This is a genomic window from Faecalibacterium sp. Marseille-Q3530 (assembly GCF_017377625.1).
Taxonomy (GTDB): domain Bacteria; phylum Bacillota; class Clostridia; order Oscillospirales; family Ruminococcaceae; genus Faecalibacterium; species Faecalibacterium prausnitzii_E.
In genome coordinates this window covers 115,344-171,756 of sequence record NZ_JAFREH010000003.1, presented here as the reverse complement: position 1 = coordinate 171,756, position 56,413 = coordinate 115,344, and the positions used below count along the sequence as shown (strand labels likewise).

General features: G+C 61.4%; 54 protein-coding genes and 4 tRNA genes (2 of these 58 only partly in view). 27 read left to right on the top strand and 31 right to left on the bottom strand.

What is annotated here, in order from left to right; translation table 11 throughout:
* The 3 genes from J3350_RS05100 to J3350_RS05090 form a co-directional block, all read left to right on the top strand.
* Positions 1-501: the end of an RNA polymerase sigma factor gene (locus J3350_RS05100; RefSeq protein WP_097792993.1), read on the top strand. 882 nt of this gene lie to the left of the window's left edge; 501 of the gene's 1,383 nt are visible here — the last part of the coding sequence; the start codon falls outside the window, past its left edge; its stop codon occupies positions 499-501.
* Positions 502-581: 80 nt separating this feature from the next.
* Positions 582-749 (top strand): hypothetical protein, encoded by a 168-nt coding sequence (locus J3350_RS05095; RefSeq protein ID WP_179859525.1) that lies wholly within the window; start codon positions 582-584, stop codon positions 747-749.
* Between the two features lie 70 nt (positions 750-819).
* A tRNA-Thr gene (locus J3350_RS05090) sits at positions 820-895 on the top strand.
* A 495-nt stretch (positions 896-1,390) separates the two neighbouring features.
* Here J3350_RS05090 and J3350_RS05085 read toward each other — a convergent pair.
* From J3350_RS05085 to J3350_RS05065, 5 genes are all read right to left on the bottom strand, one after another.
* Entirely contained in the window at positions 1,391-2,608 is a 1,218-nt protein-coding gene (locus J3350_RS05085; RefSeq protein WP_207685920.1) for an iron-containing alcohol dehydrogenase, read from the bottom strand.
* 193 nt (positions 2,609-2,801) lie between these two features.
* Positions 2,802-2,877 (bottom strand) — tRNA-Thr (locus J3350_RS05080).
* A 3-nt stretch (positions 2,878-2,880) separates the two neighbouring features.
* Positions 2,881-2,957, bottom strand: a tRNA-Asp gene (locus J3350_RS05075).
* Positions 2,958-3,139: 182 nt separating this feature from the next.
* Positions 3,140-3,215, bottom strand: a tRNA-Trp gene (locus J3350_RS05070).
* Between the two features lie 71 nt (positions 3,216-3,286).
* The gene (locus tag J3350_RS05065; RefSeq protein ID WP_097792991.1) at positions 3,287-3,736 is read right to left on the bottom strand and encodes an Rrf2 family transcriptional regulator; all 450 of its coding nucleotides are present in this window, start codon (positions 3,734-3,736) and stop codon (positions 3,287-3,289) included.
* Between the two features lie 138 nt (positions 3,737-3,874).
* Here J3350_RS05065 and J3350_RS05060 point away from each other — a divergent pair, with 138 nt between their 5' ends.
* The 4 genes from J3350_RS05060 to nifU all read left to right on the top strand — a co-directional run bounded on the left by J3350_RS05060 (position 3,875) and on the right by nifU (position 6,572).
* Entirely contained in the window at positions 3,875-4,198 is a 324-nt protein-coding gene (locus J3350_RS05060) for a rhodanese-like domain-containing protein (protein WP_207685919.1), read from the top strand.
* Positions 4,199-4,343: 145 nt separating this feature from the next.
* The gene (locus J3350_RS05055; protein ID WP_207685918.1) at positions 4,344-4,778 is read left to right on the top strand and encodes a hypothetical protein; all 435 of its coding nucleotides are present in this window, start codon (positions 4,344-4,346) and stop codon (positions 4,776-4,778) included.
* Positions 4,779-4,908: 130 nt separating this feature from the next.
* Positions 4,909-6,126 (top strand): cysteine desulfurase family protein, encoded by a 1,218-nt coding sequence (locus tag J3350_RS05050; RefSeq protein WP_097792988.1) that lies wholly within the window; start codon positions 4,909-4,911, stop codon positions 6,124-6,126.
* 2 nt (positions 6,127-6,128) lie between these two features.
* A complete protein-coding gene (gene nifU / locus J3350_RS05045) occupies positions 6,129-6,572 on the top strand; it encodes a Fe-S cluster assembly scaffold protein NifU (protein WP_097792987.1) in 444 nt (147 codons plus the stop codon).
* Between the two features lie 94 nt (positions 6,573-6,666).
* On the opposite strand, the gene J3350_RS05040 is transcribed toward nifU, so the two are convergent.
* Genes J3350_RS05040 through J3350_RS05015 form a run of 6 tightly spaced genes read right to left on the bottom strand, consistent with a single transcriptional unit; the run spans position 6,667 to position 11,698 of the window.
* On the bottom strand, positions 6,667-7,539 hold the full coding sequence (locus J3350_RS05040) for an RnfABCDGE type electron transport complex subunit B (RefSeq protein ID WP_207685917.1): 873 nt from the start codon (positions 7,537-7,539) through the stop codon (positions 6,667-6,669).
* Between the two features lie 16 nt (positions 7,540-7,555).
* Positions 7,556-8,188 carry an electron transport complex protein RnfA gene (locus J3350_RS05035; RefSeq protein ID WP_097792985.1) on the bottom strand — a complete coding sequence of 211 codons (633 nt, stop codon included), beginning with the start codon at positions 8,186-8,188 and terminating at the stop codon, positions 7,556-7,558.
* A 1-nt stretch (position 8,189) separates the two neighbouring features.
* Entirely contained in the window at positions 8,190-8,855 is a 666-nt protein-coding gene (gene rsxE / locus J3350_RS05030) for an electron transport complex subunit RsxE (protein WP_118552115.1), read from the bottom strand.
* A 16-nt stretch (positions 8,856-8,871) separates the two neighbouring features.
* Entirely contained in the window at positions 8,872-9,420 is a 549-nt protein-coding gene (locus J3350_RS05025; RefSeq protein ID WP_207685916.1) for an FMN-binding protein, read from the bottom strand.
* Positions 9,417-10,376, bottom strand: a complete 960-nt coding sequence (locus J3350_RS05020; RefSeq protein WP_097792982.1) for an RnfABCDGE type electron transport complex subunit D — start codon at positions 10,374-10,376, stop codon at positions 9,417-9,419. Before J3350_RS05020 ends, J3350_RS05025 begins: the two co-directional genes overlap by 4 nt.
* Positions 10,376-11,698 carry an RnfABCDGE type electron transport complex subunit C gene (locus J3350_RS05015; protein ID WP_207685915.1) on the bottom strand — a complete coding sequence of 441 codons (1,323 nt, stop codon included), beginning with the start codon at positions 11,696-11,698 and terminating at the stop codon, positions 10,376-10,378. Before J3350_RS05015 ends, J3350_RS05020 begins: the two co-directional genes overlap by 1 nt.
* A 327-nt stretch (positions 11,699-12,025) precedes the next feature.
* On the opposite strand from J3350_RS05015, the gene J3350_RS14065 reads away from it, so the two are divergent.
* Positions 12,026-12,154 (top strand): hypothetical protein, encoded by a 129-nt coding sequence (locus J3350_RS14065; protein WP_255535529.1) that lies wholly within the window; start codon positions 12,026-12,028, stop codon positions 12,152-12,154.
* Positions 12,155-12,223: 69 nt separating this feature from the next.
* On the opposite strand, the gene J3350_RS05010 is transcribed toward J3350_RS14065, so the two are convergent.
* The 13 genes from J3350_RS05010 to J3350_RS04950 all read right to left on the bottom strand — a co-directional run bounded on the left by J3350_RS05010 (position 12,224) and on the right by J3350_RS04950 (position 25,843).
* Entirely contained in the window at positions 12,224-14,530 is a 2,307-nt protein-coding gene (locus tag J3350_RS05010) for an ATP-dependent Clp protease ATP-binding subunit (protein WP_207685914.1), read from the bottom strand.
* A gap of 25 nt (positions 14,531-14,555) precedes the next feature.
* Positions 14,556-15,251, bottom strand: coding sequence for a hypothetical protein (locus J3350_RS05005; RefSeq protein WP_118552123.1), 696 nt, complete (start codon positions 15,249-15,251; stop codon positions 14,556-14,558).
* A gap of 71 nt (positions 15,252-15,322) precedes the next feature.
* Positions 15,323-16,528: a DUF5711 family protein gene (locus J3350_RS05000; RefSeq protein WP_207685913.1), complete on the bottom strand. Its 1,206-nt coding sequence runs from the start codon at positions 16,526-16,528 to the stop codon at positions 15,323-15,325.
* On the bottom strand, positions 16,521-17,285 hold the full coding sequence (gene truA / locus J3350_RS04995) for a tRNA pseudouridine(38-40) synthase TruA (protein WP_207685912.1): 765 nt from the start codon (positions 17,283-17,285) through the stop codon (positions 16,521-16,523). Before truA ends, J3350_RS05000 begins: the two co-directional genes overlap by 8 nt.
* Positions 17,286-17,443: 158 nt before the next feature.
* Positions 17,444-18,259 (bottom strand): energy-coupling factor transporter transmembrane protein EcfT, encoded by an 816-nt coding sequence (locus J3350_RS04990; RefSeq protein ID WP_097792976.1) that lies wholly within the window; start codon positions 18,257-18,259, stop codon positions 17,444-17,446.
* Positions 18,253-19,173, bottom strand: a complete 921-nt coding sequence (locus J3350_RS04985) for an energy-coupling factor transporter ATPase (protein ID WP_207685911.1) — start codon at positions 19,171-19,173, stop codon at positions 18,253-18,255. Before J3350_RS04985 ends, J3350_RS04990 begins: the two co-directional genes overlap by 7 nt.
* Before the next feature lie 15 nt (positions 19,174-19,188).
* Positions 19,189-20,028, bottom strand: a complete 840-nt coding sequence (locus J3350_RS04980) for an energy-coupling factor transporter ATPase (RefSeq protein WP_118552131.1) — start codon at positions 20,026-20,028, stop codon at positions 19,189-19,191.
* Between the two features lie 96 nt (positions 20,029-20,124).
* Positions 20,125-21,000, bottom strand: coding sequence for a class I SAM-dependent methyltransferase (locus J3350_RS04975; RefSeq protein ID WP_207685910.1), 876 nt, complete (start codon positions 20,998-21,000; stop codon positions 20,125-20,127).
* 18 nt (positions 21,001-21,018) lie between these two features.
* Positions 21,019-22,074, bottom strand: a complete 1,056-nt coding sequence (gene ruvB, locus J3350_RS04970) for a Holliday junction branch migration DNA helicase RuvB (protein WP_097792972.1) — start codon at positions 22,072-22,074, stop codon at positions 21,019-21,021.
* A 3-nt stretch (positions 22,075-22,077) separates the two neighbouring features.
* Positions 22,078-22,689: a Holliday junction branch migration protein RuvA gene (gene ruvA, locus J3350_RS04965; RefSeq protein WP_207685909.1), complete on the bottom strand. Its 612-nt coding sequence runs from the start codon at positions 22,687-22,689 to the stop codon at positions 22,078-22,080.
* A gap of 114 nt (positions 22,690-22,803) precedes the next feature.
* A complete protein-coding gene (gene ruvC, locus J3350_RS04960) occupies positions 22,804-23,316 on the bottom strand; it encodes a crossover junction endodeoxyribonuclease RuvC (RefSeq protein WP_207685908.1) in 513 nt (170 codons plus the stop codon).
* A gap of 315 nt (positions 23,317-23,631) precedes the next feature.
* The gene (locus J3350_RS04955; RefSeq protein WP_207685907.1) at positions 23,632-24,522 is read right to left on the bottom strand and encodes a DNA-binding protein; all 891 of its coding nucleotides are present in this window, start codon (positions 24,520-24,522) and stop codon (positions 23,632-23,634) included.
* 127 nt (positions 24,523-24,649) lie between these two features.
* Positions 24,650-25,843: a hypothetical protein gene (locus tag J3350_RS04950; RefSeq protein ID WP_207685906.1), complete on the bottom strand. Its 1,194-nt coding sequence runs from the start codon at positions 25,841-25,843 to the stop codon at positions 24,650-24,652.
* 336 nt (positions 25,844-26,179) lie between these two features.
* Here J3350_RS04950 and J3350_RS04945 point away from each other — a divergent pair, with 336 nt between their 5' ends.
* From J3350_RS04945 to J3350_RS04900, 10 genes are all read left to right on the top strand, one after another.
* Entirely contained in the window at positions 26,180-26,878 is a 699-nt protein-coding gene (locus J3350_RS04945) for a response regulator transcription factor (protein ID WP_097792968.1), read from the top strand.
* Positions 26,878-28,392, top strand: a complete 1,515-nt coding sequence (locus J3350_RS04940) for a sensor histidine kinase (RefSeq protein ID WP_207685905.1) — start codon at positions 26,878-26,880, stop codon at positions 28,390-28,392. Before J3350_RS04945 ends, J3350_RS04940 begins: the two co-directional genes overlap by 1 nt.
* Before the next feature lie 242 nt (positions 28,393-28,634).
* Entirely contained in the window at positions 28,635-29,285 is a 651-nt protein-coding gene (gene rpe, locus J3350_RS04935) for a ribulose-phosphate 3-epimerase (protein ID WP_097792966.1), read from the top strand.
* Positions 29,286-29,298: 13 nt separating this feature from the next.
* Positions 29,299-30,303, top strand: a complete 1,005-nt coding sequence (locus J3350_RS04930) for an RnfABCDGE type electron transport complex subunit D (protein WP_207685904.1) — start codon at positions 29,299-29,301, stop codon at positions 30,301-30,303.
* Positions 30,300-31,025, top strand: coding sequence for an Rnf-Nqr domain containing protein (locus J3350_RS04925; RefSeq protein ID WP_207685903.1), 726 nt, complete (start codon positions 30,300-30,302; stop codon positions 31,023-31,025). Before J3350_RS04930 ends, J3350_RS04925 begins: the two co-directional genes overlap by 4 nt.
* Positions 31,022-31,630, top strand: coding sequence for an Rnf-Nqr domain containing protein (locus tag J3350_RS04920; protein ID WP_207685902.1), 609 nt, complete (start codon positions 31,022-31,024; stop codon positions 31,628-31,630). The genes J3350_RS04925 and J3350_RS04920 overlap by 4 nt, the downstream gene beginning before the upstream one ends.
* Before the next feature lie 26 nt (positions 31,631-31,656).
* Positions 31,657-32,778, top strand: coding sequence for a putative glycoside hydrolase (locus J3350_RS04915; protein ID WP_207685901.1), 1,122 nt, complete (start codon positions 31,657-31,659; stop codon positions 32,776-32,778).
* Positions 32,779-32,822: 44 nt separating this feature from the next.
* Entirely contained in the window at positions 32,823-34,115 is a 1,293-nt protein-coding gene (locus J3350_RS04910; protein ID WP_207685900.1) for a DUF1015 domain-containing protein, read from the top strand.
* A 67-nt stretch (positions 34,116-34,182) separates the two neighbouring features.
* Entirely contained in the window at positions 34,183-36,123 is a 1,941-nt protein-coding gene (locus tag J3350_RS04905) for a DEAD/DEAH box helicase (RefSeq protein WP_207685899.1), read from the top strand.
* On the top strand, positions 36,113-36,952 hold the full coding sequence (locus J3350_RS04900) for a putative RNA methyltransferase (RefSeq protein ID WP_097792959.1): 840 nt from the start codon (positions 36,113-36,115) through the stop codon (positions 36,950-36,952). The genes J3350_RS04905 and J3350_RS04900 overlap by 11 nt, the downstream gene beginning before the upstream one ends.
* An 84-nt stretch (positions 36,953-37,036) precedes the next feature.
* Here J3350_RS04900 and J3350_RS04895 read toward each other — a convergent pair whose 3' ends face one another.
* Entirely contained in the window at positions 37,037-37,693 is a 657-nt protein-coding gene (locus J3350_RS04895; RefSeq protein WP_158577506.1) for an ECF transporter S component, read from the bottom strand.
* 194 nt (positions 37,694-37,887) lie between these two features.
* Here J3350_RS04895 and J3350_RS04890 point away from each other — a divergent pair, with 194 nt between their 5' ends.
* Positions 37,888-39,330: a PLP-dependent aminotransferase family protein gene (locus J3350_RS04890; protein WP_207685898.1), complete on the top strand. Its 1,443-nt coding sequence runs from the start codon at positions 37,888-37,890 to the stop codon at positions 39,328-39,330.
* Here the strand turns inward: J3350_RS04890 and J3350_RS04885 are convergent.
* Positions 39,237-40,154: a hypothetical protein gene (locus J3350_RS04885; protein ID WP_207685897.1), complete on the bottom strand. Its 918-nt coding sequence runs from the start codon at positions 40,152-40,154 to the stop codon at positions 39,237-39,239. The genes J3350_RS04890 and J3350_RS04885 overlap by 94 nt on opposite strands.
* A 378-nt stretch (positions 40,155-40,532) precedes the next feature.
* Between J3350_RS04885 and J3350_RS04880 the strand changes: the two genes are divergently transcribed.
* Positions 40,533-42,038 (top strand): sodium:alanine symporter family protein, encoded by a 1,506-nt coding sequence (locus J3350_RS04880; protein ID WP_207685896.1) that lies wholly within the window; start codon positions 40,533-40,535, stop codon positions 42,036-42,038.
* A gap of 59 nt (positions 42,039-42,097) precedes the next feature.
* On the opposite strand, the gene J3350_RS04875 is transcribed toward J3350_RS04880, so the two are convergent.
* Positions 42,098-43,366 (bottom strand): aminoacetone oxidase family FAD-binding enzyme, encoded by a 1,269-nt coding sequence (locus J3350_RS04875; RefSeq protein ID WP_207685895.1) that lies wholly within the window; start codon positions 43,364-43,366, stop codon positions 42,098-42,100.
* A gap of 318 nt (positions 43,367-43,684) precedes the next feature.
* On the opposite strand from J3350_RS04875, the gene J3350_RS04870 reads away from it, so the two are divergent.
* From J3350_RS04870 to dnaJ, 6 genes are all read left to right on the top strand, one after another.
* The gene (locus tag J3350_RS04870) at positions 43,685-45,115 is read left to right on the top strand and encodes a diguanylate cyclase domain-containing protein (protein ID WP_207685894.1); all 1,431 of its coding nucleotides are present in this window, start codon (positions 43,685-43,687) and stop codon (positions 45,113-45,115) included.
* Between the two features lie 85 nt (positions 45,116-45,200).
* Positions 45,201-45,743 (top strand): stage V sporulation T C-terminal domain-containing protein, encoded by a 543-nt coding sequence (locus tag J3350_RS04865; protein WP_207685893.1) that lies wholly within the window; start codon positions 45,201-45,203, stop codon positions 45,741-45,743.
* A gap of 185 nt (positions 45,744-45,928) precedes the next feature.
* The gene (hrcA, locus tag J3350_RS04860) at positions 45,929-47,002 is read left to right on the top strand and encodes a heat-inducible transcriptional repressor HrcA (protein WP_207685892.1); all 1,074 of its coding nucleotides are present in this window, start codon (positions 45,929-45,931) and stop codon (positions 47,000-47,002) included.
* A complete protein-coding gene (locus tag J3350_RS04855; protein WP_207685891.1) occupies positions 46,999-47,619 on the top strand; it encodes a nucleotide exchange factor GrpE in 621 nt (206 codons plus the stop codon). Before hrcA ends, J3350_RS04855 begins: the two co-directional genes overlap by 4 nt.
* Before the next feature lie 98 nt (positions 47,620-47,717).
* Entirely contained in the window at positions 47,718-49,547 is a 1,830-nt protein-coding gene (dnaK, locus tag J3350_RS04850) for a molecular chaperone DnaK (RefSeq protein WP_207685890.1), read from the top strand.
* Positions 49,548-49,803: 256 nt separating this feature from the next.
* Positions 49,804-50,976, top strand: coding sequence for a molecular chaperone DnaJ (dnaJ, locus tag J3350_RS04845; RefSeq protein WP_097792948.1), 1,173 nt, complete (start codon positions 49,804-49,806; stop codon positions 50,974-50,976).
* 62 nt (positions 50,977-51,038) lie between these two features.
* On the opposite strand, the gene J3350_RS04840 is transcribed toward dnaJ, so the two are convergent.
* Positions 51,039-52,613, bottom strand: coding sequence for a GH25 family lysozyme (locus J3350_RS04840; protein ID WP_207685889.1), 1,575 nt, complete (start codon positions 52,611-52,613; stop codon positions 51,039-51,041).
* A gap of 358 nt (positions 52,614-52,971) precedes the next feature.
* Here J3350_RS04840 and J3350_RS04835 point away from each other — a divergent pair, with 358 nt between their 5' ends.
* Positions 52,972-54,030: a PTS transporter subunit IIC gene (locus J3350_RS04835; protein WP_118552173.1), complete on the top strand. Its 1,059-nt coding sequence runs from the start codon at positions 52,972-52,974 to the stop codon at positions 54,028-54,030.
* 88 nt (positions 54,031-54,118) lie between these two features.
* Here the strand turns inward: J3350_RS04835 and J3350_RS04830 are convergent, their stop codons facing one another.
* From J3350_RS04830 to J3350_RS04820, 3 genes are all read right to left on the bottom strand, one after another.
* A complete protein-coding gene (locus tag J3350_RS04830; RefSeq protein WP_207685888.1) occupies positions 54,119-54,640 on the bottom strand; it encodes an 8-oxo-dGTP diphosphatase in 522 nt (173 codons plus the stop codon).
* Between the two features lie 167 nt (positions 54,641-54,807).
* Positions 54,808-55,395, bottom strand: a complete 588-nt coding sequence (locus J3350_RS04825; protein ID WP_097792944.1) for an RICIN domain-containing protein — start codon at positions 55,393-55,395, stop codon at positions 54,808-54,810.
* An 82-nt stretch (positions 55,396-55,477) separates the two neighbouring features.
* Positions 55,478-56,413, bottom strand: the 3' portion of a protein-coding gene (locus J3350_RS04820; protein WP_207685887.1) for a hypothetical protein. 36 nt of this gene lie beyond the right edge of the window; 936 of the gene's 972 nt are visible here — the last part of the coding sequence; its start codon lies beyond the right edge, outside the window — the gene reads right to left on this strand; its stop codon occupies positions 55,478-55,480.

Here is a 56,413-nt window from a genome sequence, read left to right as displayed (position 1 = left end):
GCCCGCACCATCCGCATCCCGGTGCACATGGTGGAGACCATCAACCGGATGCGGCAGGCCACCAACCAGCTGGTCTACCAGAACGGCCACGAGCCCACCCCGGAAGAGCTGGCAAAGGCCATGGATATGAGCGTCGAGCGCGTCCGTGAGATCCAGCGCATGGCGCAGGAGCCGGCCAGCCTGGAAAGCCCCGTCGGTGAGGAGGAAGATTCCTCGCTGGGCGATTTCGTCGCCGACGAAAACGCTGAAGCTCCCGGCAAGGCAGCCGACCGCGCCATGGTGGCCCAGCAGATCAACCAGGCCCTCAAGAGCCTGACCCCCCGTGAGGAAAAGGTCATCCGTCTGCGCTTCGGTCTGGACGATGGCCGCCCCCGCACGCTGGAAGAGGTCGGCCGCGATTTCGGCGTTACCCGTGAACGTGTCCGCCAGATCGAGGCAAAGGCCATCCGCAAGCTGCACAGCCGCAAGTGCCTGGCGCTGCTGAACGGTCTGATCGAGTAATAAAAATGAATGCGCCATGCCAGACCCTGTTTTTGATCTGGTATGGCGCGTTTTGCATCTGACAAATGGAGGTGCTTTGGATGAGTTACGGTTGGGCAGCGCTCTTTACGCTGGGTGCATGGCTTGTGGGTCTGTTGTTTGAGAGCGCTTTGAATTGGGGAGATATCGGCCTGCACGTTGTGCTCCCTGTCATCGTGATGGGGTGCTGTGTGATGAAATATATCAAAGACAGCGGACAAACAAAATAATTTGCGCTTTTTTGCAAAAACCTCTTGCCAAGCGGTGCGTTTTATGATAAACTAATTGAGCTGTGATTGTGCTGCTATAGCTCAGTTGGTAGAGCGCATCCTTGGTAAGGATGAGGTCTCCAGTTCGAATCTGGATAGCAGCTCCAGTTCAGGACACCTCGAAGCCGTTTGGCTTTGGGGTGTTTTTGTTTTGTAGTTGAAATTTTTATGGTTGAATGATATAATACAACTAAAGAGAACGCTGTCCGGCAACGGTCAGCTCCTCCGTGAAGTCATAAGAATGACCGCCGAGTGTAGGAGCTTCGGGCGGTCATTTCTTATGCAGGTGTGTAAAAATAGTCCAACTGATTTGAAAGGTCACATAAACTGCACCACCAAGCAGTGCGAGCAGCTGTAAGACTTCCGACAGCGTCATGGGCCATTCCCCCTTTCGCAAAAGCGTCGGGGGAAACCATATAAGAAAATCGCCTCCCCCGCAAAAAGCGGAAGGGGCTGACCGCCTACCATATGGACAGCGTTCTCACTTGGTAGTATAACAGAAAGAAAAACAACTTTCAACCAATAAACGCAAGAGCCGCAGGCCCGGTGAGGGTCTGCGGCTCTGCGTTTATGGGAAAGAGGAATCTCAGAAAAGATCGGGATCAGAAATCAACGTCGGTATCGTAGTAGCAGCACTTGAGCAGCTTCTCCATCTCCTCCTGGCTGGGCTGGCGGGGATTGGAACCGGTGCAGGCGTCGCCGATGGCGTTTTTGGCGATCTCCGGCAGACGCTCCAGGAAGACTTCCTCCGGAACGAAGCCCTGCTCAGTGGGATAGGAATCCGGACCGTAGTGCTGGATGCAGTGGGGGATGTTCAGCGCATCGTTCATGCCGCGCAGGTATGCGATGAGCAGCTGGACCTTCTCGTCGTCATTGGCACCGCCGAGCTTCATCTCGTCGGCAATGACGCCATAGCGCTTTTTGGCTTCGGGGTCTTTGGCGTTGAACGCGATGACCTTGGGCAGATACATGGCGTTGGCTGCACCATGGATAATGTGTGCGCCGTAGTCTGCAAAGGCAGCGCCAGTCTTGTGGGCCATGGAGTGGACGATGCCCAGCAGCGCATTGGAGAAGGCCATGCCGGCCAGGCACTGTGCGTTGTGCATCGAATCACGCTTGGCCATGTCGCCGTTGTAGCTGTCCACCAGGTCGCCCTGGATCATCCGGATGGCAAAGATGGCCAGCGGGTCGGTATAATCGCAGTGTGCGGTGGAGACATAAGCCTCAATCGCGTGGGTCATAGCGTCCATGCCGGTGTGTGCGACCAGCTTCTTGGGCATGGTCTCAGCCAGGTCGGGATCGACGATGGCGACGTCCGGGGTGATCTCGAAGTCGGCGATGGGGTACTTGATGCCCTTCTGGTAATCGGTGATGATGGAGAATGCGGTCACCTCGGTGGCGGTGCCGGAGGTGGAAGAGATGGCGCAGAAGTGTGCCTTGCGGCGCAGCGGCGGGATGCCGAAGACCTTGCACATTTCCTCAAAGGTGATCTCCGGGTACTCGTACTTGATCCACATGGCCTTTGCGGCGTCAATGGGGGAACCGCCGCCCATGGCGATGATCCAGTCCGGCTCGAACTTCAGCATGGCCTCGGCACCGCGCATGACGGTCTCGACCGAGGGGTCCGGCTCGATGCCTTCAAACAGCTCGACTTCCATGCCGGCTTCCTTCAGGTAGCTGACCGCACGGTCCAGGAAACCGAACCGCTTCATGGAGCCGCCGCCCACACAGATCATGGCCTTTTTGCCGGTAAAGGACTTCAGGGCTTCCAGCGCGCCCTTGCCGTGGTACAGATCGCGGGGAAGAGTAAAACGTGCCATAGGAATCTACCTCCAAATCATTTTGCTCTGAAATCGTTATGAAAATAACCAATTTGCTTAAACAAATTATACCGCAAACTGTTGAAAACTTCAATGAGCGGAATGGAGAAAGAAGCGCCGTGTTTTGGGCATTTTGATGAACTGTGGAAAACAAAAAACCACCTGAATCCCAAGGATTCAAGTGGTTTCGCTGTGGAGCTGCTATCCAGATTCGAACTGGAGACCTCATCCTTACCAAGGATGCGCTCTACCAACTGAGCTATAGCAGCAAATGGCGACCCGGATCGGGCTCGAACCGACGACCCCCAGCGTGACAGGCTGGTGCTCTAACCAACTGAGCTACCGGGCCATGATCGCTCAAGTTCGCGGCTGTTCACCGCCGGAACGTGCTTTATTATACCCGAAGAATGACTTCTTGTCAAGCAGAAATCTACAAAAACCGCAAAAAACTTTTCGGGAGAAGAGAAAAAGCCGCCCGCAGGCCGAAAATGGGAAAAACAAAACGTCCGGAACGATTGCTCCGGACGTTTGTGGCAGGGGTAGTAAGTCTCGAACTCACGGCACGCGGTTTTGGAGACCGCTGCTCTACCAACTGAGCTATACCCCTAGATCTGTGCTGCATTTTCTGAATGCTTGATTATTATATAAGATTCAGCGTAAAATGTCAAGCACATTTTTTCAATTTTTTGAATTGCAGCCGCAGCAGCCGTCGCTGGCAGAGGGCAGGCTCCGGGCCAGCTGTTCCAGCGTTACGCTGTCGATATACTGGTTGATGACATCGTCCAGCCCGCTCCAGAAGGGCAGGGTGAAGCACTGCTCGGACATGGGGCACTCGTTGGTCTCGCTGCCCAGGCAGGGGATGGGGGCCACGCTGCCCTCGATGGCGCGGAGGATCTCCCCGGCGGTGTAGTCGGCGGGAGCCTTGGTCAGGCGGTAGCCGCCCTGGCTGCCGCGCTCGCTCTTGACAAGGCCGACCCGTGCCAGCGGCGTGACGATCTGTTCCAGATATTTCAGGCTGAGGTTCTGGCGCTCGCTGATCTCCTTCAGCGGGACGGTGGTGCCCGGCGCATAGCGGGCCAGTTCAGCCATCAGCCGCAGCGCATAGCGGCTTTTTGTCGAAAACTTCATAGCGATCTCTCCTTGTTCGTTTTCTTAGTATAACACGCCAAACCGATTTTGAAAAGTGAAAACGCGGCTTTCTCTTGTCGAAACAAAAAAGGTCTGGTATCATATAATAGAGAAAGTATGAGATCAGGAGATGAACCTATGATAGAGAAGATCGAACCGGCCGCAGCCATCCGCCTGCTGGATGCAGGCAAAGCGACTGCGGTGGACGTCCGGGAACCGGACGAGTTTGCGGTGGGGCACATTCCGGGAGCAAAGCTCCTGCCGCTGGGCGAGGTGCTGAGCCGTGCGGCAGAGGTCCTGCCCGACAAGAATGCCCCCTGGCTGATCTACTGCCGCACCGGCCGCCGCAGCGCCGATGCCGTGCAGAAGCTGGACAGCCTCGGCTACACCAACCTCTACGATCTGGGCGGCATTCTGAGCTGGCCGTATGAGATCGAAGGCGATTTTGAGGGACACTTCTAAAACTGTACTCTTTTGCGCGCCAAAAGAGTACCAGAAAAGCGCCCGCTCCGCCCCGCCAGAGCCTCTCCTACCAGGAGAGGTGGAATTGCGAAGCAATGACGGAGAGGTTGTACGAAGGAAACGGAGAGAAAGGGGATGTGCTGCGATGTCTTTTGCAGCGAGAGATTTTGCCGGCAGCCACTGCGGCTGCCGGTATCAGCAGGACTACCGCCCGACGCTGGGGCGGGACGGCAAAAAGGAGTCCGGTACGCTGGAGGTCATCAAATTCTACTACGACGGTGCCATCCGCTTTGAGCAGCACTGCTACGGCGAGGCTGCGACCTTCGTGTTCGGCGTCTGGGCGTCCGGCATGGACGAGGACGGCACCCTGCACTGGGTGCTGCCCGACCGCCGGAAGAGCTACTACGACGAGGCGTATCTGCCCAAAAAACTGGACCGCGTGGACGAAGCCGGAAACCTCTACTTCGATGGCTCGAAATTTCCGTGGAAGCTGGCAGATGATTTTGAGGAAGACAAGCGCTGGGGCTATCCCCGCTGGAAGGTGCTGCTGGGCAGGCTGACCGGCAAAGGAAAAGGCTGAATTGTAAAAAAATCCGGAATTTCTGCAATTCATATTGACATAGTGGGAATACTAGGGTATAAATAGAGAGCGAAGTATTCATTCGGGCGAAAACTGGCCCGATGTTATCCAAGGAAAGGACAGGATCCCTATGGAAATTTCTGAAAAAGTTGTCTATCTGGACAACGCTGCGACCACGGCCTGCGCTCCTGAAGTGCTGGCTGTGATGACCAAGGCGCTGAGCGGCGCCTGCGGCAACCCCAGCAGCCATTACAGCGTCGGCTACGAAGCAAAAGAGTTTGTGGATACCGGCCGTGCACAGGTGGCCAAGGCCATCAACGCTGCCCCGGCCGAGATCTTCTTCACCGGCTGCGGCTCAGAGGCCGACAACTGGGCTGTGAAGGGCACCGCCTTCACCAAGGCGCGCCAGAATAAAAAACACCTCATCACCAGCGCCTTCGAGCACCATGCCATCATGCACAGCATGGCTTCTCTGGAGCGCATGGGCTTTGAAGTCACCTATATCAAACCCACCGCCGAGGGCTACATCCGCCCGGAGGATGTCGAGGCTGCGATCCGCCCCGATACCGCGCTGGTCAGCATCATGATGGCCAACAACGAGATCGGCACCATCCAGCCCATCAAGGAGATCGCGGAGATCGCCCACAAGCACGGCGTCTGGATGCACACCGATGCGGTGCAGGCTGTGGGTGCCATCCCTGTGGACGTCAAGGAGCTGGGCGTGGATATGCTGTCCATGAGCGCTCACAAGTTCAACGGCCCCAAGGGCATGGGCGCACTGTACTGCAAGAAGGGCGTCTGGCCCCAGAACCTCATTGACGGCGGCAGCCAGGAGGCCCGCCACCGCGCCGGTACTGAGAACGTCGCCGGCATCGCCGGTATGGGCAAGGCGCTGGAGATGGCCACGGCCAATCTGGAAGAGCGGATGGCCCACGAGCAGCAGCTGCGGGACTACGTCATCAACCGCATCCTGAAGAACATCCCCGAAGCCCGCCTGAACGGCGGTCTGGAGCACCGCCTGCCCGGCAACGTGAACATCAGCTTCCCCGGCCTGGAGGGCGAGACCATTCTGCTGGACCTGGATATGCACAACATCTGTGCATCGACCGGTTCTGCCTGCAACTCGGACAGCCTGGACCCCAGCCATGTTCTGCTGAGCATCGGTGTGCCGGAAGAGATCGGCCACGGTTCCATGCGGTTCACGTTTGGCCCGCAGAATACCATGGAAGAAGCAGAGTATCTGTGTGACGTGCTGGAGGAGGTCATCCCCCGCCGCCGCGCAATGAGTTGTATGTGGCTGCAGGGCCAGAACAAGGCCCGTCAGTTCAGCCTGAAGGGAGAGCAGTAAAAATGGCAAGTATGTATAGTGCAAAGGTCATGGAGCATTTCGCAAATCCGCACAATGTCGGTGAGATCCCCGACGCCAACGGCGTGGGCGAGGTCGGCAACCCCAAGTGCGGCGACATCATGCGCATGTACCTGAAGATCGAGAACAACGTCATCGTTGATGTCAAGTTCCTCACCTTCGGCTGCGGTGCCGCCATCGCCACCAGCAGCATGGCCACCGACCTCATCAAGGGCAAGACCATTGATGAGGCCCTCAAACTGACCAACAAGGCCGTTGTGGAAGCTCTGGAAGGTCTGCCTCCCATCAAGGTCCACTGCTCGGTCCTGGCCGAGCAGGCCGTCAAGGCTGCTCTGGCCGACTATTACCGCCGTCAGGGCATCGACCCGGAACCCATCGTCGGCAAGCTGGAAGAGGACTGCGAGCACTGCGAGAGCTGCGGGAAGTAACACATCCTGCATCCTGAAACGCCTGCGAAGAGAGAAAACAACAAAAGCTGGACTGCAAACGCAGTCCAGCTTTTGTTTGTTTATCACGTTTGAGTTACTCAGCCTTGGGAGCCTCAGCAGGCTTTGCAGCCGCAGGTGCTGCGGGCTTCACGACCGGCTTCGGGGGATACGGATCGTCCTTCAGCGGGAAGAGGATGATCTTCTTCGGGCACTTCTGGGCGCACATACCGCAGCCCTTGCACTTGTCGTAGTCCACACGGGCCACACCGTCCACAACATGGATGGCATCGAACTTACAGGTGCGCTCACACATGCCGCAGGCGATGCAGGAAGTGGTGCAGGCCTTCATGGCAACAGGGCCCTTGTCCTGGTTGGAGCACATGACCACCGGCTTGCGGGGGCCGCCAGCGTCGATCATGATGACCTTCTTGGGGCAGATGTTGGCGCAGGCACCGCAGCCGGTGCACTTGTCCTTGTCCACCTTTGCCACGCCGTCCACGATGTGGATGGCGTCGAACTTACAGACCTTGGTGCAGTCGCCCAGACCGATACAGGCGAAGGTGCAGGTCTTGGGGCCGCCGTACAGAGCCGCAGCCGCAGCGCAGCTCTGGATGCCGGTGTAATCGTAGCTGGGCTTGCAGTGCTCAGAGTTGCCCTGGCACTGGACCACAGCCTTCTTTTCGACCGCACTGGCCTCACCGCCCATGATCTTGGCGATGGCAGCAGCAGCCTTGGGGCCGCCGGGTGCGCACTTGTCGCAGGCCACGCCGTCCATAACGACGGCCTTGGCGTAGTCTGCGCAGCCTGCGTAGCCGCAGCCGCCGCAGTTTGCGCCAGCCAGACAGGAGGCAACTTCTTCAATGCGGGGATCTTCCTCCACGGCCATGAACTTGGCGGCAGCGACCAGAATGATCGCGCCCACCGCGCCCACGATGGTGCAGAGGATAACAGCCGATGCAATATTCATAGTTCTGCTTCCTCCTTTACAGCGTCACGTTGAACAGGTTCTCGACCAGACCGCCAAAGCCCATGAAGGACAGGCTGGTGATGGCCGCTGCGATCAGCGTGATGGGCAGGCCCTTGAAGGGTGCCGGGGGATCGCAGGCTTCCACGCGCTTGCGCACACCGCTGAACATGACCATGGCCAGCATGAAGCCGACGCCTGCGCCCACAGCGCAGACCAGAGCCTCAACGTAGGCGGCTGCAAAGCCCAGGGTGGCAACGTCAGCACCGTAGTCGTCCACGACCAGGATGGTGACAGCCAGCACGCAGCAGTTGGTGGTGATCAGGGGCAGGTAAACGCCCAGAGAGTTGTACAGAGCGACAACGTACTTTTTCAGGAAGATCTCGATGAACTGGACCAGAACGGCGATGACCAGGATGAAGACGATGGTCTGCAGGTAGCTCAGGCCAGCGGGGTCCAGAATGAAGATCTGCAGCGGGAAGGTGACAGCCGTTGCCACCAGCATGACGAAGATAACAGCACCGGACATGCCCAGCGAGGAGTCCAGCTTTTTGGAAACGCCCAGGAACGGGCAGATGCCATAGAACTTCACCAGCACGTAGTTGTTGACCAGGATCATGCTGAAGAAGATCGCAGCGAGTTTAACGAGCATCTTATTCCGCCTCCTTCTTCAGATTGTCAAGGTCACAGCAGCTCTTGCGCTCAATGCGGGCGTCCAGCTTGCCTTCCAGCCAGATGCAGCCGGCCATCAGGACACCGTAGCAGAAGAATGCGCCGGGGGCCTGGGTCATGATGCTCATCTTGGCCATGCTCTCCGGCAGGACGGTGAAGCCCAGCCAGGTGCCGCTGCCCAGGATCTCGCGGATGGAAGCCATCAGGGTGACGGTCAGGGTGTAGCCGATGCCCATGCCGATGCCGTCCAGAGCGGAATCGACCACGCTGTTCTTGCAGGCGAACATCTCGGCACGGCCGAGGATGATGCAGTTGACGACGATCAGGGGCAGGAAGACGCCCAGTGCGGTGTACAGGCTCTCCATGTAGGCGTGCATCACCATCTGAACGATGGTCACGAAGCCTGCGATGATGACGATGTAGCAGGGCAGATGGACCTTTGCGGGGATCACGTTGCGCAGCAGCGAGATCAGGATGTTGGAGCAGACCAGCACGAAGGTGAAGGCCGCGCCCATGCCCAGCGCGCTGGAAACAGCCGTGGTAACGGCCAGGCACGAGCAGGTGCCCAGGACCAGACGCAGAACGGGGTTCTCTTTGATGATGCCGTTGGTAAGGATGCTTACCTTGGACTTGTTTTCGTTTGCCATTTCTTACCAACCTCCTTTATGCCAGCTCATTGTAGCAGTTGATGCAGTCATTGATGGCAGCAAACAGAGCCTTGGAAGAGATCGTAGCGCCGCTGTAAGCGTCGTAGCCCTGGCCCAGAGTGATGTTCTGGGTGCCGTCCATGCCGTCGAACTGCGCCAGGAAGCTGTCCGTTGCGACATTGCTGCCGATGCCCTTGGTCTGGGTCGAAGCGTCCACCCAGATGCCGGTGACGGTGCCATTGGTATCAAAGCCCATGATGACGGACAGGATGCCGCCGTCGAAGCCCTTTTCCTCTGCCTTGATGGCGATGCTGCCATCGGTGGCCTTGACCACGCCCGTCACGTTCTCGGTGCTGAAGTCGGTCACCTCGTCCAGATCGGATGCGCTGGAAACGGTGGGCATGACATCCACGTAGGCTGCCAGAGTCGCAGCCTTCAGGTTCTCCTCAATGATGGGAGCCGTAAAGGAGTTCACCAGTGCAAGCAGCAGGCTGACGATCAGAGCGATGACGCTCAGGACGACGACCGGCTTGGCGGTGCTCTCCCAGGTAGAATTCTTACTCATTTGCCAGCACCCTCCTTTGCTTTCTTGGCAGGCTTGACATAGCCATAAGGAGTCTGACGGGTCCAGTCGTTGATGAAGGGGACCCACAGGTTCATGAACAGCAGAGCGAAGGAAACGCCCTCGGCGTAGCTGCCCCACTGACGGATGGCGAAGGTGACAATGCCCAGGCACAGGCCGTAGATCAGCTTGCCCTTCAGGGTGAAGGGGCTGGTGACATAGTCGGTCGCCATGAAGACGGCACCGAACATCAGGCCGCCGGACAGGATGCCGACCAGAGCGCCGTGCAGGCTGCCGGTGGAGATGAGGTAGAAGACGAACATGCTGCCGATGTAAGAAGCGGGGATGGCGATGCTGATGGTCTTGGTGGCCACCAGATAGATCAGGCCCAGCACGATGGCCAGAGCGCAGGTCTCACCCAGAACACCGCCGTGCACACCCATGAACAGATCCAGCAGGCTCAGCTTGGAGGTATCTGCCACGGCCAGCGGGGTCGCGCTGGACAGCTGGTCCACCGCTGCGTCGGGGTAGACCCACTTGTTCATCGAACCGGCAAAGCTGATGAACAGCACGATACGGCCGACCAGTGCGGGGTTGGCAAAGTTCATGCCGATGCCGCCGAACAGCTGCTTGACCACCACGATGGCCACCAGGTCACCAACGATGAGCTGGCCCAGAGGCATGCCGACGGGCACGTTCAGCGCCAGGATGATGCCGGTGACGACTGCGGACAGGTCGCCGATGGGGTTGGGCTTCTTGAGCAGCTTGCAGTACAGCCACTCAAAAGCCACACAGGCCACGACGGACACCGCCGTGACCAGCAGGGCACGCCAGCCGAAAATGATTGCAGAGGCGACCACGCAGGGGGTCAGGGCGACGATCACGTTGGCCATCAGGCTGGTGGTCGTCTCCTCCGAGCGCAGGTGCGGGGAGGCCGAAACAATAAGCCGAGTATCCATTACTTATTGCCTCCTTTTTTGATTTCACCAAGGTAGAACGCCTTTGCCAGACCCATCATCTGGGTGCAGGGACGCTTTGCCGGGCAGACGAACGAGCAGGAGCCGCAGTTGAAGCAGTAATCCACATGCAGCTTGCCCAGCTCCTGAACATCGCGGGCGGCGTAAGCCTGATTGACTTCCACCGGCTCCAGACCCATCGGGCAATACTCGACGCAGCGGCCGCAGCGGATACAGGGAGAGACCGGTGCAGGCTGTGCAGCGGTGTCGCTCAGCATGATGAGGCCGGAGGTGGTCTTGGTGGTGGGGTAGCTCAGGTTCTCGACAGCGGGGCCCATCATGGCACCGCCGGCGACCACCTTGCCCAGCTTGACGCCGCCCTTGACACCGGCAGCGTTCAGCACATCCTCATAGGCAGTGCCCACGGGGACGATCAGGTTCTGGGGCTTTGCGCAGGCATCGCCGTCCACGGTGATGCAGCGGCTGACCACCGGCATACCGGTCGCCAGATACTTGCCCAGGGTGGAGACGCTGGTCACGTTCATGACGATGGCGCCTGCATCAGCGGGCAGACCGCCGTGCGGGACCTCGCGGCCCAGGCACTTCTCGATCAGGATCAGTTCGGCACCGGTGCCGTAGACGCTGGGCAGCGGCTTGACCTCGATCGCAGGCTTGTCCTTGGTCTTCTGGCACAGCAGGTCGATGCACTCCGGCTTGTTGTTCTCGATGCCGATGACGCACTTCGGGATGCCGACGTACTTCAGCACGGCCTCGATGCCGCGGATGATATCATCGCTGCAGTTCAGCATCTCCTGCGTATCGCTGGTCAGCCACACTTCGCACTCGGAAGCGTTGATGAGCAGGGTATCCACCGGAGGCTTGGGCTGGAGCTTGACGTCGGTCGGGAAGCCTGCGCCGCCCAGACCGACCAGACCGCACGCACGCACGGCTGCCAGGAAGCTGGCCTTATCGGTCACTTCCGGAGCCTTGACGGCGGGGTCAACGGTCTGCTTGCCATCGGTCTTGATGACGACAGAGTCGCACATCCGGCCGTTGGACAGACGGAACGGTTCCACGGCAGCCACGGTGCCGGAAACACTGGAGTGGATATTTGCAGAGACAAAACCGCCTGCTTCACCGATCTTGGTGCCGACAAACACTTCGTCGCCTTTTTTGACCAGGGCTTTCGCCGGGGCGCCGATGTGCTGGCTCATCAGGATGCGTACCTGCGCGGGCAGAGGCATCGGGACTGGTTTGCTTGCAGCAGTTGCTTTGTCATGCGGCGTATGCGCGCCAAGCGCCGCACGTTTCAGCTTGTTCAACATGGAATTAAATCCCCCATTCTGCTTGAATTGCCTTCCCCGGCTTTCGTGCGGGCGCACGGGGGCCAGGGACGGCAGCTGCTTGACACGTTTATTGTATCATGTTGCATCCCGAAGTTCAACGACAACTGAGCCAAAATGATGCAAATTCCTGAATTTTCTTTGCTGATTTTGCTAATTAGACAAGACTAACCCTTGACATTTTTGTAACGTTCTTCCAAAATACGGACGTTTGCGTTTCGGCATCGAATATGATATACTACCTATAATAACTTCTGTGGAGCTGGTCTTGCTCCCACTGATGCCATACCCGCCAAGGAGGATCAAACGATGAAAGTTCTCAAAGCTCTGCTTGCTGTGTTCACGTTCTTAGCTGCCGCACTGACCTGCGCATTGCTCTTTGTGCAGGAAAAACATGCTCCCCGTTATATCCAGATCTATACCGGCGAGCACGACTGAGCCGCCGATCAAACAACAACAGCCGCCGTGCAGTGAAAAACTGCACGGCGGCTGTTTCATCTTATACGCTTATCGCAGAACGATCTCGTCGTTTTCGGCGTCCACAGTCAGGCTGCTGCCCGAAGCGAGGGTGCCGTCGATGATCTTCTCGGCGGCGGGGTCCTCCACGGCCTTGCGGATGACGCGGCGCAGGTCACGCGCACCGAATTTGCCGCCCTGGCTTTTGACGACCAGCGCATGGAGGGCTGCCGGGGTGTAGCTGTACCGGATGCCCTTGGCCTCCATGCTGGGCTTGTATTCATCCAGCATGAGGGCAGCGATGCCTTCCAGCGTCTCCTGCCCCAGCGGTCTGAAGGTGATGACCTCGTCCACGCGGCCCAGAAATTCCGGGCGGAGGAACTGGCTCAGGGCCTTGCGGCTCTTTTCCTCGCTGAGCTGGTCCTGGCTCTTGTTGAAGCCCAGACCGGCGGTGGACTGGTCGCTGCTGCCCGCGTTGGAGGTCATGCAGATGACGGTGTTGGAGAAATCGACCGTCCGGCCCTGGGCGTCGTTGATCTTGCCCTCGTCCAGGATCTGAAGCAGGATGTTCATGACGTCAGGGTGGGCCTTTTCGATCTCATCGAACAGCACGACGCTGTAAGGGCGGCGGCGGACCTTTTCAGTCAGCTGACCGGCCTCCTCGTAGCCGACATAGCCCGGAGGCGAACCGATCATGCGGGACACCGCATATTTTTCCATATATTCGCTCATATCGAGGCGGATGAGCGGGTCCGGCCCATCGAAGAGCTGGCTGGCCAGCTGCTTGACCAGCTCGGTCTTGCCGACGCCGGTGGGGCCGACAAAGATGAAGCTGGCGGGGCGGCGGCGGCCGGACAGGTCGGCGCGGCTGCGCTTGACGGCCTGTGCCACCAGATGGACGGCCTCGTCCTGCCCGATGATCTTCTTTTTCAGTTCGCTTTCCAGGCTGGCGAGCTTGGCGTACTCGGTTTCCCGGATCTTCACGGCGGGGATGCCGGTCCACAGCTCGATGACCTTGGCCACATCGTCCATGGTCACCTGGATCGCGCTGGCAGCGGCCTGCTTTGCGGGCAGCTCGCTCTCCAGCTGGGCCATCCGGGTCTTCCGCTCGGCCACCCGCTCATAGTCGATGGGCTCGTTGACATCGGCGTTCTCCATCTCGGCTTCTTCCTGCCGGAGGGCGTCCAGCTCCTTCTGCATTTCGAGGTACTCTGAGATGACCGGGTGGGCCAGATTGCAGCAGGCGCAGGCCTCGTCCAGCAGGTCGATGGCCTTATCGGGCAGGTAGCGGTCGGTGATGTACCGTTCGCTCAGGGTGACGGTTGCGCTCAGCACATCGGCGGGCACCTGCACATGGTGGTGCTCCTCGTAGTAGTGCTTGATGCCGTTCATCACGGCCAGCGTATCGGAGACGCTGGGCTCTTCCACCCGCACGGGCTGGAAGCGGCGCTCCAAGGCCTGGTCCTTCTCGATATACTTGCGGTACTCGTTGAAGGTCGTGGCACCGATGACCTGGATCTCGCCGCGGGAGAGGGCAGGCTTCAGGATGTTGCCCGCGTTCATGGCACCCTCGCTCTCACCGGCCGAGGTGATGGTGTGGATCTCGTCGATGAACAGGATGACGTTTCCGGCTGCCTTGACCTCGCTCAACAGGCCCTTGACCCGCTGCTCGAACTGGCCGCGGAACTGCGTGCCTGCCACAAGGCTGGTCAGGTCCAGCAGATAGATCTCCTTATCCTTCAGCCCGGCGGGCACCTCGCCTCTGGCGATGCGCTCGGCGATGCCCTCCGCGATGGCGGTCTTGCCGACACCGGCTTCGCCGATGAGGCAGGGGTTGTTCTTCTGGCGGCGGCTCAAAATCTGGATGGTGCGGTAGATCTCACGGTCGCGGCCGATGATGTCGTCCAGCCGGCCCTCCCGCGCCTTGCGGGTCAGGTTCTCGCAGTAGGTGTCCAGAAATTTGCGGCGGGGCGGCTTTTTGCCGCTCTTGCCGGGCTTTTTGTCCCCCTTGGGGGCGTCCTGCTCCCCGCCGTTCATGCTCAGCGGGAACGTTGCACTGGAGCCGGGCATGAGGTCTTCGTCCCCATCCTCGCCGCTCTGCGGCTGCCCCATGTTCATCATCATGGAGAACGGATTGCCGGAGCCGTCGCCCAGCTCCTGCATCATGTTTTCCATCCGGTCTTCCATGTTGTCCATGTCCTCGTCCGACATGCCGAACTGCTTCATCAGATCCTCCACCGGCTTGATGTGCAGCTCGCGGGCACAATGCAGACAGTACCCCTCGTTTTTCATCTGGCCGTTCTCCATCCGCTGGACGAAGATGATGGCCGGACGCTTTTGGCATCGAATGCAGACCATAGTTCCTCCTTCAGGTCCCACCCGTTTACAGGAACGGGTTGAACAAATTGAATGCTTTATAGTAAAGGCTGCTGCTCATCACGGTGTCGTTGAGCACCGTGAGATTGCCGCCGGTAATGACGATGATGGCCCAGACCACGCAGAGCACCAGATAGATGTCCACCAGACTGGCCAGTGCGCCCACCGTATAGCCCAGCCCGCGGTTGACGGTACCGATGACGGGCAGCTTGTTCACCAGCCCCAGCACCGTGACCAGCAGGCTGACGAGCATCCGCAGCAGGGCGAATGCCACGAAGAACAGCACCAGCGAGATCACCGGTGTCAGCAGCGGGGCCAGCACCTTCTGGACGATGACGTCGGCCAGAAGGACGGCGTTGTCATTGAGTACGGCGGAGATGGAGCGCTCGCAGGCCTCCACGATGGAAGCCCGGAAGCTCTCCGGCAGAAACCCCGCGTACCGGGCCGCGATGCCGGAGAGGCTGACAGCCCCTTCTGCCGAGATGCTGGCGGCGATCTGGTCCCGGAAGCTGCCGGCAAAGAACCGCTCGAACACCTGCCCGGCGGCCCAGCCGGAAAACTGCCGGGCCCCGAACAGGCTGATGAGGTTGCCCGTCAGCTGCACGACCCCCGCCAGAAAGCCCTTGCGGGCGTAGCGGATGGCCAGAACGAGCCAGACCACCGTACATAGGATATCAAAAATAAATGACGGATTCTTGAACATACAACATGATCCTTGTTACTTTCTGCCGCAGAGTGCCAATCAAATCGCATTCTCCCCTCGCTCCAAAGCTCTTACTCCTGCGGCGGCTCCAGCACCTGCGCCGTATTGCCGCTGAACAGCAGCAGCTCTTTGGCGTCGGCCAGAAGTGCCTGGGGCTTGGCCGCAAGGGTCTGGCTCCACTGCCGCTCCCCGGAGACATTGCAGCACTCCACCCCGCTGTCGGACAGCAGATAGAACAGGCTGCCCGCCCGGACGATGGCGTTGGCCGATGCCACCGAGCCGCTGAACTGGACGTTCAGGTTTTTGTCCAGCAGCACGGTCTGATGCAGCTGGCCGGACCCCAGCAGCAGGGCGATATTGCCCGCTGCATCCACCGAGACGTCCTTCAGGGTGTTCCCGGCGAACTCGTAGGCTGCGCGCTCGCCGCCGCCCGCGTTGTAGAGCACGACGCGGGTGTCGTACACGGCCAGGAGGGTAGATGCAGAGGTCCAGCCCAGCCACTGGGGCACACCGCTCTGGTTTGCGATGCTCACAGGGTCCCCCGATGCCAGATTGATGAGGTAAAGGTTCGTCATCATCTGGCCGCCGCTGGCTGTGACGGCGGCCGCCGCCAGCTTCCGGCTGTCGGGCGAGAAGGCCATCCGCAGCGGGGTGCCGTCGTTGGAGCTCATGCTCCAGCGCAGCACTTCTTCCATGTTGGCGTTGTAGACCAGCAGCTTCGCCATGGCGCTGATGTCCTCTGTGACCACGGCCAGATTGCCGTTGTCGGCCACTGCGCAGAGGAAGATGCTGTTTTCCATCTGTTTGGTATAGAGATTCTGAGTGCGGCTCTCCACCCGCAGCTCATTGCCGGACCGGTTGTAGAGCACAAAGCGGTTCCGGCCTGCGGCCAGAGCCGGGCGGGCGTAGCCGCTTTGGATGCTGTTCAGTTTTTTGCCGCTGCGGGAGTAGACGACGCAGCCCTCCTTGCCCAGCTCCACAAAGCTGCCGGTCAGCGGCTCGACCTGCGTCACCTCGGAAACGCCGGTCTGCTGCGGCCAGCCGGAACCGGGCAGCAGCGCGATGCGGGCCGTGTCGATGAAGTCCTTTGCCATCGTCACCGAGCTGCCCACCACGCCGGTGGCAAACAGCACCACCGCCGTCAGCAGCACCAGCAGGACGGCCGTCCGCCGGATGCGCCGGGTGCGCACCCGCTGGCGGGCCTGCTCCAGATATTCGACACGCCCCGCCGAGAGCGGCTCGTCGTTTTCCGAACGGCCGCGGGAAATCTTACGCATTCGCTTCGCCCTCTCCCTTGTAATCTACGCATTTCAGGAACAAGCCCTGCGCGGGCAGGGTCGGCCCGGCCAGGCTGCGGTCCCGGCTGGCCAGGATGCCCGGTACGGCGTCCGGGTCCAGCCGCCCGGCACCGGCCTCGCACAGGGTCCCCGCCAGGATGCGCACCATATTATATAAGTAGCCGTCTGCCGTCACGGTGATCTCCAGGTCGTCGCCGTTCCGCACAACGCTGCAATCCGTAATGGTGCGGATGGTGTCGCCGTGGGCCGCTGCCGAGCTGCCCGCCGCACAGAGGGCGAGAAAATCGTGCGTTCCCACAAACTTCCGCGCCGCCTGCTGCATTTTGGTCTCATCCAGCCGCCGGGGGACGCGGGTGTAGTACTTCGCGTCGAAAGGCGAGTCGATGGGGCTGTTGTGGATGCGGTAAAGGTAGGTCTTGGTGTGGGCGGCATACCGGGCGTGGAAATCCTCCGGCACGATGCGGGCCGACAGCACCCGGATATCCGGCGGCAGATGCTGGTTGAGTGCCAGCGGCAGCTTTTCCGGCGGGATGCAGGTGTCGGCGTGGAAGTTCAGTGCAAAGCCCAGCGCATGGACCCCCGCGTCGGTGCGGCTGCAGCCCTTGATGTCGGGCCGGGTGCCCAGCACAGCTTCCAGACCGTCCTGAAACGTCTGGGCCACGCTCCGCCCATTGGGCTGCACCTGAAATCCGCAGTAATTCGTGCCGTCGTAGGCTAAAAGAAGCAGAAAATTCATAAAAGTTCGTTGCAGATCGTTTCCCTCTCCGTCATTGCTTTGCAATGCCACCTCTCCCGAAGGGCGAGGTTTTTCGCCTTTTCCGAAACCGGTCAAAGCTCCCCCTTCGGGGGAGCTGGCAAAGCCGTCAGGCTTTGACTGAGAGGGTGAGAAAGTGGTTAGAAATTCGGGAACACCAGCCGCGAGGACAGGATGAGCGCAAAGCAGACGATGCAGACGGCAAGGTCGATGTAATCCTGCCGGGTGCAGCGCAGCACCTTCAGGCGGGTGCGGCCATCGCCGCCGCGGTAGCAGCGGCACTCCATGGCCATGGCCAGCTCGTCGGCACGGCGGAACGCCGAGATGAACAGCGGGATGAGCACCGGAACCAGCGCCTTGATCCGCTCGGTCATGGTGCCGCTGTCCAGCATGGCACCACGGGCCTTCTGGGCGTTCATGATCTTATCTGTCTCCTCGATGAGGGTCGGGATGAAGCGGAGGGCGATGCTCATCATCATGGCAAGCTCGTGCACCGGGAAGTGCAGCCTGCCCAGAGGCTTGAGCAGCTGCTCGATGGCATCCGTCAGCACGATGGGGCTGGTGGTGTAGGTCAGCAGGCTGGTGCCTGCGATGAGGGCCATGACGCGGACGGCCATCAGCACGGCGTAGCGGACGCCCTCGGCGTAGATCTTGAAGATCCAGAACTGCACCAGAGGGTCGCCCTCGCCGGAGACGAAGAAGAGGTTCAGCACAGCCGTGAAGAGGATGATGGGCAGGATGGGCTTCAGGCTCTTCAAGATCAGCTTGAAGGGGATCTTCGCCACGGCATACATCGCCACGAGGAAGAGGATGGACAGCGTCAGACCCAGCGGGTTGGACGCTGCGAACAGCAGGATGATATAAGCGATGGTCAGCACCAGCTTGAGCCGGGGGTCAAATTTGTGCACAAGGCTGCTGCCCGGAAAATGCTGGCCGATGGTGATGTCTCTCAGCATTCGGACACGCCCCCTTTCCGGCTCTGTTCACGGGGCAGGACGAGGCTCTCGCCCGCATCCCGCCGCCGTTTGGCTTCCAGGATCATCTTGACGGCATAGGGCACGGTGTACACGTCCGCCGGGACATCCACGCCCATCTCCCGCAGCTTGAGGAAGATCTTCGTCACCTGCGGCACCGACAGCCCCAGTGCGAGCAGCTCCGGTGCACGGGCGAAGACCTGCTCCACGGTGTCGTACATCGCGATCTTCTTGTTGGACATGACCAGCACCCGGTCGGCGTACTTGGCGATGTCCTCCATGCTGTGGGAGACCAGCAGCACGGTGGTGTCGGTCTTCTTGTGGTAGTTCTTGACTTCGGACAGGATCTCGTCCCGGCCTTCGGGGTCCAGACCGGCGGCAGGCTCGTCCAGCACGAGGATGCGGGGCTTCATGGCCATGACGCCCGCCACCGCCACGCGGCGCTTCTGGCCGCCGGACAGCTCAAAGGGGCTGCGCTCCAGCAGGGCCTCGTCCAGGCCGACAAAGCTGGCGGCCTCGTGGACGCGGCGGTCGATCTCGGCCTCGTCCAGCCCCATGTTCTTGGGGCCGAAGGCGATGTCCTTGTAGCAGGTCTCCTCAAAGAGCTGATATTCCGGATACTGGAACACCAGCCCCGTCAGGAACCGGAAGTCCCGGATCTTTTCCGGCTCGGCCCACAGGTCGCGGCCATCGATGAAGATCTTGCCGCTGGTGGGCTTGTTCAGGCCGTTCATGTGGGTGATGAGGGTGCTCTTGCCGGAACCGGTGGCACCGATGATGCCGACGAAATCGCCCTCTTCCACCTCGAAACTCACATCGTCCAGCGCGGTGACGGCGTTGGGCATGCCGGGGTTATACACATAGCTCAGATGTTCGACTTTGATGATGCTTCCCATTGCGTCCGCCCTCCTTTACTGCAACAGCTCATAGAGAGCCTGTGCGCATTCGCCGGTGTCGATGATACCTTCCGGCATGGGGATGCCAGCCTTGACCAGCTCGTCCCGCAGTTCTGCCGCCTGGGGCACATCCAGCCGCAGGGCGCGGACCTTCTCGGTCTGGCTGAACACCTCTTTCGGGGTGCCCTCCATCACCACATGGCCCTGGCTCATGACCAGGACGCGGTCGGCCTGCGCGGCCTCTTCCATATAATGGGTGATGGCGACGACCGTGATGCCCAGATCCTTGTTCAGGCGGTGGATGGTCTGCATCACCTGCTCGCGGCCGCGCGGGTCCAGCATGGCGGTGGCTTCGTCGAGGATGAGGCAGTCGGGCCGCATGGCGACGACGCCCGCAATGGCTACGCGCTGCTTCTGGCCGCCGGAAAGGTTGTGCGGGGCGCGCTCGCGGTACTCGTAGATGCCCGCCATCTTCATGGCGTCGTCCACGCGGCGGCGCATCTCTTCGGGCGGGACGCCGAGGTTCTCCAGCGCAAAGGCAACGTCTTCTTCCACCACGGTGGCCACGATCTGGTTGTCCGGGCTTTGGAACACCATGCCCACCTTCTGGCGGATGTCATAGATCTTCTCTTCGTCTCTGGTGTCCATCCCCTCCACCAGCACGGTGCCGCTTTCGGGCAGGAGGATGGCATTGAAGTGCTTTGCGAGGGTGGATTTGCCGCAGCCGTTCGCACCCAGAACGGCCACGAACTCGCCGCGCTGGACCCCCACCGACACGCCGTTCAGGGCGTAGACCGGCTGCTCCGGGTCGTAGCGGAATTTCAGCGCATTCGCTGTCAGGATCGTTTCTTCCATTTGTGTTTCTCTTTCCGGTGGTGCGCCTTCTAAAAAGGCTGTACCCCATTCTATACGATATCTTTTTTGCAAAAAGGTGAGTCTTCGTACAACCTTTTATTCTTCCCAGATCGCGGTCGCGCCGCAGGGTACGACGCCGCCGGTGGCCGACACCGGCAGGCCGATCTCATCGCAGCTGGTCCTGCCGCCAAAGCGGGGCACCAGCGTTGTGTGGAGCATATACTCCATGACGGCGGGCGACAGGCCGGTGGTGTAGCTGTTGACGGCAAAGAAGAGCGGCTTGTCGCTCAGCACTTCTTCGCACTGGCTGACGAGGTCGTAGATGCAGTCTTCCAGCTTCCAGATCTCGCCGCCGGGGCCGCGGCCATAGCTCGGCGGGTCCATGATGATGCCGTCGTAGGTGTTGCCGCGCCGCTTCTCGCGGGCGACGAACTTGGCGCAGTCGTCCACCAGCCAGCGGATGGGTTTGTCGGCCAGACTGCTGGCGGCGGCGTTGTCCTTGCCCCAGGCCACGATGCCCTTGGAGGCATCCACATGGCAGACGGTGGCCCCTGCCGCCGCACAGGCCAGCGTAGCGCCGCCGGTGTAGCCGAACAGGTTCAGCACTTTGATGGGCCGGCCCGCCGCGCGGATCTTCTTCGCATACCAGGCCCAGTTGACGGCCTGCTCCGGGAACACGCCCGTGTGCTTGAATCCGGTGGGGCTGACGATGAGGGTCAGCTTGTCCTCCCCCTCGCCGCAGGAGATCTTCCACTTTTCGGGCAGACGGCGGCGGTACTCCCACTCGCCGCCGCCCTGATTGGAGCGGTGGTAGATGGCATCCGCCTTGGCCCAGAGCGGGCTTTTCTGCGGCGTCTTCCAGACCACCTGCGGGTCGGGGCGGACGAGCAGCGTCTCGCCCCAGCGCTCCAGACGGTTGCCGCCGGTGGCATCCAGCAGCTCATAATCTTTCCATGTATCTGCGGGGCGCATAAGCGTCCTCCTTTCCTCTTAAAACAGGCTCTGCTGGCCGTTGTCCTCCGGGGAGGCGCTCTCCGGGGCCTTCAGGCCAAGGTGTTCGTAGGCGAGCCGGGTGGCGCAGCGGCCGCGCGGTGTGCGGGTCAGGAACCCCATCTGCATCAGATAAGGCTCACAGAGGTCTTCCAGCGTGACGGCCTCTTCGCCGAGCGCTGCCGCCAGCGTTTCCAGACCCACCGGGCCACCGTTGTACATCTCAATGATGGCGCGGAGCAGGCTGCGGTCCAGCTCATCCAGACCCAGCGCATCCACGTCCATCCGTTTGAGGCTCATCAGGGAAACATCCCGGTCGATGATGCCGTCGCCCAGCACGGTGGCGAAGTCGCGGACGCGCTTGAGGAAGCGGTTCGCCACACGGGGCGTGCCCCGGCTGCACTTGGCCAGCTCGTAGGCGCCCTCCGGGGTGATGGGCTGGTCCAGGATGCCCGCCGAGCGCTGGATGATGCGGCTCAGTTCATCGGGGCTGTACAGCTCCAGCTTGAGCAGCACACCGAAGCGGTCCCGCAGGGGGCCGGTGATCTGGCCCGCACGGGTGGTGGCACCCACCAGCGTGAAGCGGGGCAGGTTGATGCGGATGCTCTGGGCGCTGGGGCCCTTGCCGATCATGATATCCAGCGCATAGTCTTCCAGCGCCGGATAGAGCACCTCTTCCACCTGCCGGGACAGGCGGTGGATCTCGTCGATGAAGAGCACATCGCCCTCCTGCAGGTTGGTCAGCAGGGCGGCCAGATCGCCGGGCTTCTCGATGGCGGGGCCGCTCGTGATGCGGATCTGGACCCCCATTTCGTTGGCGATGATGCCCGCCAGCGTCGTTTTGCCCAGGCCCGGCGGGCCGTAGAGCAGGATGTGGTCCATCGGCTCGCCGCGGCGCTTGGCCGCTTCCAGATAGATCTTCAGGTTCTGCTTGACCTTGTCCTGACCGATGTAGTCTTCCAGATGCTGGGGACGGAGGCTGTTTTCCTCGTTGTCCGCCGTGGTCAGGCCCGGCTGCATCATTTTTGCGCCATAGAGCGCGGTTTCGTCCTGCATGGATTACCTCCTGCCTGCCATGCCCCGCAGGGCCAGCTTGATGATCTCTTCCACGGGCAAGGTGCCGTCGATCTTGGAGACGGCCAGGGCGGCTTCGCTCTGGCTGTAGCCCAGCGACACCAGCGCCGCAATGGCCTGCCCGGCTCCCTGAGCGGCGGGCGTGTCGGCCGCAGCACCGGCTACCTCTTCCAGGTTGATGCCCTCCACGAAGCCCTTGGCCACCTTGTCCTTCAGTTCCAGCACGATGCGCTGGGCCAGCTTGGGGCCGACGCCGGACGCGGCCTTGAAGGCCTTGTGGTCGCCCGCCGAGATGGCCAGCGCCACCCGGTCCGGCTCCATGACGCTCAGGATGGCAAGGCCGACCTTGGGGCCGACGCCCGACACCGCCGTCAGCATCTCGAAGCAGGCCTGCTGCTCCTCGGTGGCGAAGCCGTACAGGCTGACGTCGTTCTCGGTCACGCTCATCACGGTGTAGATGGTGGCGTCCTTCCCCACACCGGGCAGCGCACCGGCCACGCTGGCCGGGCACTGGGCAAAGTAGCCCACGCCGCCGCAGCTGAGCACCACGGCGTTCAGCGTCTTTTTGATGATCTTTCCAGTCAGACAGTAAATCATAAAACCTCTCAGTCAGCGCATTCGCGCTGCCAGCTCCCCTGTCAGGGGAGCCCTTGGCAGGTCGGGCAGGCCCGGCGAATGCAGTGCGATGCCCTCATTCTAAAAGCTTCCGCTTCAGATCGGCCCCACGCCCTGGCGGCGGAACCGGTTGAGCTGGTTGCCGTTGGTGTGGCAGAACGTGATGGCCATCGCCAGAGCATCGGCGGTATCGTCCGGCTTGGGGATCGCAGGCAGATGCAGCAGGATGCGGGTCATCTCCTGCACCTGTTTCTTCACGGCCTTGCCGTAGCCGGTGACGGCCTGTTTCACCTGCATGGGGGTGTACTCGTAGATGGGCAGGCCCGCCTGCGCCGCCGCCAGCAGGATGACGCCGCGCGCCTCGGCCACGCCGATGACGGTGGTCTGGTTGTGCTGGTAGAACAGCTTTTCGATGGCCAGCACCTCCGGCTGTGTCCGCTCGATGACCTCCCGGATACCGGCATACACCTCATCCAGCCGCCGCTCGAACGGCACTCCGGCATCGGTGCACACCGCGCCGAAATCCACCGGCGCAAACCGGTTGCCTGCATAGTCCACAACGCCCCATCCCACGATGGCATACCCAGGGTCGATGCCCAAAACTCTCATTCTGCGATACCTTTCCTATTATAATCAATCTATTATACCACAATCCATGGGCCAGAGCAACGGAGAACACAACCAGTTTGCGGAAATCCATTTTCTGTCAGGTCGCACAAGCACCCTGCCTGCTTACAGAAGAGTGCGCAAGAGGAGTTTCTGCAACAAAAAAGACATCTCCGCAGAGATGCCTTAGCTGGCCGTGTGGGCCGGATAGAGGAAAACGCATATTCTGTTGCCATGAAGAAACAACAGGATGCACGATGTTATGTGAGATGTGCTCCTTACACGTTGAGAAGGACCTCATCATCTACGGTCATCTTGTCAATAGGGGATCCTGAAGTACTCCATGACAGATTTGAACTGATCTTGTGCGGTCAGGCAGGTATCCAGCAGGTAACCGCGTTCCGACTTCCACTCATGGAGACCGCGGTAGTAGAACATCTTGAGGTCATCCGTGATAATGAACGGCACGATGTTGTTCCGCAGACACTCTTTGAAGAGAAGAAGACGCCCGACCCGTCCGTTTCCATCCTGAAACGGATGGATGGATTCAAAGGCATAGTGAAATTCCAACAGATCCTCCAAGTTTTTTTGAGAGGAGCTGCCGTATGCGGCTAAAAGTTCTTTCATCTGCGGGGCAACCAGTTCAGGGGCAGTGGTGCTTCTGCCGCCGACCTCGTTCGGGAGTTTTTTATATTCGCCAACAGCAAACCAGTCTTTGCGGGAATCGCTGGTGCCGCTTTTCAGTGTAAAGTGCAGCTTTTTGATCAGTGCTTCGCGGATGGGCTTCTTGGCATCCCGGATGATCAGATCGATGCACTTGAAATGATTGGCGGTTTCCACCACATCATCGACGTTGACGACACCATGTTCCATGCCGATGGTATTGGTTTCGTAGATATACCGCGTCTGGTCGTGGGTCAGACGGCTTCCCTCAATGTGGTTGGAATTGTAGGTGAGATCGATCTGAATTTTGTGGTAAATCCCGCCTTTCATGTGTCCGGTCATCTCGTCCTGCAAAATATCGAGCAGGGCGCGGGGCGCTTGCTGCTTTTTGTTGATGCGCTCTGGACGTTTTGCGTCCTGCGGAATGTTCCATGTCTTGCCGGTAAGAACTGCCCCCGGAATCTTGCCGGAAGCACAGTAGTTACGGACCGTGCGCTCGGAAAGATTCCATGCTTTTGCCGTATCAGCGACAGATTGATAGTTCATCTGAACACCTCCCATGAGATGATTATACCATTTTATCGGCAAGAAAGCAAATGGCAAACATCTGCGAATGTTCAACTTTGCCGATAAATATATAATGGACAAAGTTGGCGAATCGTCTTGCGTTTTCTCAGGAATCGATTCGGATGGTCCAGGTCTGAGTGGCGGCATCAAAAGAGCCAAGGTGGAACGAATTTTGCTCAAGTAAGGAAGCAGACAATGTATACTGGTTAGACAACGAAACCGTAAGAGGATAGGATGCGGGAATCGAATTGATAGAGTCAGCCATCATAGCAATGCCGTTTTCATCGGTATAAACAGGAAGAGAGTCGTAAAAATCAATCAGGGAACCATCCTGCATGTCAAGACGAAGTTCAGCGGAGACGTTTGCCAGCGGCTGATTTTGTGCATCAACAAGCCGGACCTTAGATTCGGGAGAATAATCCGAAGAAATGGGTTCCATGTTGAGTCCCCAGGTACATGGATCGGAAAGCTGATCCAACGAAGCATCAAGATGAAACGGATGGTCGGAGATAACGGAACGATATCCATCAGCAACGGCAGTGTAATAGTATGTACCAGAAGGAAGGTCGGAAAAGGTTACAGAATCTCCCAGAGAAATCTGGAAAGATTGAACACACTGCTTACTTTCATAGTTGAACAGAGAAATGGTAACAGATACTCGGCCAACCTGGTCCGCACCAAGATAAGAGTAGTTAAATAACGGGCTCTCCTTATGAGACAGAAGAAGGGCACCCATTGCATGTGTATAGAGGGTAAACTGATTTGCATGGAATGTCGGCATGTTTTCCAACTGCTGATTCGAGAATAGCCCCGAAGGTGTAGAAAATTCCGTGTCATAAATTTTATCGGACCAGGTGAGATAAAGTGTGACCGGGGCATCTTTCTTTTGGAAAGTTCCAGGCGCAGGCGACATAAAGAGCACTCGAAAACAAGAAGAAGACAAATTTGGGTCATTCTGGTATTGTTTTTGAGAATTCGAATCGATTTTAAGACGAGGGGAACTACATGGCAGTTTCTGACGAACCGTTTCGTAAGAATCTGCCATATAGGTGACAGTCGGGAGGCGGGTATAGGTCTGATTACAGTAATAGGTGTAACCTGTAACTGTTAAAAACAGAAGAAACACGACAGCGGCAAAGTGAGTGTTGTGCTTTGAATTGGAATTAACAGGGAAATAGTAAGAAACGATGGTTGAAACTCCGCCGATGATGCTCAATACAAGTTCATTCCAATTGTAAACAATCTCGGCAAAGTAAGGGTCGATGTAGCTTTCGAGAAAAGAATGTAAAAGCGTCAACATAAAATAAACCTCCGTATAACGTAGAAATAAGTGGATCGGAAGTGGATGGATAGATGATACTGCATCTTGAAAGAAATTCCAATGGCATAAATGAACGAAGATGGGACGCTTTCTTAGAGAAAATTAAGAGGGTCTGACGAAAAATAAAAAAACTTGAGAAAAGGGTTTCCGATTTTGAAGAAGCCCATTTTCGCCCAAATCCCAAAAATCATACAAAACCTTCTTTATTTTGTCATAACTGTTCCGTATAATAGAAGATAGGGACTCTTTGAAAACACCCGTCCCAGGCTGTGGGACGATTTTTAAGAACGCTACATGGATACAGGAGGAACACTCATGGCAAACGAAAAGATCCTTGTCGTGGATGACGACGTCAATATCTGCGAGCTGCTGCGGCTCTATCTGACCAAGGAGGGCTATCAGGTCACCATCGCCAACGACGGCGAGGAAGGTCTGGAAAAGTTCAATCAGGTCAAGCCGGACATGGTCCTGCTGGATGTGATGATGCCCAGGATGGACGGTCTGGAAGTCTGCCGCCGCATCCGCAAGCTGGGCAATACGCCGGTGATGATGCTCACGGCCAAGGGCGAGACCTTTGATAAGGTGCTGGGCCTGGAACTGGGCGCGGACGACTACATGGTCAAGCCCTTTGACGCAAAAGAGGTCGTGGCCCGCATCAAGGCGGTGCTGCGCCGCTGCCAGACCAGCACGGCGGCTGCCGAGAGCACCGAGGGCGTCATCGAGTTCGACAACCTCCGCCTGGATATGAACAGCTACGAGCTGCGGGTCAAGGGCAAGGTGGTGGAGGCACCCCCCAAGGAGCTGGAGCTGCTCAACTGCCTGGCATCCCACCCGAACCGCGTCTACACCCGCGACCAGCTGCTGGACGAGGTATGGGGCTTCGAATACTACGGCGACAGCCGCACCATCGACGTCCATGTCAAGCGCCTGCGCGAGAAGCTGGCCGGTGCCTCCGATAAGTGGGAACTCAAGACCGTCTGGGGCGTGGGCTATAAGTTCGAGGTGCGTCAGTAATGCGCAAAAGTATTTCCGTCACCTTCTTTTCGGTGGTGGCGACCCTTCTGGTGCTGGGCACGGCGGTGATGGGCTGCTCGGAGTGGGTCCTGTTTAACCGCTACTTTGCGCAGGAGCGGTACGAAGCGCTGGACAGTGTGGCCGAGGTCACCCGGCGGGCGGCAGACTACGTGGTCCAGCAGGCGGCCCTGCCCAAGGGCGAGGAACTGGACGCGCTGAGCACCAAGCTGGAGATCATCGGCGAGAGCGCCGAGGCCTATCTGTTCCTGACCGATGAGGACGGCCATGTCCTTATCACCTCCAACCCGGCGCAGCTGGCGGAGGATGCCGTGCCGCAAGCCCTGATGGCCAGGGTGGGGGATGAGAAGCCCTACCATGTCCTGAGCACGCTGGATGGCGTCCTGACCGAAAAAAGCTACGTTTCCGTGCGGAAAATGATGGACGACAACGGCGCTTGCAGCGGCTATCTCTTCCTGTGCTCGTCCGGTGCACGGCTGACCGATTTCAAGGAGGAGTTCTGGTCGAACTTCTTCTTCTCGGCCTGCATCATGCTGCTCTGCGCCAGTGTGCTGACAAGCGTCCTGATGCGGCGGCTCACCGACCCGCTGCAAAAGATCACCGAGGCCGCGCAGCGGTTCGGCGGCGGGGATCTCTCGGTCCGCGTTGAGGGGGTCGAGGGCGAAGGCGAGGTCGTGGACTTGGCCCACACCTTCAACCAGATGGCCGAAAACATCCAGTCCAACGACAATTCGCGCGGCCAGTTCATGGGCAACATCGCCCACGAGCTGCGCACCCCGATGACCACCATCAAGGGCTTCATCGACGGCATTCTGGACGGCACCATCCCGCCCGACATGCAGAACCACTATTTGCAGCTGGTCAGCGAGGAGACCGGCCGTCTGGCCCGGCTCATCCAGAACATGCTGGACCTGTCCAAGCTGGAAAGCGGCGAGTATCAGGTGAACGCCCGGATGTTCAACATCTGGGAGACCCTGACCGGCGTGGCGCTCTCGGCGGAACAGCGGATCAACGATGGCATGATCGAGCTGGAGGGCCTGACCATGGACGAAAAAGTTCTGGTCTATGCCGACCCCGACCTCATTCATCAGGTGGTGTACAACCTTCTGGACAATGCCATCAAGTTCACCCCGGCGGGCGGGACCATCCGGTTCCACGTCGAGAAGCTGGGCCCGGAGGTGGAGGTCTCCATCTGGAACTCCGGTCAGGGCATCAGCCCGGAGGCGCTGCCCTATGTGTTCCAGCGCTTCTATAAGGAAGACCGCTCCCGCGGCCTCCACGCCCGCGGCGCAGGTCTGGGCCTGAACATCTGCAAGGTGCTGGTCAACCTGTCCGGCGGCCAGATTCGGGTCGAGAGCCAGCAGGGCGAGTGGTGCCGGTTCGTGTTCACCCTGCCCACCTGCCCGCCCAACCCCGGCGAGATCAAGCGCCTGCCCGACGAAGCGGGCCGTCCGGTGCCGGTGGAAGACCCCGCCAGTATGAAGCCGGTCAACTGAATCCTGCACAGCCAGGCTGTTCCGTCGCGTGGAACGGCTTGGCTGTTTTTTGCATGATGGGGGCTGCAAAAGGGATTTTTGCGACTTTTCCGTGAAAAACACGGCTGCGGATTTGATTTTTTCTGCGTTTTCATGTAAACTAAGAATAGCTATGTCTACCCTGAATTCTGTTCCTGTACGGAGCACAAAAACAGGACGCATGGCAAAACTTTTTGAAAAAATAACGGAGAGTACAAACGAACATGACGATTGTAAGTCCTTCGATCCTTTCAGCCGATTTCACGAAGCTGGGCGCAGACTGCCGGATGGTGCTGGACGCCGGGGCGCAGATGCTGCACTACGATGTGATGGACGGCCATTTCGTGCCCAACATCAGCTTTGGTGTGCCGGTGCTGAAGAGCCTGCACAAGGGGATGCCCACAGCGTTTTACGATGTGCACCTGATGATCAGCCACCCGCTGGCCTATGCCGAGCCGTTTGCAAAGGCGGGGGCCACGCTGCAGAATTTCCATCTGGAATGTGAGGACGACATCCAGCAGACCATCGACGCCATCAAGGCGCAGGGGTGCAAGGTCGGCCTGACCATCAAGCCGGGCACGGCCCCGGAGGCGCTGGCCCCGTATCTGGACCAGCTGGATCTCGTTCTGGTCATGAGCGTGGAGCCGGGCTTCGGCGGGCAGAAGTTCATGCCCTCGGCGCTGGAAAAGCTGCGCTGGCTGCGCGAAGAGCGGGCCAGACGGAGCGCACATTTCCTGCTGGAAGTGGACGGCGGCGTGGACGACGCCACGGCCCCGCTCTGCGTGGAGGCCGGCGCGGACATTCTGGTGGCGGGCAGTGCCGTCTTTGGTGCGGCAGACCCGGCGGCGGCTGTGCGCCGTCTGGCTGCGCTGTGAGAGGTGCTGAGCCATGGATGAAACTTTGATCCGGGCGCAGCAGCGGGAACTGACCCGGACGGGCCGCTACTACCGGCATGTCTGCTGGATGGCCGTCCCGCTGCTGTGCATGTCCTGCTACTTCTACGGGCTGCGGCCGCTGCTGCTCTGCAGCGCGGCGGTGATCACCGGCAATCTGTGCGACCGTCTGGTCTCACTGTTGCGTCGGCGTGTCTACCAGTCCAACGATCTTTCCAGCGAGAGCTTCGCGCTCCTCATCGCGCTGCTCATGCCCGCCACGGTGGACTGGTACGTCCTCATCGCGGCGGTCCTGGCCGGTGTCTTCATCGGCAAGGAGGTCTTCGGCGGCTACGGCAGCTATCCGTTCCACCCGGCGGCGGTGGGCTACGTCATCGCGGCGGTGTCCTGGCCGGAACAGGTGTTCCGGTACCCCCAGCCGTATACCGCCATCCCCCTGTGGGATGCGTCGGCTGTGCCGGTGTCGGATACCATCTCCCGGACCCTGCGCAGCGGCGGCATCCTGAACCTCAGCCCGATCTCGCTGGTGCTGGGCGAGTATGCTGCCCCCATGGGCACCGGTGCGGCGCTGGTCATTCTGGCCTGCGGGCTGTTCCTGTGGTATCAGAAGGATACCCGCCTGAGCGCAGCCGTCAGCTTTCTGGTGACGAGCGCTCTCATCGCGTTTCTGTTCCCCCGGCAGGTGGGCCTGCTGGACACTTCCTTTGCGGCCAGCCTGCTCCCCCGTTTGCAGTGTGTGCGGGATGAGCTGCTGACCGGCGCGATGCTGTTCAGCGCGGTCTTCCTGCTGAACGAGCCCTATACCTGTGCCCATCACCGCATCGGCCGCATTTTGTACGGTGTGCTGGTGGGTGCCGCGACCATGGGCTTCCGCTACTTTGGCGTCTACGATACGGGGGTCTGCTTTGCACTGCTCACGGTCAACAGCATTTCCGGCTGGCTGGACCGCACCGAGACCCGCCTGTACCGTCTGCTGGGCTGGAAGGAGGATGCGGAATGAAACGTCATGTTGCAGAAATGATCACCCGCGACCCCGAAAAGTTCGCACACCATGACCGCATCTTCAAAAACAACCCGGTCGTCATGCAGGGCATGGGCCTGGCCCCGCTGGTGGTGCTGGCCACCAGCGGCAGAAACGCCGTGATGCTGGCGGTGGCCGTGGCCCTGCTGCTGACGCCCTCGCGGATGCTGGCCTGCCTGCTCAGCCGTCTGTGCCCCCTGCGGGACGAGCGCCCGGCCCCCGAAGAGCTGGAAAAGAAGCTGCTGCCCCGCGCCTTTGTCTACAGCGGCAGCGCCGCTGTGGTGTATCTGGCGGTGTATCCCATCCTGAACGCCCTCTTCGGCACCGATTTGCTGGTGCTGGGCATCTACCTGCCGCTGCTAGTGGTGGAGCCGCTGCTGACCTACCGCTTCGGCCGTGTGCAGGAAACGATGCACAAGGCTGTTTCCAAAGGTCTGCGCATCACGCTGGGCTATGCGCTGATCCTGCTGCTGTTGGGCTGTGTGCGCGAGTGGCTGGCCCTCGGCAGCGTGTTCGGCATCCCGCTCAGCCGCTCCGTCCTGCCCATGGCCGGGATGCCGGCGGGCGGCTTCATCGTGCTGGGCGTGGTGTGCGCCATCTGGCGCGCACTGGCCCGCGAGCGGCAGAAATACCTGAAAAATGAGGCGCGCGGCTATCTGGCCGTGCATCCGCAGGAGAACCGGAAGGAGGCAGAACAATGAGCGACGTGCTGCACCTGGTAGGCGTCTTCTTCAACTATGCCGTTCTGGCCATCTTTGCCCAGAACGCCGTCTTCACCCGCAGCCTGGGCGTGTCCCGGCTGGTCCAGCTCGTCGGCGACGAGCGGACGAGCAGCTGGTGGTTTGCCCTGATGCTCTGCATCACGCAGGTGCTGGTGGCTCCGCTGGCCTATTTTGCGGGCAGCTTCATTGCCCCGCTGCCCAACCGCGCCCAGCTGCGCCCGGTGATGTATCTGACCTGCATCGCGGCGGTCTGCCTGTTTGAGCTGCTGGTCCTCAAGCTGGCAAAAGGCCCCCGCAGCGGCCAGCTCATCCGCATCCTGCCCGTGGCCGCCGTCAACAGCGGTGTGCTGGGCACGGTGCTGGTCGAGCGCACCCAGAGCTTCACGCTGGAACAATCCCTCGGCTTCGGCCTGGGCAGCGGCCTGGGCTATCTGCTGGCCGTCATGCTGGTGACGGAAGCACAGAACCGTCTGCGCAGCCGGGCCATCCCGGAGGCATTTCGCGGCCTGCCCGTCACGCTGATCTACATCGGGGTGCTGGCACTGGCCATCTATGGCTTTACCGGCCATTCTGTGATCTTGTAAAAGACCCCAAGGGAGGGTGGTTGATTATGGCAAAATATCCGAAACGCCAGAAGGTCAAGCGCTATCGGCGCAGCTTCTACAGCCGCGAGATGCGGGTAAAAAAGGGGATCGGCATCGCCGTGCTGGTCCTCGTGATGCTGGGCGCGGCCTGGCTGGCAGCTCCCCATGTGCTGGACTGGGCAACGCATACCTGGTACACCGTGGTGCGCAACCGGGATCTTTCCGCCTCCTCCCCCGCCAGCGCGAGCGCATCGTCCGTGGCGGAGAGCCCGGCGTCCTCTGCGGCGAGTGAACCGGCCGCTTCTTCGGAGGTGCAGCCGGAGGTGGTGACGCCCGCTGTGGACGGCACCGCCATCGTGGAGGGCAGCTGGGCCGAGGCCGACATCACGGCCCTGACTGAGGAGGCCTCCATCCGCGCTGCGGCGCAGCAGCTGGCCTCGCAGGGCGTGAAATATGCCGTCGTGACCCTGAAGGACTCCACCGGTGTGGTCTACTATGCGTCTCAGGTGCCCGCCGCTGCGGCCAGCCCGGCCAGCGTGACCGTGGACCCGGCCAGGGTGGCCGCTATCTTCCGGGAAGAGGGCCTCATCCCGGTGGCGAAGCTCGCCGCCTTCCGTGACCCGGCCGGTGCCCGCGCCGACCACGCCATGGCCATTGGATATAAGGGGCAGGCCTATCTCTGGCTGGACAACAAGGCGTCTGCCGACGGCAAGCCCTGGCTGAACCCCTATGCGGACGCAGCCGTCCAGTACATCGGCGATCTCATCGACGAGCTGCACACCGCCGGGTTTGAGCAGATGGTGCTGGAGAACGTCCAGTTCCCGGCTTCCACCAGCAGCAAGCAGGACTATGGCACCACCAACGGCGTGAGCCGTGCCGACCAGCTGCGGGCCGATATGGCGGTCTGGGAGCAGCGCTTCGGCAGCCGTGTGACCCTGTGGTACAGCTATACGCTGGCCGAGGTGGCCGACACCTCCAGCACACTGGGCGTCCCGGCCGCACAGCTGGGCGTGAAGAACCTTGTGGTGCGGGTGCCTTCGGCCTCCACCATGACCGCCGAGGAGCGCGCTGCTCTGGTGCAGGCGCAGACCGAAGCGGGCGTCGAGCATGTGGTCGTGCGGGACAATGCGGCCGGATACTATGAATAAAAACTACGGTTTCCTTTCAATAACGCGAGAGGGAGGAATGTGATATGAACAAAACATCGTGCTTTTCTCCGGCACACATCCTGCTTCCGGCGGAGAATATCCCGCTGGAACAGTGGGGCTGCGTGGCCTGCGATCAGTTTACGAGCGACCGCTCCTATTGGGAAAAAGCGGCCCGGACGGCGGCAGGTTCGCCCAGCACCCTGAACCTGGTCCTGCCGGAAGTGTATCTGGAAGAGAGCGGCGTGACCGGCCGCATCCAGAAGATCCATGAGACCATGGACGACTATCTCCGCACGGTGCTGACCCGTGCGGTGGACGGCTTTATTTATGTGGAGCGCACCGAGCAGAGCGGCCGCATCCGGCAGGGGCTGGTGGGGAAGATCGACCTTGAAGCCTACAGCTACGCCGAGGGTGCCCAGCCGGAGGTGCGCCCCAGCGAACACACGGTCGAGAGCCGCATCCCGCCCCGGATGGCCGTCCGGCGCGGGGCCAGCCTGGAAACGCCCCACGTCATGATGCTGGCCGACGACCCGGACTGCACCCTCATCGAGCCCATCGGGGCGAAGAAAGACGCGCTGCGCAAGGTCTACGAAGGCGAACTGATGCTGGGCGGCGGGCACATCGCGGGCTGGGCCGTGGAAGACCCGGCTCTGCTGGCCCAGATCGATGCGGCCCTGCAGGGGCTGGGCCGTCAGGAAGTCTTTGATGCCCGGTATCCGCAGGCCAGGGGCGCAGCTCCGCTGACGCTGGCCGTGGGCGACGGCAACCACTCGCTGGCATCGGCCAAGGCCTACTGGGAAGAGCTGAAGCAGACCCTGCCCCCGGAGCAGCAGGCAGACCACCCGGCCCGCTGGTGCCTGGCCGAGGTGTGCAACGTCCACTCGCCCGCCATCGAGATCGAGCCGATCCACCGGGTGCTGTTCAACGTGGACTGCGGCGCGGTGCTGCTGGCCCTCATCGCGTGGAGCGACTCCCACAATGCAGGCATCTGCTTCGGCGATGCCCGGCAGCAGTCCTTCACGCTGGCAGGCCCCCACGTCGCCAATGTGCTCAGCTTCGAGCACCCTGTGGCCCCGCTGACCGTCGGCACCATCGACGCCTTCATCGAATACTTTATGGCCCGCCACATCGAGGCCCGCGTGGATTACGTCCACGATGAGCCTGCGGTCCGCGCCCTGTGCAAGCAGGGCGGCGTGGCCTTCCTGCTGCCGCCGTTCGACAAGAGCGACCTGTTCAAGGGCGTCGTGATGGGCGGTGTGCTGCCCCGCAAGACCTTCAGCATGGGCCATGCGGAGGAAAAACGGTATTACATCGAGTGCCGGAAAATCAAAGAGTAACAGAATGAAATGCAAAGGCCTCCCCGGCAGGGCGAGGCGGAAGCATTTCATGGACAATAGGAGAACCATGACTTTTAACGAACTGAATCTGTCCGCCCCGCTGCTGCGTGCCGTTGCGGAGGCGGGCTACGAATCCCCCTCGCCCATTCAGGCATCGGCCATCCCGCCGGTGCTGGCCGGGAGGGATTTGATGGGCTGCGCCCAGACGGGCACCGGCAAGACCGCAGCCTTTGCGCTGCCCATGCTGGACCGCCTGACGGCGGCCCCGGCCAAAAAGAAAGGGGCCGTCCGTGCCCTGATCCTGACCCCCACCCGCGAGCTGGCGCTGCAGATCGGCGAGAGCTTTGAGCTGTACGGCAAGTACCTGAACCAGCGCAGCACCGTGATCTTTGGCGGCGTTGGCCAGGCCCCGCAGGTCGCGGCCCTCAAGAAGGGCGTCGATATCCTCATCGCCTGCCCCGGCCGCCTGAACGACCTGGTGGGGCAGGGCCTCATCGACCTCTCCCACATCGAGATCTTCGTGCTGGACGAGGCCGACCGGATGCTGGACATGGGCTTTGTGCATGACGTGAAAAAGGTCATCGCCAAGCTGCCCGCCCAGCGCCAGAACCTGATGTTCAGCGCTACCATGCCCAAGGAAATCGAGCAGCTGGCGGCCGGCATCCTGCACGACCCCGCCTTCGTCAAGGTGGACCCGGTGTCCAGCACCGTGGACCGCATTGACCAGAGCCTGTATTTCGTCGAGAAGGGCAACAAGAAGTTCCTGCTGCCCTGGCTCATCCAGAATCTGAAACCGCCGGTGCAGAACGCGCTGGTCTTCAGCCGCACCAAGCACGGCGCGGATAAGATCGCCAAAGACCTGAACAAGCAGGGTATCCCGGCAGCGGCCATCCACGGCAACAAGAGCCAGTCCGCCCGCGTGGCGGCGCTGGAGGGCTTCAAGGCCGGAAATACCAAAGTGCTGGTGGCTACCGATATCGCCGCGCGCGGCATCGACATCAGCGAGCTGTCCCATGTCTTCAACTACGATCTGCCCGAAGTGCCGGAAACGTACGTCCATCGCATCGGCCGCACGGCCCGCGCCGGTGCCGACGGCACGGCCGTCAGCTTCTGCGCCCCGGAGGAGCAGGAGTATCTGGCCGGGATCGAAAAGCTGAACCGCCGGAAGATCCCGGTGGTATCCGGCCACCCGTGGGACGGTGTGCCCGCCCCTGCCAAAAAGGAGCCGCCTGTGCGGGGCAAAAAACCCAAGGCGGAGGCCGAAGTGCCTGCCGCCCAGCCGGAAAAGCCCGCCAAAGCGGCAAAACCGGCCCGGCCCAAAAAAGAAAAAACGGCTGCTGCCAAGGCAGAGCCGATGAAATCTCAACCGAAAGAGGAACCATCCATGGATGAAAACCAGAAGCGCACCCCCGGCGGGCGCAGCGAAAACCGCCGCTCCAACAACAGCCGCCCCCGCCGCGAGGGCAGCAATGCCGCCCCGAACCGCGGCAGCAACGCCCAGCCCAAGTTCGACCCCCACTTTGTGAGCGCCCCGGAAGCGACGCCGCTGCGCCCGGCCAAAAAGCCCAGTGCGCCCGCAGCCCAGCCCGCCGCAAAAACGGCAGCCCCGGCCGGCAGCGCCAAAGGCGAGAACGCTCAGAACGCCCCGAACAGCCAGAGCCGCCGCAATGCCCAGCCGGGCAGCGCCAGCCGCCCGGCTCGCGGGGGCCGCACCGAGCGGACGGAGCGCCCGGCCCGCCCGGCACAGAACGCCGCAGGCAGTGCCAACACCGGCAAGGGCCGCACGGAGCGCAGCACTGCGGGCCAGCCCGCCCGCGCACCCCGTGCCCCGAAGCAGGAGGCCTCCCGCAGCCGCAGCCGGAACAGTGCGCCCAGCCGGGACGAAGATCCGGGCCTGGTCCTCATCAGCCGCCGCCCGCCGCAGCAGAAGTTTACCAACTTCGAAGAGTATATGAACGCCCACGGCGGCGCAACGGCTCCCATCGAGGATCACAGCGATGAAGTCTGAGCCATGGCAGTGCCCGCTGTGCGGCGGGCCGCTGACCGGGGAGCAGGATCTGAAATGCCCCTCCGGCCACTGCTTTGACCGCGCCAGAGAGGGCTACTGGCACCTGCTGCCGGTGCAGAGCATGCGCACCAAGGCCCCCGGCGACAGCAAAGAGATGGTCGCCGCCCGCCGCGCCTTTCTGAATGCCGGATACTATGGCATCTTTGGGCAGGCGGTGGGGGAGCTGTGTCTGGAATACGGTCTCCCGGCCGGGCCGGAGGCCCCGCTGCACCTGCTGGATGCAGGCTGCGGCGAGGGCTGGTACGACCGCTGCATCGCCCGGCAGTTTGATGCGGCCGGGCAGCCGCTGGAGCTGGCGGGGTTCGATATCGCCAAACCGGCAGTCCGGCTGGCGGCGAAGGCACTGCCCACGGCCCGCTATGCGGTGGCATCCAGCTTTGCCCAGCCGGTCCGCACCGGATGGGCCGACCTGCTGCTGAACTGTTTCTCGCCCTTTGCGCGGGAGGAGTTTTTGCGGGTGCTGCGCCCCGGCGGGCGGATGCTCTACGTCGTGCCCGGCGCGGAGCATCTGTACCAGATGAAGGCCGTCCTCTACGAGACGCCCTACAAAAACCCGGTGCAGCAGGTGGCGTATGAAGGCTTCCGCCCCATCGGGGAGCGGGAAGTCTCCGGGACCATCACGGTGCCCGCCGCCCAGCTGGAAGCGCTCTTCGCCATGACGCCCTACTACTGGAAAACGCCCCGCGACGGCGCGGCCCGTCTGGCCGCCCTGCCGGAGCTGACCACCGACATCGCGTTCCGCTTCCTCGTATTTGAAAAAGAGCAATAAACGACCCGCCCCCGGTGCTGCGCAGATGTGCGGCACCGGGGGCGGGCTTTTGTGTAGAGACCTGTGGAGAGGCAGGGGAAAGGCTTAGTTCTTCTTCTCTCCCTTGGGCAGCAGACCGGCGCGGTCGAGGGCCGGGCGCAGTGCAAGGTAGAGCAGGACGACGCAGACGGTGGAAGCCACGCTGTTCACGAAGGTGACGCCGCCGGCGATCTTGGTCAGGGCCTGGGCTACGGTGTACTCCTGACCGAAGATGTAAACGTTGCGGAAGTAGCCGAGGAACGGGTCGGTGAAGACGTTCAGCAGCAGGCCGGAACCGGCAGCCACGATGACCTTGACCAGATAGCCGGAGCTGTGGCGGTCGAGGTCGCGGAGCTTGAACACCTTGTGGGCCACCGCGCCGCAGGTGATGCCGATGAGGAACTTCAGCACGAAGGTGGTGACGGCATAGCCCGGATCACCGGCCAGGATGTCGGCCAGAGCCAGACCGATGGCACCGGCCAGACCGCCGGACACGCCGTCCAGCAGCAGGGCGGTCAGCGCGGTGAAGGTGTTGCCCAGATGGAACGAGGAGCCGCCGTAGAACGGAACCCGGAAGAACAGATAGGCTACCAGACTCAGCGCGGCCATGACGCCGGTGAGCGCCAGCTCGTGGACGGTAAAGGTGCGCTTGTACAGCACACTTGCAAAGACAATGACAATGACAACGACTGCCAGCAGCAGCCACATTGCGGTGGTTGACATGATGATTCCCTCCAATTTTCACAAAGACCTGCCAGGAGACCGAAATGTTCCAATTTACCCATAAAACTACTTGACATTTGGGTGTACAGCGGGTATGCTCCTATTATACGCAAAACTGGCCCTGTGAAAATACCCAGAATATAGTTTTTTTATGGGGTCAGTTTGAGGGAATGCCCAAAAAGAGGAGGGGTTTTGTGTTCCATTTGACGACAGCACTGGATGCAGCCTCGGCGGTGCCGCTGTACGAACAGCTCTATGAGAGCCTGGCCGAGGAGATGCGCACCGGGGCCATCCCGGCGGGCACCCGGATGCCCGGCAAGCGGCGGATGGCGGCGGAGCTGTCCGTCTCGGTGAACACCGTGGATGCGGCCTACCAGCTGCTTGCGGCGGAAGGATATCTGGAATCGCGGGAGCGCAGCGGCTTTTATGTACAGGAATATCTGGCCCTGCCCATCCGCCCGGCCGCGCCGCCGCCCGCCGCGCTCCTGCCTCAGCCGGAGGCGGGACCGCCGGTGCAGCCGGTGCGGTATGACCTCTCCACGCGGGGGGTGGATCCGGCCCTCTTCCCGTTCCGCACCTGGGCACGGCTCCAGAAGGAGCTGCTCTACTCCTCGCCCGAACTGCTGACCCACGGCGACGCGCAGGGGGACATCGAGCTGCGGCAGGCGCTGGCGGATTATCTGGAAGAATACCGGGGCGTGCAGTGCCGGGCGGAGCAGGTCGTCGTGGGGGCGGGTCTGGAATATCTGCTGGGCCTGCTGGCCCCGCTGCTGCCCGGCCCGGCGGCGGTGGAGAACCCCGGCTACCCCCGCGCCCGGCGGGTGCTGGAGAACAACGGCGTCTCCTGCTGCTGCCTGCCCGTGGATGCGGACGGCCTGTCCATCGAGGCGCTGTCCCGCTCCGGTGCGGCGGTCTGCTATGTGACCCCCAGCCACCAGTTCCCCACCGGGGCCACCATGCCCGCCGGACGCCGGGCCGAGCTGCTCCACTGGGCCTCCCGCAGGCCGGGGGAGCGCTACATCATTGAGGACGACTACGACTCCGAGTTCCGCTTCGACACCCGCCCGCTGCCCAGCCTGCAGGGCATGGCAGGGGCCGACGGCCCGGTGGTCTACCTTTCCACCTGCTCCCGCAGTCTGGCCCCCAGCATCCGCATCGCCTATATGGTGCTCCCAATCCAGCTGCTCCCGGCGTGGCGGGCAGCGTACCGGCTCTATTCCAGCCCGGTCAGCCGGTTCGAGCAGCAGACGCTGGCCCGGTTCATCAACGAGGGATATTTCACCCGGCATCTGGCGCGGGAGCGGGTGGCCTACAAGGCCCGGCGGGATGCGCTGGTCCGGGCGCTGAATGCAGCCTTCGCGCCGGGAGAACTTCGTTTTTCCGGCCTGCACACCGGTCTGCATCTGCTGGCGGCGCTCCGGGATGCCCCGCCGGATGCGGCACTCCGGGCCGCTGCCGAGGCCGAGGGCGTCCGGCTGAGCCTGTTGAGCGACTACGACCTGACCGGCAGCGCCCGCGGCCTTGCGGGCACACTGGTGCTGGGCTACGGCTCGCTGGCGGACGACGCCTGCCCCTCGGTGGGGGAGACGTTGAGGAAGGTCTGCACCGCTGCGCGGGACGCCTCGGTGACGGTGTAAGTGCCCGCCTTGCGGTCCCACGCGCCGGGCAGGGCGTCCGACTGGAACACCGCCGCGCGGTTCACGAGAAATTCGAGGATGTCGCCAAGCAGGGTGTAGTCCTGGGCTGCAAAGTCGGTCAGCAGGGCGGAACTCTGGCTGCGCAGGGCCTCCGGCAGGGTGGAGGGCAGCAGCTCGAAGTTCTGGCGGAAAAAGGCGTCCCACACGGCGGCGCGGGCTGCGGCCCGGCGGCTGGGCGGTAAAAGGCCGTCGGCGTCCAGCCCGGTCAGAAGATCCGATGCTTCCCGTGCGCGGAAGGTCTGGACGCTGGAACTCTGGCCGAGGGCGTCCAGCTCCTCGGCGGTCAGTGCGCCCGAAAGGCTGACCCGCACGGCCCCATACCGCGCTGCCAGCGTTTCGAGCACGGCGGGCGAGAGGGCCAGATACAGGGTATCCTCCGGCAGGGCCAGCGTTTCCAGCAGGGCTTGACGGCACCGCGCCGGGCCGGCTGCTGCATAGCACTGGGCCAGCGAGGCTTCGCCGCCGCCGAACGGCACCGTCAGCTGCCCCGGCACGGCCAGCAGATGGGCGGCGTTCTGGGGCGCGTTCAGGTAGAACAGCACGAAGCCGGGCTGCTCCCCGGCGGTGCAGAGCAGCAGTGTCATCCGGTCGTCGGCTTTGGGCAGGTCGATGGGTACGCCCCGCTGTGGCTCGGCAGTCTGCATCAGCCATTGCTGGCGCAGCATCTGCCGGGTGAGCAGGACGGTGCCGCCCACCAGCGGCAGCAGCACCAGAAGCGCCGCCCCCAGTGCGGCCCAGAACGGCTTCCATCCGCCTTTGTGCATTCCTGACGCCTCCTTTGCCGGTGTTACGGAAAGGATGGCCCCGCCGCCTGCGGATTATACAAAAAACGCGGGCTGTGCGGAAAAGTCATACGAAAATAAAATTCATCCACTTTGCATCAAAGATGAAACCTCAGAATAAATTGAAACAAAAAGCTTGCCAGCGGCGGGGAACTATGATACAGTTCTTCTATCACGCACAGACAAGCGGAACTGTGCATCACACGGGAACAGAATGAGGGGAGACGGCGGAGCCGCCGTCTGTTGCGCACAAAGGGGTGTGTCTGTCAGCAGCAGGAGACCCCTGTGCGGGAAGCTGCGTTTTGCGGGCAGAGCCTTTGGCGTTCTGTCCGCTTTTTGTTTTGCAGAGGGGGAACGATCATGTTAGAGACCATTACGAGCGTGAATGGAGTTGTCAACGGCATCGTCTGGGGGCCGGTGGGGCTGGCACTGCTGTTCGGCACCGGCTTTGTGATGTCGGTGCGCACCGGTTTTTTCCAGTTCGGGCATTTCCGGTACTGGCTGCGGAACACCATCGGTGCCATCTTCACCGACCGGGACATCACGGCCCATACCGAAAAGAACGATAAGGCCATCAGCCAGTTCCAGAGCCTGTGCACCGCGCTGGCGGCGACCATCGGCACCGGCAACATCGTGGGCGTAGCAACGGCCATCCTCAGCGGCGGGCCGGGTGCCATCTTCTGGATGTGGGCCATGGCCATCCTGGGCATGATGACCAACTACTCGGAAAACGTTCTGGGCATCTTTTACCGCCGCAAGAACGCCGACGGCGAGTGGTCCGGCGGCGCGATGTACTACCTGGCCGACGGTCTGGGCAGCAAGAAGGGCTGCAAAAAGCTGGGCCGGGTGCTGGCGGTGCTGTTCGCCTGCTTCTGTGTGCTGGCCTCCTTTGGCATTGGCAACATGAGCCAGATCAACTCCATTGCGGGCAACATGAATGCGGCCTTCCAGGTGCCGAATCTCCTCACCGGCATCCTGCTGGCGGTGCTGTCCGCGCTGGTCATCCTGGGCGGCTTGAAGCGTGTGGCGGCCGTGACGGAAAAGGTCGTTCCGCTGATGGCGCTGTTCTACATCCTGGGTGCGCTGACGGTCGTGCTGACCCATGTCACGGCGATCCCGGCTGCATTCGCGGCCATCTTCAAAGGCGCTTTCGCCATGCAGGCGGCGGGCGGCGGTGTGCTGGGCTACGGTGTGTCCCGCGCCATCACCTGGGGCTTCAAGCGCGGCGCATTCTCCAACGAGGCGGGCCTCGGCTCGTCGGTCATGGTGCACGCGTCCTCCAACGTCAAGGAGCCGGTGCAGCAGGGCATGTGGGGCATTTTTGAGGTCTTTGCCGATACCATCGTGGTCTGCACCCTGACGGCGCTGGTCATCCTGACGTCCGGCTTCGTGGACCTGAACACCGGCCGGATGCTCACCGAGGTGCAGGGCTCTGCGCTGGTGGGCGAAGCCTTCTCCACCGTGTTCGGCAGTTTTGGCCCCAAGTTCATCGCGGTATCCATTCTGCTGTTCGCCTATTCCACGGTGCTGGGCTGGAGCCACTACGGCACCAAAGCCTTTGAATATCTGTTCGGCACCAAGGCCAGCATGGGCTATCAGGTGGTCTTCGTGGCCATGGTGCTGGTGGGTGCGACGATGAAGCTCGACCTCGCGTGGGACCTGTCCGATACCTTCAACGGCCTGATGATGCTGCCGAACCTGATCGGTGTGCTGAGCCTGTCGGGAACGGTCGCGGCCATCACCCGGAACTATGTGGACCGCAAGTTCCACGGCAAGCGGGTCGAACCCATGTGGTCGGCCTTTGCGGAGTACCAGAAGGAGGAAGAAGCGGAGGAAGCCACGCTGGACAAAGCCGCAAACGAATAAAAAGAACGCAAAAAGACCCGGCCCTCTCCGGCAGATGTGCAGGAGAGGGCCGGGTCTTGTCATCTCTTTTTGTGCGGGCGGCGCAGGGTGCGCACGGCGTCCCGCCCGGCAGTGATGCCGCTGCCGAAGGCCCAGTGCAGGTTGAAGCCGCCGCACGTCCCGGCGCAGTCCAGCGTTTCGCCCACGAAGTACAGCCCCGGACAGCCCTTGAACTGGAAGCTGGGCTCCAGCTCGGTCAGGCTCAGGCCGCCGCCGGTGGTCTGGGCCTGTTTCCAGCCGCAGGGGGTCAGGTCTTCGAAGAGCCAGTGCTTGGCCGTGTTGGCCAGCACCTGCCAGGCGGCATCGGGCAGGGTGTCCAGCGGTGTGTCCGGCAGGCGGGCCGCTGCCCAGAGGGCGCGGCCCAGTTTGGGGTTGAGCAGCCCCGTCCAGAAATCAGCGGGCGTCCGGCCCGGCAGCAGGGGCACCCGCCCGGAGAACAGAGCCGTCAGCGCGGCCTCGTCCAGCGCGGGGAAGAGGTCCAGCTCCACAGCGGGGCGCTTCGGGCCGCGCCGGGGGGCCAGCAGGCCGGACAGTTGCATGATGCAGATGCCGGACAGGCCGTAGTCGGTGAACTGCACCTCACCCGTCTCTTCGGCCAGCAGGGTGTGGCGGTCCAGGTCGAGCAGCGCGGCGCGGGCCTTGACCCGGATGCCGGCCAGCGCTTTGTTGGGCCGGGCCGTCTGCAAGGCGGTCAGGCAGGGGTAGAGCGATTCCAGCTTTCCGCCGCACTGGGCGGCAAAGCGGGTGCCAAAGCCATCGGTGCCGAACTGCGGGCCTGCATTGCCGCCCATGGCGCAGATGACGGCATCGGCATGGAGCGTTTCGTTGCTGCGCTCGGCACTGTCGAAGAGGACAGCGTAGCCGTTCCGGTTCTGGCTCAGGGTGTTGACGGTGCAGCCGGTGCGCACCTCCACCCCCAGCCGGGCCATGTGGCCCTCCAGCAGGGCGAGGACGTCCGCCGCCTGATTGGAATACGGGTAGACCCGCCCGGCTTCGTCGGTGCGGGTGTAAAGCCCCAGCGCCCGGAACCATTCCAGCGGCGCGGCGGTGTTCACGGCGTTCAGCAGCGGGGCCAGCGCCTTTGGGTCTGCGGTGAAATAGCACGCCGGCGCGATGCCGGTGTTGCTGAGGTTGCACCGGCCGTTGCCGGTGGCCAGCAGCTTTTTGCCGCAGCGGGGGTTGCGGTCCAGCACGGTGACGCGCACTGCCCCGGCGGGGGCCGCCTGTGCTGCGGCCAGCGCCGCCGCCATCCCGGCTGCACCGCCGCCTAAGATCACGATCTGTTGCATGAAACGATCCTTTCTGAAAAGAGAAAAAGCCGCCGGAACCCTCCCGCGCGGCGCAGGGCCTGAAGAACAGACCCAGTATAGCATAAACCGGAAAAAACGGCCAGAGTTCAAACGGGAAAAACTATGGAAGAGCATTGACAGAAGAGGAAGAATCTGGTAGATTTGAAGCGATGCAGCAAAGATGCGGCTAAGAAATTTTAACTTCTCTCGAAAAAAATCGGGGGTACGATGAATATGTCATGGGATTATAGGATAGAGAGAAGCAGACGGCGAGCCGCTGCGCTTACGCTCCTGGTGGTGGTGTGCCTTTTCAACATTGTGGGCTATCTGGTATATGTGCAGCGCCAGTTCTATCGGGAGAGCACCCAAAACCTGCTGGAGACCTACGAGCAGGTGAACAAGACGTTTACCATGTTCGCGCAGCGCAACTGGAACGTGCTGAGCGAGTGGGGCAACAGCTTGCAGGAGGAGGCAGACGAAACGGCCATCCGGGCCAGTCTGCGCCACTTCAACCGCGAAAAAACGACCTGGCGGTACAGTGAGCTGTACCTGTTCAACGAGTCCAGCCAGTATCTGAAAGCCACCGGAGAGAGCGGAGAGGCGCAGGAACTGTGGGGCGCGTTTGCGGCGACGTATGCGACCGGCCGGTCCAGCGTGAGCAGCTATGTCATAGGCACGGGTGAGCGCCGGGTCGTGTTCACCGTGCCCATCCGGCCGGTCGAGGTCTCTGGTGTGACCTATACCTGCATTGCCGTCAGCTACAACAATGCAACGCTGGAAGAGATGATCGGCGGCCATGCCTACAACGGTCAGAGCGACTGCTACATCATCTACCCGGACGGCAGCGTGATGCTGTCCGAGGAGCCGAAGAGTGAGATCGAATCCCGGATGACGAACCTGTTCGATTATCTGGAGAAAAATGCCAAGGTCGATGCCGACGGCTTTGCCGCCATGCGGGAGAACGTGCGCAGCGGCGGCAGCGGCAGCACTGGGTATCGGTACGGCGGCAAGGGCTATTATCTGGTCTATCAGCCGGTGGGCTTTCAGGACCTGACCATCGTGGGCATCGTGGAGCGCGATGTCGTCGATGCCGGGATGCGGAAGATCCAGAAGGTCACCATCCTGCTGCTGCTTTTTTTGATGGGCAGCGTGGCCGTGGCGATGGTGCGGTCGGTCAAGCTGGATGCGGCACTGGAAATGGAAGAAAAAGAAAACGCCCTCCGCAGCGAAGCGCTGGAACGCCGGAAACTGGAGGGGCTGGCCAACACCGACGGCCTGACCGGCCTGTTCAACGAGCGGTGCTTCAACAGCACCCTGAAGCAGAAGGAAGAGGCGCGCCAGCCCTTTGCTCTGTTCTATCTGGATCTGGACCGGTTCAAGCCGGTCAACGACACCTACGGCCACGATGTGGGCGACCAGCTGCTCCGGGCCGTGGCCGACCGGCTGCGGAGCTGTGTGCGGAGCAGCGACTTTGCGTTCCGCATCGGCGGCGATGAGTTTGCCCTGATCGTGAACGGCGAAGTCGATGCAGACGGGTGCGCCCAGCGGATCGAGACCATCAAATCGGTCATCCGGCAGCCCTATGTGCTGGACGGCCGGACCATCTGCATTGGCACCAGCTGCGGTTCGGCCTGCTACCCGGCCGACCGGGCCGTCGTCCGCGACATCCGCATCCTGGCAGACCACCGGATGTATGAGGACAAGCAAAAACAGGGAAGCTCCCGCAGGCAGAGCTTCGCGCTTGAATAATTCTCCTTTCTCTACCACAAAATAACCACAGGAAACGAAATCTGGGAACCAAGGAAACGTGGAACCGAGAAAGGGAGAATGTGTTATGAAAGCAACCGGGATCGTCCGCCGCATTGATGAGCTGGGGAGGGTCGTCATCCCCAAGGAGATCCGCCGCACCCAGCGCATCCGCCGGGGAGACCCGCTGGAGATCTTCACGACCGGCGACGGCGAGGTCATCTTCAAGAAGTATTCGCCGGTGGGGGAGCTGAGCAGCGTGACGACGCAGTATGTGGATGCGCTGAGCAAGAGCTTCGCACTGACGGCCTTCGTCTGTGACCGGGACCGCATCCTGGCGGCGTCCGGTGCCGGGCGGCGGGACCTTGTGGACCGCAGCGTCAGCCAGCCGCTGGAAAAGCTGATGGACAGCCGGAAGCTCTACGCCAGCAGCGGCGACCCGGAAAAGGCCCTCCTGCCCTGCGAAGGGGCGCAGCGCGCTCTGCTCTGCGTCTGCCCCATCATCGCGGCGGGGGATGTGACCGGTGCCGTGGGCTTTCTGACCGAGGACCGGGCGGCACAGCCGGATGCCGCGCAGGAGAAGGCCGCAGCTGTGGCGGCGGCGTTTCTGGCAAAGCAGATGGAAGAGTGAATACCTTATAATAGAAACAAACGGCCTGCGCCTCGGCGTGGGCCATTTTCTTATGACCAATTTGTGAATCTTTCAAAACTTTTCTGCGAACCTATTGACAGCGCGGAAAAATTGGATATAATGGTCTTAGCACTCAGGAAGACAGAGTGCTAAAGAACAAAAAGCAAACGAAGGAGGCAGGCGCTATGACGATGGATGCACGCAAGCAGCGAGTCTTGCAGGCGATCGTGGCGCTGTATGGTCTCGAAGGGGAGCCTGTGGGCAGCAGTGTGCTGGCGAACTACTTTGACATGGCAGTTTCCAGTGCGACGCTGCGCAACGAGATGGCGGCGCTGACCAAGCTGGGTCTGCTGGAGCAGCCCCACACCAGCGCGGGCCGTGTGCCCAGTGCCAAGGGCTACCGTTATTATCTGGACAATCTGCTGACGGATGACCAGCCGCTGGACCGCGTGACCCGCGCACGGGTGGACGCCGTGTTCGCCAGCCTGGACCACGAGCCTGAAAAGCTCGCCCAGGGTGCCGCACGGGCGCTGGCCCAGATCAGCGGCTGCACCGCAGCCATCAGCACCCCCTGTGCCGAGGACCTCTGCATCGCCCATTATGAGGTGGTGCAGGTGGGCCGCAGCGCGGCGGCAGTGCTGGCGGTGACCACGGCCGGCTACGTCCGGACCCGCGTGGCGCGGGTGCGCACCGGCCTCTCGCGTGAGGATGCTGCGGCGCTGGCCGCCCTGCTCAACCGGAACCTGACATTCGTGGCTCCCATGGATCTTTCGCCCCGGCTCCTTGCAGAGCTGTGCGGCCAGATCAGCCCGGAGCTGGTGCCGGTGGTGTCGGCGGCAGCGGCCATCCTGCAGGATTCCACCAAACCGCATGTCTATCTGGGCGGCGAGCAGTACCTGCTCGACTGGCCCCAGCTGGAAGGCAAGGTCGGTTCCATCCTCAGCCTGCTGAGCGATGAGGAAGCGGCCGCCCGGCTCATCGCCCCGCCCACAGAGCAGAGCGAGAGCATCCTGCTGGGCGAGGACATTGAGCCGCAGATCCCCGGCCTGTGTATCGTCAGCGACCGTTATCTGGTCGGCGGTGGGCTGTGGGGCTCGGTGGCACTCATCGGGCCGACCCGGATGCCCTTCCCAAAGCTGATGCCTCTGCTCCACACCTTTGCCGACCAGCTCGGCGAAGGCATGAGCGGCAAACGAAAAGATACCCCGCAGGCAGCCGCACCCCGGCGGACTGTGATCTATAAGGAGGACCTGGAATGAGCGAAGAAACCAAGAAGACCCCGCAGGCGGAACCCGCCGCAGAGCCAAAGACCGCTGAGCAGGCCGCACCCGAAGCAGCCGCTGAACAGGCTGCACCCGCATCCGAGACAGCGGAACCCAAGGATGCGAAGAAGGACGGCTGGTTCAAGAAAAACCGCGACCTGGAAGCTGCAAAGGCAAAGCTGGAAGCAGCCGAGCAGGAAGCGGCCCAGACCAAAGAAAAGTTGCTGCGGATGGCTGCCGAGTACGACAACTACCGCAAGCGCACCGCCCGCGAAGCTGACCAGAAGTTCAACGATGGCATCTCCTTTGCGGTCAACCAGATCATCCCCATCCTTGATACGCTGGAGATGGCGGCCAACGCCCCCACCACCGACGAGAATTACAAAAAGGGTGTGACCATGACGCTGGACAAAGCGGCCAAGGCACTGGATATCCTCCATGTGGAGGAGATCGAATCCCTGGGCAAGCCGTTCGACCCCAATTTCATGAACGCCGTGCAGCAGGTCCCCGCCGAAGAGGGCCAGGAGAGCGGCACGGTGGTCACCGTCTACCAGAAGGGCTACAAGCTGGGCGACAAGATCGTCCGCCATGCGACCGTTGTGGTGGCCGAGTAACTTCGCAAAGACCCGCAAGGGTTTTCAAATAAACATCCGCTTATCCACTTTGAGCATCATATAAACAAATACGTTCTGATTTGAGAGGAGCTTTCATTATGAGTAAGATCATTGGTATCGACCTTGGCACCACCAACAGCTGTGTGGCTGTTATGGAGGGCGGCGAACCCGTCGTCATCGCAAACTCTGAGGGTGCCCGCACCACCCCGTCCGTTGTCGGCTTCACCAAGACCGGCGACCGTCTGGTCGGCCAGGTCGCAAAGCGTCAGGCCATCACCAACCCGGAGAACACCGTTTCTTCCATCAAGCGCCAGATGGGCACCGACCACAAGGTCACCCTGAACGGCAAGGAGTACACCCCCCAGCAGGTCAGCGCTATGATCCTGCAGAAGCTGAAGGCAGACGCCGAGGCTTATCTGGGTGAGCCTGTCACCGAGGCAGTCATCACCGTCCCCGCATACTTCAACGACAGCCAGCGTCAGGCCACCAAGGACGCAGGCACCATTGCCGGCCTGAATGTCAAGCGTATCATCAACGAGCCGACCGCTGCTTCTCTGGCCTACGGCATCGATAAGGAAGACGACCAGAAGATCATGGTCTACGACCTGGGCGGCGGCACCTTCGATGTCTCCATCATCGAGATGGGCGACGGCGTCACCGAAGTTCTGGCCACCAACGGCGATACCCACCTGGGCGGCGATGACTTCGACCAGCGCATCATCGACTGGATGGCAGACGCCTTCCAGACCGAGAACGGCATCGACCTGCGCAAGGACAAGATGGCTGCTCAGCGCCTGAAGGAAGCTGCTGAGAAGGCAAAGATCGAGCTGTCCAGCGCAATGAGCCCCCAGATCACCCTGCCCTCCATCACCGCCGATGCGACCGGCCCCAAGCATCTGGATATGACCCTGACCCGCGCAAAGTTCAACGAGCTGACCGCAGATCTGGTCGACCGCACCATGACCCCTGTCCGCAAGGCTCTGCAGGATGCAGGCCTGCGCGCTTCTGACCTGAAGAAGGTCCTGATGGTCGGTGGTTCGACCCGTATCCCCGCCGTCTACGACGCCGTGAAGAAGGAACTGAACTGCGAGCCCTTCAAGGGCATCAACCCCGACGAGTGCGTGGCAGTCGGTGCAGCCATTCAGGGCGGCGTCCTGCAGGGCGACGTCAAGGGTCTGCTGCTGCTGGATGTCACCCCGCTGAGCCTGGGCATTGAGACCCTGGGCGGCGTCTGCACCAAGATCATCGAGCGCAACACCACCATCCCCACCCACAAGAGCCAGGTCTTCTCCACCGCTGCTGATAACCAGCCCTCGGTCGAGATCAACGTTCTGCAGGGCGAGCGTGAGTTCGCACGCGACAACAAGAGCCTGGGTGTCTTCCACCTGGATGGCATTGCTCCGGCTCCCCGTGGTGTGCCTCAGATCGAAGTCACCTTCGATATCGATGCAAACGGCATCGTGAAGGTCAGCGCAAAGGACCTGGGCACCGGCAAGGAGCAGAACATTACCATCACGGCTTCCACCAACATGTCCAAGGACGACATCGACAAGGCCGTCAAGGAAGCAGAGCAGTTCGCAGCAGACGATAAGAAGAAGCGCGAAGAGGTCGATATCCGCAACGGTGCCGACCAGATGGTCTTCCAGACCGAGAAGATGCTGAAGGAGAACGGCGACAAGATGCCCGCAGACGTCAAGAGCGAGGCCGAGGCAAAGCTGGCCGACCTGAAGACCGCTGTGCAGTCCGGCTCCATCGACGACATCAAGGCAAAGCAGGACGCGCTGAGCCACGTCTTTGAGAAGATGTATCAGGCAGCTGCTGCCGCACAGCAGGCCGCAGGCGCACAGCCGGGCCCCGATGCCGGTGCAGCCAACCAGCAGAAGCCCAATGACGACGGCGTCGTCGATGCAGACTTCAAGGAAGTCTAAGTTTTGATACAGGCAGCACATGTCCGGCCAAACCGGCGGATGTGCGCTGAGATATAAGCAAAAGCCGCTCCGGTTTTGCCGGAGCGGCCTTTGTGGGTTAAACCTCTCAGTCTCGCTGACACTCGCCAGCTCCCCAGCCGGGGAGCCCTTGGCAGGTCGGCCAGCATTGCGCAGATTGCTGGATGTTTCCCGCTGTGGGAAACGGGAGCGCGCTGCTGTCAGGGGGAGGTTGCTACGATACGAGAGGTGAGTGGATATGGCACAGGAAAAGCGTGATTACTACGAAGTGCTGGGGGTATCCAAATCGGCCACGGATGCGGAGATCAAAAAGGCCTACCGCAAGCTGGCAATGAAGTACCACCCGGACTACAACCCCGGCGATAAGGACGCCGAGGAAAAATTCAAGGAAGTCAACGAAGCCAACGAGGTGCTTTCGGACCCGAAGAAACGCCAGATGTACGACCAGTATGGTTTTGCAGGCGTTGACCCCAGCTACGCAGCCCAGAACGGCGGCGGTGCAGGCGGCTTTGGCGGGTTCGGCGGCGATGGCGTCGATCTGGGCGACATCTTTGGCGATATCTTCGGCGGCGGGTTCGGCGGCTTTGGCGGTGCATCGTCCCGCCAGGCCAACCCCAACGCCCCCCGCAAGGGCCAGGACATCCGTGTCCGGATCACCCTGTCGTTTGACGAGGCCGTCCACGGCTGCAAGAAGAACATCACCATCACCCGCCAGCAGGAGTGCACGGAGTGCCATGGCTCCGGCTGTGCGGCAGGCTCCAGCCCGGAGACCTGCCCCGACTGCGGCGGCCGCGGCTATGTCATCCGCCAGCAGCGCACACCCTTTGGCGTGATGCAGACCCAGCAGCCCTGCTCCCGCTGCGGCGGCAAGGGCAAGCTGGTCAAGAACCCCTGCAAGGTCTGCCACGGTTCCGGCAAGACGGCCACCCGGAAGACGCTGGAGGTATCCATCCCCATGGGCATCGACGACGATCAGAGCTTTGCACTGCGCGGCATGGGCGATGCCGGTGCCAACGGCGGCCCCGCAGGCGACGTCATCGTGATGGTCACGGTGCGGCCCAGCGAGGTGTTCCAGCGCGATGGCTACGACGTCTGGGTCACGGTGCCCATCACCTACAGCCAGGCCGTCCTCGGCGACGAGATCACCGTGCCGTCCATTGACGGCAAGGTGGAGTACACCGTCCCCGAAGGCACCCAGAGCGGGACTACCTTCCGCCTGCGCGGGAAGGGCATCCAGTATCTGAACGGCCGTGGCCGGGGTGACATGTACGTCAAGTGCGAGGTCGAGATCCCCAAGAAGCTGAACAAGGCCCAGCGCGACGCCCTGAAGAAATTCGAGGGCACCCTGAAAGAAGAAAACTACGAAAAGCGCAAGGGCTTCTTCAAAAAGCTGAAAGACCTGTTCAACTGATCACCAGAAACAGAAAGACCCTCCCGGAAATGTTCCGGGAGGGTCTTTTGTGTCTTCCGAACTCAGCCCATGTAGCTGATGTTCACGTCGATCTGGCCGCCGTAGCCGGGGATGCGGGCGGTGCAGCTGCCCTGCCACATGTTGCAGGCGATGGGGCTGCTGGCGACGTTGTAGTGGGCATTCCAGATGTTGTACTGGGTCAGCCGGCTCATGTCCAGGCGCTTGCGGAACCAGGTGGTGGAGGCGTAGACGCCGGGCTGATAGCCCAGAGCCTTAACCTCTTCGCAGAAGGCGACCGCGCACTTGGTGCGGTCCTCCACCCCCAGACCATCGGCACGGCCGGAGCCGGAACCGGAAGCCTCGGTGTCAAAGTAGATGGGGTAGTCCAGCTGGCGGCCGTTCAGCACATACACGCAGGCCTGCGCTTCCTCGCGGGCTTCGTTCTCATTGACGGCCTGGGTGAAGCAGTAGACGCCCACCCGCAGACCGGCGTTCCGGGCATTGGTGAAATGCTCTTCGAACTTGGGGTCCTGCACCAGCGTGCCGGAACCGTAGCCGCGGTAGCCGATGCGGATGATGACGAACTCGACGCCGGCCTGCTTGGCCTGCTCAAAGTTGATGCTGGACTGGTATTTGGAGACGTCGATGCCAAAGGTGGCGTTCTGCTGGACGCCGTTGGCATCAAAGTAATAGAGCTTGTTGTCGATGGAGCGGATGCCGGTGACGGGGTTGGTGGTGTTTTGCTCATAATAATAGGTCTTGCCGTTCACGGTCCGCCAGCCGGAGTAGGTGGGGCGCGGTGCAGGTGCAGCAGGTGTGGAGGTGGAGGGCTTGTCTTCCTCCTTTTTGCCGAACAGCAGGTTCCACAGCCATTTCAGGAAGCCGTTCTCGCTGTCAAGGCACTGGGCGGAGACGCTGCTTTCGTCCAGCGTTCCGGCGTCCAGCGCGGCGCGGATCTCTTCCGGCGTCAGCAGGATGGTGCCGTTGGTATCGGAGATCCCGGCAGAAGCGACCGCCTCGCCGTTCTCAGAGGCGGCGGGGGTCTCGGCGGCTTCCGCTTCCAGCGTTTCCACCGGGGCGCTCAGCGGGTCTTCTGCGGCCAGTTCCGCAGTCTCCTGCACGAAGTGGGGGAAGAGGGCGTTTTCGTGGTCGTTCTCCTCGGCAGGACCGGCCATCGGGTCGGCGGCGGGAGTCTCAGCGGACGGCTCCGCAGGGGTCTCGTCCGGCACAGCGGCGGGGGCTTCTTCAACGGGGGCTTCCGCCGCAGGTTCAGTGCTGGAAGCAGGCACCTCAGCCTCCGTCGGGGTCACAGACACCGCGGCAGAGGAAGCAGGGGTCTGCGCCGGTGCGGTCTCCTCCGCAGCGGCGCTGGAAGCAGACGCTTCTGCTGTGCTCTCCGAAGCGGCTTCCGTGGAGGCGCTCTTCTCCGGCTGAAGGCTGATGGCGGGGGCCTCCCACTCCACCGCCGCAGGCGCGACGGTCAGACCCGCAGGCTGGGTAGCCAGCAGGATGGTGGTACTCGCGCCGCCCACGGTCAGAGCCAGCGCCATGACAAAGGCGGCAATGGCCTGCCCCGCATTGCGGCGGGTGTTTTGATCGGATGTACGATCCGGAACCGATGGAAATTTGTGTTTCATGCCGTTTGCTTTTGCCTCCAAATAAAATCGGACGTGCAGCCGCCGTGCGGCCCGCAAAGCCCGGTAGAATCGGGACCGATCCAGAAATCCTGATTTCACTCTTCCAGTATACACCCAACCCCGGTATCCGTCAATCTTCTTTGCGGCGGTGCGAAGGAAAAACAGCGAACGGAAAAGAGAAAAATCGCTCCATAGGCAATACGGTTCAGCCTGCGGAAAAATTGCATCCAGCGCTTCAAAATTTGTTTCTTTTCACGAAAAAAGCGTTTTTCTCTTGCTGTCTTGACAGGTGTATGGTATGATGATGGACATGCAGTCCGGTTGCAGAAATGACCGGAGAAGAAAAGAGGAAAATTCTATGGCAAGCTTCAAGGAGTTTTTGAAACGAAAAGATATCGTCATCACCCCGCAGCGCTACCTCATCGAGGCGCTGGGCGCGATGGCACAGGGCCTGTTCGCCAGCCTGCTCATCGGCACCATCATCAAGACGCTGGGCCAGCAGACCGGTCTGGACGTGCTGGTGGACCTGGGCGGCTATGCCACGGCCATGAGCGGCCCGGCCATGGCCTGCGCCATCGGCTGGGCGCTGCACTGCCCGCCGCTGGTGCTGTTCAGCCTCATCACGGTGGGCTACTCGGCCAATGCACTGGGCGGGGCCGGCGGCCCGCTGGCCGTCCTCATCATCGCCATCGTCGCGGCGGAGCTGGGCAAGGCCGTGAGCAAGGAGACGAAGATCGACATCCTCGCCACCCCGCTGGTCACGATCTTTGCAGGCGTCGGCCTGTCCATGCTCATCGCAGCGCCCATCGGCGCAGCGGCAAGCCAGGTGGGCACCCTCATCATGTGGGCCACCGAGCAGGCCCCGCTGGTCATGGGCATCCTCGTGTCGGTCATCGTGGGCGTGGCGCTGACGCTGCCCATCTCCTCCGCTGCCATCTGTGCGGCACTGGGCCTGACCGGTCTGGCCGGCGGTGCCGCTGTGGCGGGCTGCTGCGCCCAGATGGTGGGCTTTGCGGTCATGAGCTACAAGGAAAACGGCGTCGGCGGTCTGGTCAGTCAGGGTCTGGGCACCAGTATGCTCCAGATGGGCAACATCATCAAGAACCCCCGCATCTGGATCGCTCCCACGCTGGCTTCGGCCATCACCGGCCCGCTGGCCACCTGCCTGTTCCACTTTGAGATGAACGGCGCAGCGGTCTCCTCCGGCATGGGCACCTGCGGTCTGGTGGGTCAGATCGGCGTCTACACCGGCTGGGTCAACGACATCGCGGCAGGCACCAAGGCTGCCATCACCCCGATGGACTGGGCGGCCATGCTGCTGATCTGCTTCGTCCTGCCCGCTGTACTGAGCGTCGTCTTCTGCGAGATCGAGCGCAAGCTGGGCTGGATCAAAGAGGGAGACCTGAAACTGAACTAAAAGGCAGAACTCCCTCCGTCACAGCTTCGCTGTGCCAGCCCCCTCTGGGAGGGGGCCTTGACGTAACGGTATTGCTGCAAAGCCTCCCTCACTGAGGGAGGTGGCATCCGCAGGATGCCGAAGGGAGTTCCTTCCCGTCCAACACGGCCTGCGTCAGCGTGTCGCCCTCATAGGTCAGCTTGAGGGAGAAGAACGGGCGGTCCTCTTTGAGCAGGCGGAAGAAAATCTTGTCGCCCTCCCAGATGGGCAGCGTTTCGACGGTGTCCGTCGGCACCCATTCCAGCACCCCTTCGTTGCGGGCGGGGTCCCGGATCAGTTCACCGGTCCAGCCATCTGCGGTGTAAAGGTGCATGTACTCGGTCAGACGGCCCAGAATGAAGGTCACGATGCCCCGGCAGCGGAAGCGGGTCAGCTGAAGGCCGGTCTCTTCCCGCACCTCGCGCAGCAGGCAGTCTTCCGGGCTTTCGAACGGCTCGAACTTGCCGCCCACGCCGATCCATTTGTCGTGGTTCATGTCGTTTTTCTTGGTGACGCGGTGGAGCATCAGCCACTTGCCGTCCTGCTCCAGATAGCACAGCGTCGTGTTCCGCATGGGAAATTCAGGGTTCATGAAGCGTTCTCCTTCTGATAATAAAAGAGACCCTCTCCGTCATTGCTCCGCAATGCCGCCTCTCCCGAAGGGCGAGGTTTTGATGTTGAGTTCTGTCAGCATCAAAGCCCCCCGACGGGGGAGCTGGCGAACGGATGCGAGACTGAGAGGGTCTTTTCGTTCTTTTTTTATTTCCGTGCAGCGCGGCCCTTGCCGGCGTTGTTCAGCTTGCGGACCAGATCGTTCTGGTGCTTGCGCTGCGAGGGGGTGGGTTCCGGGTCGTGCGCCTCGTTGCCGCGCGCGTTGATCTGGGTGGAAGCGGGGTCCACGCGGACAAGGTTCCACTCTTGATTGCCGCCGGAGACGTAGTTCCAGATCTGGGCCTGGGCACCGTTCGCGGTGTTCATGCCCACGAGGTCGATGTACTTGTCGGCCAGCACGTTCCGGATGCGGGTGCGGCCGCTGCGGGTGGGTTCCAGCGCCCAGCACTGGCTCAGCCCGCTGCTGCGGCTCCACTGGTGCAGCCAGGTGCCCTCGATCACGCCACCGAGCGCCAGGTCGATGAACTTGCCTGTGAACCGGTTCTGGATGCGCCAGCGGCCCTCACCGGCGTCCACGAACTGCCACTGCTGCCACGGATGGCCTGCGTAATCCCACAACCCGATCGCAGCGCCGTTCTCGGTATTGAAGTTCTTTACCTCCAACACCTTCCCATTCGGGGCTTTGATTAGGTAAAATTCATTTTCCATTAAAACGACCTGCGATGCTTTTGCCATAGAGCATGTTCTCCTTTCCGGTATCCGCCGATTTGATGGTTCTATTATAACGCATTTCTTCTCTGGCAACAAGAATGGAAAATCACAATCTTTTGTCGTTTTCTTGTGCGTTTTGCTTAAAAAGACACGTTTTTCCCGCCAACTTGGGCACCGTGTACCACAGGAACAGGGCCGCAAGGCTGAGCCACCGGATCTGGGCGTTCGTCAGGTGCTCGTTCAAAAGCCAGCCGACGCCGAACGAGAGCAGGTTGGCCGTCAGGGCGTAGAGCACCGGGCGGGGCGTTTTGCCCTCCGGCCAGGGCAGCCAGCGGCAGTAGGCGGAGGCTTCCACCGCGAAGACCAGCACTTCCGTTCCGGCGTAGAGCGCAAAGCCCGCCCAGGGGCCGAGATAAAACAGCCCGTAGTGGAGAACAAGGTTCAGTGCAAGCTGCGTGGCCAGATTGACCCCGCCGATGAGGTTCTGCTGGGCTTTTTCGCGCAGGCCGAACACCAGGGCACCCAGCGCTAGCTCCAGAATCAGCGTGATGAGTAACCGGGAGGTGAACAGGGAAATCTGGTCGCTGTCGGTCCGGTTGGTGTAGACGTGCATCCAGCCGTCCTCCGGGTCGAACAGCACCTGCCATTCGCTGTCGAACGCATACCGCTGGACCGGCTCTTTGCTAATGGAAAAGACCCCGGTGTCCATATTATAAAGGAGCACATAGAATTTCTGGGGCGGGTAGTACCCCCAGGTGAAGGTCTGTTCGGTGTCGCCGAAGTATTCCTCGAAGTAGCCGAGGAAGTAGTACCCCTCCGGCGCATCGTAAGCCTGAAAGGCTTCCCACACCTCGCGGGAACCCATCCAGTCCCCGTATGCGCTGGGGGCGCTCCATGGGCCGGTGGATTCTGTATTGCCCAGCAGAGTCACGGCGTAATTCTGGTCGTTGTAGATGTAGAGCCTGAGCGTGACCGACGGTTTCGGCCCCATATCCGCGAAGGCAGGCGGCGAAACGGTCAGCAGGAGCAGGGAGGCGAGTAG

Bases quoted from the DNA above. Each gene is read 5' to 3' on its own strand.
- J3350_RS04955 (WP_207685907.1), bottom strand. From the start codon at position 24,522: ATGAACTATCAATCTGTCGCTGATACGGCAAAAGCATGGAATCTTTCC.
- ruvB (WP_097792972.1), bottom strand. From the start codon at position 22,074: ATGCAGGACGAAACCGCGCTCTATGGCGCAAAAATGATGCAGCCGGGC.
- J3350_RS05050 (WP_097792988.1), top strand. From the start codon at position 4,909: ATGGAAATTTCTGAAAAAGTTGTCTATCTGGACAACGCTGCGACCACG.
- J3350_RS04945 (WP_097792968.1), top strand. From the start codon at position 26,180: ATGGCAAACGAAAAGATCCTTGTCGTGGATGACGACGTCAATATCTGC.
- J3350_RS05000 (WP_207685913.1), bottom strand. From the start codon at position 16,528: ATGCGTAAGATTTCCCGCGGCCGTTCGGAAAACGACGAGCCGCTCTCG.
- dnaJ (WP_097792948.1), top strand. From the start codon at position 49,804: ATGGCACAGGAAAAGCGTGATTACTACGAAGTGCTGGGGGTATCCAAA.
- nifU (WP_097792987.1), top strand. From the start codon at position 6,129: ATGGCAAGTATGTATAGTGCAAAGGTCATGGAGCATTTCGCAAATCCG.
- ruvA (WP_207685909.1), bottom strand. From the start codon at position 22,689: ATGATTTACTGTCTGACTGGAAAGATCATCAAAAAGACGCTGAACGCC.
- J3350_RS04990 (WP_097792976.1), bottom strand. From the start codon at position 18,259: ATGCTGAGAGACATCACCATCGGCCAGCATTTTCCGGGCAGCAGCCTT.
- J3350_RS05020 (WP_097792982.1), bottom strand. From the start codon at position 10,376: ATGGATACTCGGCTTATTGTTTCGGCCTCCCCGCACCTGCGCTCGGAG.
- J3350_RS04825 (WP_097792944.1), bottom strand. From the start codon at position 55,395: ATGGCAAAAGCATCGCAGGTCGTTTTAATGGAAAATGAATTTTACCTA.
- J3350_RS04875 (WP_207685895.1), bottom strand. From the start codon at position 43,366: ATGCAACAGATCGTGATCTTAGGCGGCGGTGCAGCCGGGATGGCGGCG.
- J3350_RS05035 (WP_097792985.1), bottom strand. From the start codon at position 8,188: ATGCTCGTTAAACTCGCTGCGATCTTCTTCAGCATGATCCTGGTCAAC.
- J3350_RS05060 (WP_207685919.1), top strand. From the start codon at position 3,875: ATGATAGAGAAGATCGAACCGGCCGCAGCCATCCGCCTGCTGGATGCA.
- J3350_RS05055 (WP_207685918.1), top strand. From the start codon at position 4,344: ATGTCTTTTGCAGCGAGAGATTTTGCCGGCAGCCACTGCGGCTGCCGG.
- hrcA (WP_207685892.1), top strand. From the start codon at position 45,929: ATGACGATGGATGCACGCAAGCAGCGAGTCTTGCAGGCGATCGTGGCG.
- J3350_RS05015 (WP_207685915.1), bottom strand. From the start codon at position 11,698: ATGTTGAACAAGCTGAAACGTGCGGCGCTTGGCGCGCATACGCCGCAT.
- J3350_RS04880 (WP_207685896.1), top strand. From the start codon at position 40,533: ATGTTAGAGACCATTACGAGCGTGAATGGAGTTGTCAACGGCATCGTC.
- J3350_RS04930 (WP_207685904.1), top strand. From the start codon at position 29,299: ATGGATGAAACTTTGATCCGGGCGCAGCAGCGGGAACTGACCCGGACG.
- J3350_RS04900 (WP_097792959.1), top strand. From the start codon at position 36,113: ATGAAGTCTGAGCCATGGCAGTGCCCGCTGTGCGGCGGGCCGCTGACC.
- J3350_RS04840 (WP_207685889.1), bottom strand. From the start codon at position 52,613: ATGAAACACAAATTTCCATCGGTTCCGGATCGTACATCCGATCAAAAC.
- J3350_RS04950 (WP_207685906.1), bottom strand. From the start codon at position 25,843: ATGTTGACGCTTTTACATTCTTTTCTCGAAAGCTACATCGACCCTTAC.
- J3350_RS04910 (WP_207685900.1), top strand. From the start codon at position 32,823: ATGAACAAAACATCGTGCTTTTCTCCGGCACACATCCTGCTTCCGGCG.
- truA (WP_207685912.1), bottom strand. From the start codon at position 17,285: ATGAATTTTCTGCTTCTTTTAGCCTACGACGGCACGAATTACTGCGGA.
- J3350_RS05040 (WP_207685917.1), bottom strand. From the start codon at position 7,539: ATGAATATTGCATCGGCTGTTATCCTCTGCACCATCGTGGGCGCGGTG.
- J3350_RS14065 (WP_255535529.1), top strand. From the start codon at position 12,026: ATGAAAGTTCTCAAAGCTCTGCTTGCTGTGTTCACGTTCTTAGCTGCC.
- dnaK (WP_207685890.1), top strand. From the start codon at position 47,718: ATGAGTAAGATCATTGGTATCGACCTTGGCACCACCAACAGCTGTGTG.
- J3350_RS04855 (WP_207685891.1), top strand. From the start codon at position 46,999: ATGAGCGAAGAAACCAAGAAGACCCCGCAGGCGGAACCCGCCGCAGAG.
- rsxE (WP_118552115.1), bottom strand. From the start codon at position 8,855: ATGGCAAACGAAAACAAGTCCAAGGTAAGCATCCTTACCAACGGCATC.
- J3350_RS04895 (WP_158577506.1), bottom strand. From the start codon at position 37,693: ATGTCAACCACCGCAATGTGGCTGCTGCTGGCAGTCGTTGTCATTGTC.
- J3350_RS05085 (WP_207685920.1), bottom strand. From the start codon at position 2,608: ATGGCACGTTTTACTCTTCCCCGCGATCTGTACCACGGCAAGGGCGCG.
- J3350_RS05095 (WP_179859525.1), top strand. From the start codon at position 582: ATGAGTTACGGTTGGGCAGCGCTCTTTACGCTGGGTGCATGGCTTGTG.
- J3350_RS04985 (WP_207685911.1), bottom strand. From the start codon at position 19,173: ATGGGAAGCATCATCAAAGTCGAACATCTGAGCTATGTGTATAACCCC.
- J3350_RS04925 (WP_207685903.1), top strand. From the start codon at position 30,300: ATGAAACGTCATGTTGCAGAAATGATCACCCGCGACCCCGAAAAGTTC.
- J3350_RS05065 (WP_097792991.1), bottom strand. From the start codon at position 3,736: ATGAAGTTTTCGACAAAAAGCCGCTATGCGCTGCGGCTGATGGCTGAA.
- J3350_RS04975 (WP_207685910.1), bottom strand. From the start codon at position 21,000: ATGCGCCCCGCAGATACATGGAAAGATTATGAGCTGCTGGATGCCACC.
- J3350_RS04915 (WP_207685901.1), top strand. From the start codon at position 31,657: ATGGCAAAATATCCGAAACGCCAGAAGGTCAAGCGCTATCGGCGCAGC.
- J3350_RS04980 (WP_118552131.1), bottom strand. From the start codon at position 20,028: ATGGAAGAAACGATCCTGACAGCGAATGCGCTGAAATTCCGCTACGAC.
- J3350_RS04920 (WP_207685902.1), top strand. From the start codon at position 31,022: ATGAGCGACGTGCTGCACCTGGTAGGCGTCTTCTTCAACTATGCCGTT.
- J3350_RS04835 (WP_118552173.1), top strand. From the start codon at position 52,972: ATGGCAAGCTTCAAGGAGTTTTTGAAACGAAAAGATATCGTCATCACC.
- J3350_RS04830 (WP_207685888.1), bottom strand. From the start codon at position 54,640: ATGAACCCTGAATTTCCCATGCGGAACACGACGCTGTGCTATCTGGAG.
- J3350_RS05005 (WP_118552123.1), bottom strand. From the start codon at position 15,251: ATGTTCAAGAATCCGTCATTTATTTTTGATATCCTATGTACGGTGGTC.
- J3350_RS04865 (WP_207685893.1), top strand. From the start codon at position 45,201: ATGAAAGCAACCGGGATCGTCCGCCGCATTGATGAGCTGGGGAGGGTC.
- J3350_RS05010 (WP_207685914.1), bottom strand. From the start codon at position 14,530: ATGGTCTGCATTCGATGCCAAAAGCGTCCGGCCATCATCTTCGTCCAG.
- J3350_RS04940 (WP_207685905.1), top strand. From the start codon at position 26,878: ATGCGCAAAAGTATTTCCGTCACCTTCTTTTCGGTGGTGGCGACCCTT.
- J3350_RS04885 (WP_207685897.1), bottom strand. From the start codon at position 40,154: ATGCACAAAGGCGGATGGAAGCCGTTCTGGGCCGCACTGGGGGCGGCG.
- J3350_RS05025 (WP_207685916.1), bottom strand. From the start codon at position 9,420: ATGAGTAAGAATTCTACCTGGGAGAGCACCGCCAAGCCGGTCGTCGTC.
- rpe (WP_097792966.1), top strand. From the start codon at position 28,635: ATGACGATTGTAAGTCCTTCGATCCTTTCAGCCGATTTCACGAAGCTG.
- J3350_RS04905 (WP_207685899.1), top strand. From the start codon at position 34,183: ATGACTTTTAACGAACTGAATCTGTCCGCCCCGCTGCTGCGTGCCGTT.
- ruvC (WP_207685908.1), bottom strand. From the start codon at position 23,316: ATGAGAGTTTTGGGCATCGACCCTGGGTATGCCATCGTGGGATGGGGC.